Source organism: Rhizobium sp. NZLR10, from assembly GCF_019685125.1.
Taxonomy (GTDB): domain Bacteria; phylum Pseudomonadota; class Alphaproteobacteria; order Rhizobiales; family Rhizobiaceae; genus Rhizobium.
Window position 1 is genome coordinate 1 of the sequence record NZ_JABDWE010000028.1, and the last position, 56,805, is coordinate 56,805.

Consider the following 56,805-nt stretch of genomic DNA (forward strand, 5'->3'; position numbering starts at 1 on the left):
GTTCAATGGAACGGCGGACGGAGACCCAGGCTCTCCCACGGGCTTGGTGTCCCAAAGGTGCAACGGTCTTCCATCCGCCACCGCAACAGGCAGTACTACGCCAATAGCGGGTAAAGGGAAGTTACAAGGGTGCCGGCAGGCGGATGAGGGGCGCGGCAACCTTCATCGTCAGGCCTAAATTTTCCGCACAATTTTGACCATCTGGTCAAACATGCTGCAAAATGAGGCGGTGACCTGTTAATTTCAGGGCAAGCGATGCATAGAACGCATTGCTGCATTGCAATATTTTCGCTGTTCCCGATCGAGTGAACGCGGTACATATATCTCCGTAAGCAGCGCACTCCTCCTCCCAGCGCTCTTACATCGGACTGACAACACTCCTCCTCCCAGTTGTCAGTCAGGATCAAGAGCCCGGCGCACCTCCTCCCGCGTCGGGCTTTTTTCTTTTTCCACCCCAGCTCTTCACCGCGCGCAATTTGACTCGGCAAGCACCGTCGGCCTATTTGAACGGGCGCCGCCTGCCGGTGCGTGCACCGGTTGGAGTTAAGTCATGATCGGCAAATGGCGCGGCCCGCGGGCGGCTACGACAGGTCTTCTGCTTGCGGCGTTTGCGCTTGCCGGCTGCGGCGGCAGGCCGGTCGGCGTCATGCAGGCGGCCGGCAGCGTTCCCCCTGGCACGTCGAAAGTCGATCTTCTCGTCGCGACGACCCGCGCTGCCGACGACAATCCCGCCGTGCTATTTTCAGGTGAACGCGGCACCGGGCTCACCGCCAATGCCGTCGATGTCTCGATCCCACCGGAAGCCAATCGCAAGGTCGGCCAGGTGCAATGGCCAAGGCGGCTGCCGGCCGATCCGCTGCGCGATTTCGTCACCGTGTCTGTCGATCCACTGCGGGGCGAGCGGGCTGGCGAGACCTGGCTGAAGGGCCATATGCCTAGGAGTCGCCGGGTGCTGGTCTTCGTGCACGGCTTCAACAATCGCTACGAGGATGCCGTCTACCGCTTCGCGCAGATCGTCCATGATTCGCATGCCGACGTCGCCCCCGTCGTCTTCACCTGGCCTTCGCGCGCCAGCATCTTCGATTACAATTACGACAAGGAAAGCACCAACTATTCCCGCGATGCGCTGGAGGAGCTGCTCACCCGCACCGCCGCCAATCCGGCCGTCAGCGACATCACCATCATGGCCCATTCGATGGGCACCTGGCTGACCGTCGAAGCACTGCGGCAGATGGCGATCCGCAATGGCCATGTCGCCCCGAAGATCAACAATGTCATCCTCGCCTCGCCCGATCTCGATGTCGACGTCTTCGGCCGCCAGTTCGTCAGCCTCGGTAAGGACCGGCCGCATTTCACAATCTTCGTCTCTAGGGATGACCGGGCGCTCGCTCTGTCGCGGCGCATCTCCGGCAATGTCGATCGGCTCGGCCAGATCGATCCCTCCGTCGAACCCTACCGCAGCAAGCTTGAGGCGGCCGGCATCACCGTGCTCGACCTCACCAAGCTCAAGGGTGGCGACCGGCTAAACCACGGCAAATTCGCCGAAAGCCCGGAAGTGGTGAAGCTGATCGGCGACCGGCTGATTGCCGGCCAGACCATCACCGATTCCAATGTCGGCCTCGGCGAAGCCGTCGGCGCGGTGGCGATGGGCGCTGCCCAGACAGCGGGAAGTGCCGTCAGCGTCGCCGTCAGCACGCCGATCGCAATCTTCGATCCGCGCACCCGCCGCAACTACGACGCCCAGCTGAAGCGTCTCGGCCAGTCGATGAACAATACCGTGGGCTCGGTCGGCGACAGCGTCGGTGCCGGCCTGCCGGAAAGCCAGTAAAAATTCCACAGAGTAATTCCAGCAAAAGTGCACGGCGGTTTTGCGTTTCGGAATTGCGAGAAAACAAAGAGCTAGAGATTTTCCGTGATTCGGAGAAAACGGAAATTCTCTAGGCATCGCCGCCGATCTGATATATCAGACCGATGGACGGCAATCCTGTCTGCCGTCTGGGTGGGTTGATCGCATGGCGGATGAGACGAAGAAAAAGGTTGTTGTCGTCGGCGCAGGCGTGATCGGCGCCTCGATCGCCTTCGAGCTGCAGCGGCGCGGCCTTGAGGTGACGCTGATCGACAAGGCTGAGCCGGGACGCGGCACGTCTTTCGGCAATATGGCGAGCATCGCGCTCGATTTTTCCGCCGGTTCCGGCCCCTCGACCTGGAAGAAGATGCCCGGCTGGCTGCTCGATCCGGAAGGCCCGGTCTGGCTGAGGCCCTCCTATGCGGCAAAGATGCTGCCCTGGTTCCTGCGTTTCCTCGCCGCCGGCCGGCCGTCGCGTCTGCGACAGATCGAGGATGCCGGTATGAGCCTGTCGCTCCGCGCGCTCGCCGATTTCAGGCAGATGCTCGAGGCGATCGATGCGTCTGACATGATGACCCAGGAGGGCTGCCTGGCGATCTACGAGACAGAGGCGGAATTTGCCGCCGATCGCGGCCATCTCGCCATGATGCAGCGCTACGGCCTCGAATTCGAGGTGTTGAGCAACGGCGCCATCCAATATTACGAGCCGGCGCTTTCGCCTTCGATCGCCAAAGCCGTGCTGCTGCCCGACAACAAGTCGATCCGCGATCCCTACAAGCTGGTGGTGAAACTCTTCGACGCGGCAAGAGCTGCCGGCGCGAATTTCGTCTCCGGCGCGGTCAGGAATATCGAGCGCAGGGGCGATGGCACCGCCGTCGTTCTCCTCGACGATGACAGCCGCATCGAGGCTGGTTCGGTAGTGCTCGCCGCCGGCGTCCACACCCGCTTCCTCGCCGAAAAGCTCGGCGAGCCGATCCCGCTCGAAACCGAGCGCGGTTATCACACCCAGATCATGAAGCCCGGCATCACCATGCGCTATTCGGTGATCTGGCCGCATCGCGCCTTCATGGTGACGCCGACGGCCGGCGGCATCCGTGTCGGCGGCAATGTCGAGCTCGCCGGTCTCGACGCCGCCCCCGATTTCCGCCGTCCGCGGGTGCTGGTGCGCCATGCCCAACGGGCGCTGCCCGGTTTGAAACTCGCGGAGGCGACGGAGTGGATGGGTCATCGCCCGGCACTGCCCGATACGATCCCGATCATTTCGCCGTCGTCGAAGATACCGGGGGTTTTCTATGCGACCGGCCACGGCCATCTCGGCCTGACCTATGCGGCAACGACAGCCCGGCTGATCGGCGATATGATGACCGGCACCGAACCGCCGGTCGACATGAGCCCGTTCCGCATAGACCGATATTAGAACCGGATTTAATGTCGACGGCGGCGTCACCCGTCGCGTCCGAACTGGAGTTTTCTGAGATGAGATGGAAGCGCACGATCCAGCTGCTGGACGTTCATGCCGAAGGCGAGATCGGCCGCGTCGCAATCGGCGGCGTGCCGAAGATCCCGGGCGAGACCATCGCCGCCCAGCTGCAGTGGCTGAACACCGATCCGAAGGGCGACGAGCTCCGCCGCTTCCTCTGCCTGGAGCCGCGCGGCGCCCCGATCGGCTCGGTCAACCTGCTGCTACCGGCACGGCATCCCGAGGCGGATGCCGCCTTCATCATCCTGCAGCCCGACCAGGCGCATGCGAGCTCAGGCTCGAACTCGATCTGCGTGACGACAGCCCTGCTCGAATCCGGCATCGTCGAGATGCAGGAGCCGGAGACGACAGTCACGCTCGAAACCGCAGCCGGCCTGGTCAAGGCGACGGCAACCTGCCGCGACGGGCGCTGCGAGAAGGTCCGGCTGACCATGGTGCCGTCCTTCGTGCATGAACTCGATGTCGCAATCGACACGCCGCATTGGGGAAGGATCAAGGCCGACCTCTGCTATGGCGGCATCTTCTATGCCCTCGTCGATGTCGACCAGATCGGTCTGAAGATCGAGAAAGCCAATGCCGCCGGGCTCGTCCAGGCCGGCATGATCCTGAAAGAATTGATCAACCGCGACATCAAGGTTGTCCATCCCGAGATCCCGGCGATCTCGGGTGTCGCCTATGTGATGTTCCGCGATACCGAGGCCGACGGCACGGTGCGCACCTGCACAACCATGTGGCCGGGCCGGGCCGACCGCTCGCCTTGCGGCACCGGAAATTCCGCCAATCTCGCCACCCTTTATGCCCGCGGCAAGGCCAAGATCGGCGACGTCTTCACCTCGAAATCGATCATCGGCTCGGAATTCGAGGTCGGGTTGCAGGCGGTAACCGAAGTGGCCGGCCGCCCGGCGGTGATCCCGACCATTACCGGCCGCGGCTTCACCTTCGGCCTGACGCAGGTGGCGCTCGACCCCTTCGACCCGCATCCCGCAGGCTTCGCGCTCACGGACGTCTGGGGGCCGTCGGCCGGGGAGATTTGACGCTCGGGCAGGGTGCCGATCGTGTGAAGCGGTCTTCGAGTGGCATCCTGTTCTAATGCGCTCTACCAGAGTCCGCCGCCGGCCGGGCGGGTGCGTCGTTTCACAAACTGCGCACAGAATTGCGCTCCACCAGCTTGCAGGAGACGACACGACTGCTGGCGCGCACATTGTCGCCTGCCACCACTGTGTTCAGCCACTCCGCCCCCTGAAAACCGAGATCGTAATATGGCAACGCCGCGGTGGTCAGTTCCGGCTTCAAGGCCAAAGATACGGTCCTGAAATCGTCAAAGCCGACAATACTGACGTCCTGCGGGATTCTGAGTCCAAGCGCCATGGCCGCGATGTAGATTTGGATCGCCATTTCATCGTTGCCACTCATGATCGCGGTTGGCCGGTCCTTTTGCTGCAGCATTTCGGTCGCCGCTGCGAAGACATAGTTCTCCTCGGCCCCGACCGGTCCCTCCATTCCAAGACGAATGGTGAGGTCACCGTCTGCCACTTCAAACTCTTTGGTGGCCTGACGAAAGGCGTCCAAGCGCAGCTCTGCTCCCAGAAGAACTGGGTTAAGTCTGATATAGCCGATCCTGCGATGGCCCCGTTCAAGCAGATAGCGGGTGAGGTCTCGGGCGCCCTGGAAGTCGTCAGGCTCAATGGACGGAAAAAGTTCACTGGTTTGCGGTCGGCAGTTGATCATCACCGTCGGGACGCTGACATCGCCGGCCACGGGATCCACGATTCGATGGTACATCGTCACATAGAGGACCCCATCGATGCGATGGGACTGGAACATTTTCCAGATTTCCGCCTCGCGTTCGGACGAGCCGCCGGTGTTCGCCATCAGGATGGTTTTGCCGTGCGTGTTGGCCCAGTCCTGGATCCCGCGTACGATGTCGACCGAATAGGGCGTGGTCGAGACATAGTCCGTGATGATCCCGAACGTGTTGGACCGGCTGGAGCGTATCTGGCGCGCGGCCATGTTGGGGACGTATCCCAAGTCTCGAATGGCTTTTTCCACTCTTTCTCGGGTGTCCTCCGTCACGTGCGGTTCGCCGTTGATGACCCGGGACACGGTCTTGTTCGATACCCCGGCCGCTTTGGCGACGCTGACGATACTGACCATGTCCAATCCTTTTCCTGCTTAATTACCTTGTACACGAACGGAATGACAACGTCGACAATTTTATGACAACGTCGTCAATTTGAATTGACAACGTTGTCATTGGAAGATTATGTTGCCTGTCATCGGAGGTTGGAGCGAGAGCCTCGGATCAAAGACAGGAGGATCTGATGAAGTATTTGCTTTCTGCCAGCGCGCTTGCGCTCATCTTCATGGCGGCCCCAATGCAGGCCGAAACGATCAATGTCCTGGTCGAAGGCGGCGGGGAGATGCTGCAAAAGGCCGTGGCCGAGAAGTTCACTGCCGAGACCGGCATTGAGGTGAAGTTCTCCGTCGTCCCCTATCAGGGTGTGTTCGACAAGTTTTCGGCCGAGATTGCTTCCGGTTCGTCGGCCTTCGATGTCGTTGCGATAGACGTCGTATGGAATGCGAAATTCGCTGGTCATGTCGAGGATCTCTCGCCTCTCTTTACCGAGGCAGTGCGCAAAGACCTGCCTCCCGCTTTGCTTGCGGACGCCAAAGTTGGCGGCAAGATGATCGGAATGCCGGCCTGGGCGAATGCCGAGATCGTTTTCTATCGCAAAGATCTCTTCGACAAGCCGGAGGAACAGAAGGCGTTTCAGGCAAAATACGGTTATCCCCTGGCGCCGCCGAAGAGCTGGCAGCAATGGCGCGACATCGCAAAATTCTTCACCCGGGACACGGATGGCGACGGCAAGACCGATTTCTGGGGCACCGATACCATCGGCACCTTTTCTGAGGAGTGGATGGCGCATGTGCTTCAGGCGGGCTCGCCCGGGGTGATCCTCGACAAGGATGGCAAGGTCATCATTGACAATGAAGCGCACAAGAAGGCGCTCGAATTCTACATCGCGCCGCACTGCACCGATCATTCCGTTCCTGAAAACGTCAACGAAATCGGTTGGGGCGAAGCTCAAAACCTGTTCTATCAAGGCAAGACGGCGATGATGAAATTCTGGGCGCACGCCTACAAGATGACACCTGAGGATTCCAAGGTCAGCGGAAAGGTCGGCGTGGCGCCGATGCTTGCAGGTGAGGCCGGAATCGCGGCCATTCCCGGTCCCTGGTACAATGTCGTTCCGTCGACCTCCCAGCACAAGGATGCAGCCAAGAAGTTCATAGCCTTCGCGATCGCCAACAATGCCCTCGGCATCGAGGCTCCGCTTGGCCTCGCCGCGACGAACTCCGCCTACCGAAGCTATGTCGACAAGCCCGGCTATGAGCATTTCACACCGCTCCTCGAAACGCTTGGGGCTCCTGCGACGCAAGGCCGGCCGATGAACGAAAAATATCAGGAAATCGTCGACGAAGCGGTGCTTCCCGCGGTGCAGCGGGCCCTGACCTGCAAAGCGGATGTCGGCAAGGTCCTGACGGACGCCAAGGAAACGATCGAGGATATCCTCCACTAACCCGTATCCTTAACCTCAGCGGGGGACCGAAGGTCCTGCGCCTATCATCAGCTTTCGGAGACGGCCATGTCGGGTGAAGACCGATTTGTGCTCTACATGCTTGCGCCGGCGCTGGCCATCCTCGGCTTGCTGGTCGCATACCCGGTAGGGCTCCTGGTGTTCGATTCCTTTTTCAAGGTCGATACCATCGCACCCCACATACGAGAGTGGGTGGGTCTCAAGAATTATGTCGATGCGCTAACCTCGAAGCGCGTCGCCGAAAGCGCCTTTAGAACCGTCCAATATTCAATCTTCGCACTGTTCTTCGAGTTTACCTTCGGCTTCTGCGCCGCTCTGCTGTTCTCGGCTCTGCCCGGCCAGTCACGTTGGCACCGCACGATCTTTACTCTGCCGCTGATGGTGCCTCCGATCGTCGCCGGCCTGCTGTGGCGCTTTCTGCTGGTCGGGAACATCGGCATTCTGAACTACGGACTCGTCCATCTGGGCATCATCAGCGATCCCGATGCGATCGCGTGGCTTTCCGACGAAGATATCGTCATCTATTCCGTTTCCTTCGCCGATATCTGGTTGACGACCTCCTTTGTCGCGCTCGTATCCTACGCCGGATTGACGAACATTCCCAAAGACCTGCTCGAGGCCGCGCGGATCGACGGTGCCAATGCGTTCAAACGGTTCTGGCATGTCACGCTGCCGCTGATGCGCCCGGTGATTGCCGTCGTCGTCATCGTGCGCGGGGTGGATGCAGCCAAGACCTTCGACCTCATCTGGATACAAACGCAGGGCGGTCCCAACCATGCCTCGGAGGTGTTTTCGATGAACATCTACCAGCGCATGGTTCGGTTCGGTGACCTCGGCGAAGCGTCGGCGTCGGGCGCTCTTTTCCTGATGGTCATGATGCTTCTGGCCGCCGCAGCCTATTGGAAGATATGGAGGCCGGCCCATGCATAGAGCGCCTCGCCTCAATGCCAGCGGAGTCCTGATTAACGCCGCAGCTCTCGTGCTCGTGCTGTCCTACGCTCTGCCCTACATCTATCTGTTGATGACCTCCATCAAACCGGCGGCCGATGTTCAGCAGATCCCGCCGAGCTTCTTTCCTGCGGTCATGTCGTTCGAGAACTTTCGGGCGGTGCTGCAGTCGTCGACCCTGCCGAGAGCTTTCGTCAATTCCCTTTCGGTTGCGGTGCTCACCACCGCGCTCTCCCTTTTGGTTGCCGTGCCTGCCGCTTACGTTGCCACGCAGTACCGACGCCGGATCACCACGCTTTTTCTGCTTTTTGCCCTGATCACGCGCATGGTGCCGTCGGTGTCGCTGGGTGTGCCGCTGTTCCAGCTTTTGAAGTCCATGGGTCTGCTTGACACTATTCCAGGGCTTGTTCTCGCCCACACTTCGGCCGCTGTGCCGCTGGCGCTGCTGCTCATGGCCGCTTTCTTCGAAGGTGTGCCTAAGGAACTCGAAGAGGCTGCCCGCATGGATGGCTGCACGCGATTTCAAGCCTTTCGGAAAATCATCCTTCCCGTCATGACGGGCGGCATCGCAGTCACCGCACTCTTCACGTTCATCACCAGTTGGAACGAGTTCCTCTACGCACTGCTGCTGACGTCGGAGACGAGCAAGACGGCGCCGATCGTCATTGCCGAATACAATTCCGTCTACGGGCTTGCCTGGGGCGCGATGACCGCGGCGGCGGTGCTCTATTCGCTTCCCGTCATCATCGTGACGCTCGCACTTCAAAAACAGATCGTCGGCGGCCTGACATTCGGCGCTGTAAAGGGATGAGGAGGCAGGTATGGCCGGTATCGAACTGCGCAACATCAACAAGATCTACGCAAACAGTTTTCACGCCCTTCACGATCTGAACTTCGACGTCAGGGATGGCGAGTTCATGGTGTTCGTCGGTCCCTCGGGTTGCGGGAAGTCGACAGCGCTGAGGATGATCGCCGGCCTGGAGAGCATCTCCAGCGGCGAACTCAGGATCGATGACCGGGTCGTCAATGATGTCGATCCCAAGGACCGCGACATTGCCATGGTCTTTCAGTCCTACGCGCTCTACCCCCATAAGACGGTGCGCGAGAACATCGCCTTTCCCTTGCTGATGGCTGGCCTGCCGAGGGCCGAGATCGATAGTCGCGTGACCGAAGCGGCGCGCATTCTCGAATTGACGGCATTGCTCGACCGCAAACCGGGGCTGCTCTCCGGAGGTCAGCGCCAGCGCGTCGCCATGGGACGGGCGATCGTTCGCAAACCGGCGGCCTTCCTGCTGGATGAACCGCTCTCCAACCTTGATGCCAAACTGCGTGTGCAGATGCGGGCCGAGATCGCCAGCCTGCAAAGAAAACTGAATGTCACCACGGTCTATGTGACCCATGACCAGGTCGAGGCAATGACGATGGGTGACCGGGTGGCGGTGATGAAAGGCGGCGTGCTGCAGCAAGTCGACACACCGCAAAACCTGTACAATCGCCCTGCAAACGTCTTTGTCGCCGCCTTTATCGGGTCGCCGTCAATGAACTTGTACGAGGCCGTTCTGAATGGAAGGACGCTGACCCTGGGCAACAACAGTTTCGAGATCCCTGACCGGGTTTTCGAATGCCGCCCCTCTCTCGACGGTGCGTCCAACCGTCAGGTCATTGTCGGTATCCGGCCCGAGCACATGAACGACGCCGCGATCCGGCCTTCTTCGGCCGAGATCTCGGCCCCGGTCACTTTAGTCGAGGCGCTGGGTTCTGAATCCATGGTGCATCTGCATATCGACGCACCTTGGGTGGATGCCGGCGACCCGGACGCCGTCGCCGACATCGGCAACGAAAAAGCTGCTGTAGCCCGTTTTTCTCCGAAGAGCACAGTACGCGCAGGTAACATCGCGCGCATCGCTGTCGATGCCGAAGAACTTCACTTCTTTAAACCGGATACCCGCACCAGCATCTGGTGATGATATTGCCTGGAGAAACACAAGAGTGACTAGTCCATCTATCGGCACCGATTGTCTGCAACTCTTTCGGATCTCCAGCCAGGATCTTACTGCAAACGCAAAACGAGAACTGGTTGGACGCGTTTGCCCAGACGCCTGGCGAGCAACAAGCCAATCAAGAGCATCAGTCTACTCTCGCTGTGGAGCAAGAAATGTCCGAGAAGACGTTAACAATGGTTAGCGAAAACTGCTTCGATGTAACGAAGCATCCCGCAGGCAATCCCTATGAGGATATTGGGGCGGTCATCAATGGCATCATTGCGGATATCAAGAGCAGGCAACCGGTTTCCGATCTCAATGATGGCGGAAAACCTGGAGCAGTTATCTATATACCACCAGGCGATTATCGTCTTGTTACGCAAGTCGTTATCGACCTGAGCTATCTGAAGATTGTGGGCTCTGGACATGGTTTCACGTCGTCGAGCATCCGTTTCAATGTACCCGCAAACGAGCTGACGCACTGGCATGAAGTGTGGCCAGGCGGAAGTCGCATACTCGTGGACACATCTCCGGATGCCGCCCACGGTGAGGCTGCCGGAGCCGCGTTTTATGTTAAGCGCATCGGAAATCCGCGCATAAGCTCTGTGGAGTTTGCCGACTTCTGCATCGATGGCCTGCACTTCATTGACGATGGTTCGGGGCAAAATGATTCAGAAAATACATACAGGAATGGCAAAACAGGAATTTATGTCGGCAGCGCCAATGACTCAATCCGAATAACGGGGATGGGTCTTATCTATCTGGAGCATGGAGTGACTGTTCATGATGCAGATGCGCTCGCGGTAGATAACAATTTCATTGCAGAGTGCGGCAACTGTATCGAATTGAAAGGCATGGGTCAGGCCACAAGAATAGCAAATAATTTTGTAGGAGCCGGCTACAGGGGACATTCCATTTACGCTGAAAATTATGGTGGCATTCTAGTATCATCAAACAATGTATTCCCTCGAGGAGCGAGCAGTGTCTATTTTTCCGGCGTCGTCCGTTCCTCGGTCACAGGAAACAGATTCCATTCCTTCTATCCCGGAATGTTGGTTTTTGCTCATAACTGTTGCGAGAATTTGGTTTCCTCAAATCACTTTTTGCGAGATCGCGAGCCATGGGCGCCCATGCAGAAGTACGACAACGGTTTGGATGATCTGTTTGGACTTTTGCATATTGACGGCAGCAACAACTCGGTAATCGCGAACCACATCTCGGAAACAATAGATATTCAATATATCAAGCCTGTCGCCGTAAAGCCTGTGATTATCAAGCTGGTTTCCGGTAGTGGCAATTACATAGCCAATAATCACATTGTGGCCACCACCGAAATATCGCAAATCACTGACGCACCAGACAGTGCCTGCTTTTCAACACAAGTGGGCGCATTGCTGTCGACTGACAATCTAAAGGCGCTCGAAGTAACGGCAATACTGGTGCAAGAGGGGTCGGTACGCAATACAGTCCTGGATTCAGGCCGTGACGAACAGGTTGAGATGGACAGAACAATGAACGCATTCAGGGCCACTCCAGCTCCTGGGAATAGTCTGCGATAAAACCCGCCGCCAAGACTCGGCCACCGGTTCAAGATCGGCTTGTGCGGCGCTGGCCGGAACATGGGCTGTCGGACCAATAGGAGTTCGCGCCGGCTTTTTTCAAGTGGATCAATGTCGGGATCGGGTATGACCAGCCGTAGCGACGTCATTCAATTCGAAGGCGTCACAACCTGCTCTACGTAAGCCGCGAGTGTGGGTGCAACATGCTCCCCGAAACGCTCGCATCAGGACCGCAGCCCCCATCAACCGCGTTGCAAAATCCTGGTGTTGACGTGACCTGCGGTGATCTCCTCGATCGGCACTGGTCGACCAAGCAGATATCCCTGGCCGATGTCGCAACCCAGTTCCTGAAGCCGTCGACGCTGGCTCTCCTCTTCGATGCCTTCGGCCGTGATCGTCACGCCAAGTCCGGCACCGAGAGCGATAATGGCCTTGATCACCTTGTCCTGCTTGTCATTGGTCTCGAACGAGGCGACGAAACTCCTGTCGATCTTGATCTTGTCGAACCGGTAGTTCGACAGTTGGGAGAGGCTGGAATAGCCTGTTCCAAAGTCGTCGAGAGCAATCCTGACCCCCGCATTCACCAGATCGTCGAGGACGATCCGTGCCGTGACGGCGTCCTGGATGATGGCGCTCTCCGTTACCTCAAGCTCGACCCTGTGCGGGGGAAGACCGACATCGCCCAATATCTTGAGAATTCGCAGGCCCAGCAACCTGTCGCTCAGTTGGATCGGTGAAAGGTTGAACGACAGGACGAGTTCGCTTGGCCAGGAAAGCGCATCGGTGCAGGCGCGCCGAAGCAGCTGATCCGTCAATTCGACGATCAGGCCGGCTTGCTCTGCCACTGGAATGAATACGCTGGGGGGGATGAATTCGCCGGAAGCCGTTTTCCAGCGGGCCAGCGCCTCGAAGCCGATAATCTTGTTCGCCTTCAGGTCCACGAGCGGTTGATAATAGGGAACGATCTCAGCCTTCCGGATCGCCGCTCGCAGATCCCCTTCCATTCGAATCCGTTTCGCCAACTCGTCCTGCATCGAAGGCACGAAGGGCTTCACCAGATCGCGGCCCTGCTTTTTCGCCACAGACATCGCACAGTCGGAATGTCGAATGACTTGACCGAGGTCATCGCCGTTCTCCGGATAAAGTGCGAAGCCGACGCTGGCGCCGAGATCGACGGCGACACCATTGAATGTGAAAGGCTTGCCGATCACGCGGACGATGCGGCTGCCCAAAGCGGCAAGATCGGGATTTCCCATGCGCCGCGCCAGAACGACGAACTCGTCTGCACCAATGCGGAAAACGCGCTCACGGGGAAAGAGGGCGGAGAGCCGCTGAGCAACAATTTTCAGCACCGCATCACCGTGATCGTGCCCCAGCAGGTCATTGACCTTCTTGAAGCCGTCGAGATCGATGCTGAACACGGCATAGGTTTCCTGTGCCCTTTGATCGATCATCGCCCGCGCGCACAAGGAATCCAGAAATCTGCGGTTGGGCAGCTCGGTCAGCGTGTCGTGACAGGCAATCCAGTCCACGTTCTTTTCGGCCTGCAGCCTGCGATTAACCTCTCGCGAAAGATCCCGGATCCGCAGCGCGGAATAGATTAGCCCCAGAAACCCGGAGATGTTGAGGGCGAGGAGCGCGTGGTCGAGCGGGTAGCCGTGATGCTGCTCGATGAACCCATCCAGCCCCTCATGCCAATGGAACTGCCAGGATAGGCAGAAAAGCAGCAGGAAGATCGAGATCCAGACCAATATCTCCATCTGGGGTCTGGTTGGCTGGATGCGAGGCATGGGAACGGGCTCCTGTTGGGTGAAGAACCATCATGGCCAGTTCGCAGGACCGCATCGTCCCCTAGATATTTCCAACACCGCCACAATTCATTCGGGCGGAATTAAGCGGGCCGGCTTTTGCCGTCGTTGATCAAGCGCACAGCACCGACCAGCCCGAAAGACTATCTGAACTTCGAACGTTAATGGTGGGTTGCCTGGACGGCGGCGCTGGCATTTCGCTGCGCAGAACGGACAGCTTTCCCGCAAACTGGATGGGGTGGCACCGATCTATAGCGTGGCGCAGGCTACTGAAGGGTGGGGGTAACACCCCACGTGTCCGAGACCATGTAGCCGTTCTGCCACGGATCCTCCGCGTCGACGGAGTATGTATCTCCCAGCGACGAAATGTTTCCTGCCGAGTGAAGCTCAGTGCTTTCGACCGTCACAAACTGAACTTGCTGATGGATTGGATACAATATGTATGCAACATGGCGATGCCTGCCTGCCTGTTTGGCCAGGCTAGATGGAGGAAAAATGACTGAGACAGCCACCATGTCGATCAGCCAGCTGCACGAGTTGGTTGAAGCAATCTTTCGGCGGGCCGGGTTGAATGCGGTGCAGGCAGTTGCATTGACGAATGTCATTGTGGCTGGCGAGCGCGACGGCTGCAAATCTCACGGCATCTACCGCATCGAGGGCGCCTTGCGCACGGTGAAGGCGGGAAAAGCCAAGCCCAATGCCATCCCCACGATCGCCCCGCAGGCAAGTTCCGGTATCGTGACGGTTCAGGGGAATGGCGGGTTTGCTAATCCCGCGTTCGAGCTTGGCTTGCCGCTGGTTGCTCAGGCGGCGCACGCGTCGGGAATTGCGGCGTTGGTTGTCAACGATGTCGTCCACTTTTCTGCGCTCTGGTCGGAAGTGGAAGCCCTGACCGGACAAGGCCTCGCGGCGATCGTCATGTGCCCCAGCTATGCCGCGGTTGCTCCGGCGGGCGGCAGCAAGCCACTGCTGGGGACCAACCCATTCGCCTTCGGCTGGCCGCGAGTGGACAAGCCGCCCTACGTTTTCGACTTCGCGACATCCTTGGTGGCTCGAGGTGAAATTGAACTTCATCGCCGCGCCGGCAAGCAGCTTCCCGAAGGCTGGGCAATCGATGCGCACGGCGCCCCGACCACCGATCCCGATGAAGCTCTCGCCGGCGCGATGTTGCCTTTTGGCGGCCATAAGGGCTCGGCTATAGGAACGATGATCGAACTGCTTGCCGGGGTCATGATCGGTGATCTGACAAGTCCGGAAGTGCTCGATTATCTCGGGACGACGACACTGTCACCAATGCATGGCGAGCTGATCATCGCCATGTCGCCGAAAGCGTTTTCGGCGGGTCGTCCGGGTGACCCGTTTGCGCGAGCAGAAGCGCTGTTCGAGGCAATAATCGGGGGTGGTGCACGGCTTCCCTCCGAACGCCGTTTCGTTGCGCGCGCAAAGTCTGAAAGGGAAGGGATCACCCTGACCTCGGCTGAATTGGAACAACTCAGCCGCCTTCATGACAAGGGCCTGGATGCCGTTTCCTGACGAGGTTTCAACGTGGCATGGGACGAGCAGGTCTCCCGGAAGGAGGACCTGTTCGTTGAAGGGCTAAGGGATCAGGGCTTGTATTTTTCGACCGCGCCCGGCAGTTTGCTCCATCCGGCATACCAGGTATCGAACAGCTTCAGCTGCTGCTCGACATAGCCGCGCTGGCTTTCGGAAAGTTCGTCGGTTTCGTTGAAATGCAAGGCATATTCCGCGTCACCCTTCAGCACCATCATATGCTTGAAATAAAGCACAAGGTCCGGACCTTCATCGAAGGACGAAAGCACGCCGAGCGCCGATTCCAGCTCGAGCGCACGCTGACGGGCATCCGGGTCGCCCTTGGCGGCAGCCTGCGAAAGATTGCACATATGGATGACTTCCTTGGGCAGGACGCAACCAATGCCGGTGATCGCGCCGACAGCACCGCAGTTCACAAACCCGTGGAAGACACAGGTATCGACGCCGATCATCAGCGACACGTCATCGTCGCGGCTGGTGATGTTTTCCGCAGCATAGCGCATGTCGGCTGCACCGCCGAATTCCTTGAAGCCGACGAGGTTCGCATGGTCTGCACGCAGGGCAAAAAACAGGTCGGCGCGGGTCGCGAAGCCATAGTAAGGGCTGTTGTAGATGACGGCAGGAAGATCCGGCGCAGCCGCAAGGATGGCCTTGAAATGGTTTTTCTGGGCCGTGACGACGGTGCCGCGGGAGAGCACGCGGGGGATAACCATCAGTCCCTGTGCGCCTACCTTCTGAGCGTGCGCCGCATGGGCAACGGCTGAAGCGGTATTGACCGCTCCTGTGCCGACGATAACCGGAATACCGGCATTGACCAGGCGCTCGACGCCTTCCATGCGCTGCTGATCGGTCAGGAGGGGCCAATCGCCCATCGAGCCGCAATAGACGACCGCCGACATTCCTTCTGCGATGAGTTCTTTGCCCTTGCGGACCAGCCCATCATAGTCAGGGCTGCGGTCATCCTTGCAGGGTGTCATGAGAGCGGGAACGACGCCCGAAAAAATCTTAGCTTTCATCGTGAAAACTCCTCGGTGAGACGAAACGGAGACTGGTGGCGGATGCAGAGCGTCGCGCCTCGATGCAGATGAATATACATCTTTGTATTTTTTTTGTCGACAAGAAATTGCGAGCGTCGATGTTTTTTAAAGACTGATGTCGAACCGGTCTTTCCTGGCAAACAGCTTCTGAATCTGTTCAACAATTTGTTCCGCGTGCATGCGCGCCAGCCGGTCGGCGAGGTCCGCGTCCCGCGCTGCGATTGCAGCAATGATCTCTTCGTGTTCGTCGACGAATTGCTGCGGCAGCCGATCGCCATAGGACTGGTAGTACAGCCGGAGAATGCGTCGTCCATCATCGAGGATACGATTGAATACGGCGACGAAGTATGGATTGCGCCCGGCTTCTGCAATCGAAGAATGAAGGGCGGCGTTGCTCGCAATCATCGCCAGGGCGTCTTGGTTCGCGACGGCGGTTGCGAATTCTAATTGACGAGCCTTGATCTCCAGCAAATCTGCAGGACGATGATATTGCGCCGCGAGCTTCGTGGTGACGCGGTACATCAGCACCAAAGCGTCGAAGAAAGTATGCAGGTTGAGAAAGTCGATGTTGGATACCATCGTCGACCGATTGGGCAGCGTATCGATCAGACCTTCACCCGCAAGGCGGACCAGCGCCTCGCGGATTGGCGTGCGCGACATTTTGAAATGTTCGGCGAGCTGCACCTCGTCGATCGGGCTGCCGGGTGGCAAGACCAGGTCCAGAATGTCATTGCGCAGAAGTTCGTATACGGTTTTCGCACCGGAACCACGCTTGCGTTCGGAGGGAGCTTGCGTCTGCATGGCCATTTCAAAATCCTTGTTGTCGACAACGGGTACTTTGAAACATTCACGCGGGCAACTGTTCGTGTTCTGCTCCCGACCTTTGCAACAACCGCAAAACAACTCTCGCTGCGGACGCCGGCCCGCACTCGATCCCCTTTTTAGATTGGTCGATCATGCCGGCAGCGAGGCTTCGGCTGTCCATCCGGCTGCTCGGGGTGTCACGCGTCCTGAAATCGCGGCTTCCACGCAGTCGCTCAGACTGGCGAGCCGTACGAAGCGACCCGAGAGGCCGGGGCCGTAATGCGCATATTTTCCGGAGTTCGTGATCACTGCTTTGGTCTTGGTGGGAAACACTGGTTCGGAGATCGAGCACCAGCAAAGGTCCGGGAAAACCTGAACCCCCGCCTGACGCAACTCGGCAAGGGTGCCGTCGCCTTGAGCCTGGTCGATCACCTGCTGGCCGGCTGTCACAATCACGGCGACGCCCGGATGGCGGCGCCTTCCCATCAACGCAGTCGTCAGTGCGGCGGCCAACGCGCGGCATTCTTCGATGGATGCATGCGGGCTCCCGATCGCGACGAGTTCGACATCTGCCGGGCCGTCATTCAGCAAGCGCCACGCATCGTGCATGTCCTCGACCGTGATGCTGACTTGACCGGCGTCCGGATGGACTGGCCCGGCTGCCTCGGGCGTTATCCCTGCGATGTGCAGCATTGGCGATGCGGATGTTGTTCCGAATGCAGCGCAGAGAGCTTTCAAATCGTCTCGAGACGGACGGGCCTGGCCAAGCCCTTTGACAAGCGGAATGCAATCGGGCGCCTTCTTCCCGATCAGATATCCGATGAGTGGCCAAAACGCGTCGTTCACGGATGCCGGGGTTTCAACGTCGATAACCAGCCGAGCGTGCCGATTGATGTCGAGATAAACCCCGGATTCCGGGGCTCGCCCGGTCAATGCAATACAGAGATCCAGGAAGTCAGGGTGTTTGGCCGTGCGCGCACCGAGCACGGTGTTTGCGAAGATGACGGCATTGGACTCCGACCAGGCAATCGTTTCACCGGTTTGCGGAGCGCTGTCCAGAAGATAGGGAGAACAGGTGAAGGTTGGCCGACAGCCCATTCGCACGTAAGCGTCCGCAAGGCGTGCGGCCGGTGCGCCGAAGGACGGCGGTATCCCTTGCATTTCCCAGTTCGCCCGATCGACCGAGATCGCGTTCATCGTGGTCGGAATACGCACCCTCGCACCGAGATCGGTGATCGTCTCGGCAAAAGTAAGGTTTGCCGGACTTGCGTAGATGCATCCGTCGATATGGCCCTGGCTCACATCGATGAGCCGCGTGGCGCCCTGCTGGGCGGCCATCGCACAAATGATCCGCATGGCCTGCATCGCGCCCGGACCATCGCCGCCATTGAGCATCTTGCAGTCTTCCTCGGTCAGTTCGAGGTCGGCGAGGGCAGGAGCAGGCAGTTCCGTGTTGAGGCTCTGAGAGGTGATGACACCACGCTCTATCGACGCCGACTGAGCCTGGGAAAGAAGTCGGAAATTCTCCGGGCTGAGCCTGATGACCGGCATCGGCCTATCGAACATCTCGGCTGCTATCAGTGCACCGAGCGTCAAGACGTCCTCTGCTTCGCTGAAGACCAGAGCGGCGGGACCGCGGCCGGTCAGAATGAGGTCGAGCAATACGCCGGATCCCGTGCAGGAGCCACGGCTCGTCGGCATCATCAAAATGGCGCCGGTCAGGGAAACGCCGTGCAGCGGGTGGTGCACGTCGATGACATTTCCGGTTGCCGGGTCTACGCCGCCCCAGAAGCTCAATGCCTCCTCCGTTGCGACAACGCGGCCTGTTGCGGAGCCCTTCAAAACGGTCCGCGGTGCTGATGCGATGGTCATTTGACTGTCTCGTCTGCTCTTTTGGTCGACTGCCGTCGTGTTGCCGTTGCCGGTGGATCGCTCCGCCGACGCCAAGGCTTCAGCTGGAGAATTGTATAAAATATGCAAAAAATGCAGACCTCCCAAGGACCTCCAGGCGCAAATTTGCCGATTTATCGCAATCCAATTTCGCTGAGTTAGGATCAGGCAGTCAGGTCAAGCGCTCAAGAGCACGGATCGTGAAGAGGTACGCGTGACCAGTCGCGCGGCGCAAGCCGCTTGGCTTCGGCGTGGCACATCTGCCGGGGAGGTTTGAACCTCCGAAGCACGATGCCGCGGGCATCGACATCAGCCAAACGGGCTAACGGCCAGGATCGTGTCGGAACGTCTGCGGCCGGGCGTCGGGGTCGCGTGCAATGCTCGCTCCGAGCACGTGCGCAGCAGCGCCGGATCGTCGATCACATGTGCCGGGACTGCGTAGTAGCGGCGAACCGTCACCTCCCTGCCAGCAGCGCTGTAGCGGAACGGTTCTGAGCCATCTGCCTCGAACTCCGCGCGCATCGCGGCGTCGACGCGGAGATACAACGTGCCCTTCATGACGAATCCGAACTGCGCGCCGTTTCGGACGAGGGCGGATCCGCCGAAGAACCGCCGGACATCGATGGAGCCGGCTGGACCGATCTGGCTCGCAAAATCCAGCGCCAGCCTGCGTGTCGCCTCGCTACCCATGGTGCTGTCCTGCGAGAGGATCGAAGAAGCCGGTGATCGCGCCGAGCCGGCCATCAGAAATCACCCCGAAGCTCGTGCCCGTCTGCAGAACACGCTCGTCTTCGTGGCTCAGTGCCCAGCGTGCCAGCGAACGTTCATTGTGATGGAGGACGCTCAATATTTTGAACCGGCCACCCGGTACGCTCTCCTGAAAGCCGGCCATGTAAGCCGTGAGACCGGCTCGCCCGGCGATCTCTCCATTGGGGTCGCAATAGGTCACATCGTCAGCGAGGCAAGCCAGCATTTCCGGCTCGCGAGCGTCAGCATCCAGCGACCAGATGGCCGCATATCGGTTCCATAGTGCCTCAGGTGTCATAACAGTGTCTCCAGTTGATTGAATTCGTCTTCTATCGCCTGCCGCAGGCCGGCCTTGTCTTCGCCGCCGCGAATGAGCACGAGCAGACCTTGATAGAAGGCAAGAAGACGGATGGCCGTCGTGGCTGCCCTGGCTCCGTCCGCGTCTCGAGCCAAGGTCGACTGCTCGGTCAGCCTCGAGCGGAATGTGGTTCGAAGGAGACCGAGCGCTGTCTCGACACGCGGATGCGATTTGACGCCGCCTCCGAATTCCACCGCCATGTTCGTGATCAGGCAGCCAAGGGAGCCGCCGTCGGGCTCATGCAGGAGCGAGAGGAACAGTTCACGCAAGCCTTTAACCCCGCTCCCCGGCGGCGCAAACCGCGCGATCCGTCCCTCCAGGACCGTGCGGTTGTAATGGCCGAAGGCCGCGTCGAAGAGGCCGGCCTTGTCGCCGAAGGCGTGATAGATGCTTCCGCCTTTGAGGCCCGTCGCCTCCTCGAGGTCGCGGATCGACGCACCTTGATAGCCGTGCTTGCGAAAGATTTGCATCGCCCCCTTCAGCACTGCCTCCTCGTCGAATTCCCGTGCTCTGCCCACAATCACCTCGATTCTTTATCAACCGTTCTAGAATGACTGATCAAGAATGAAGGCGCAAGAGCCTCCCGTGACAATCCGCGAGAAAATTCCGCTTGACAACTTTGATGATGAATATCATTGATGATCTATGATGACGATTGTCATTAAAAATTTGAGTGACTGCAGCTGGCTGCCTTCTGCGCGAAAGTTGGTGGTCGATACGGAAGGGCAAGGACAATGGCGATGATGGCGGCGAAAGCGAGCGATGCGGCGCAAGGCCCCCGCACCTGGGCTGACCCGCTGCCGCATCCAACCACGCCGATTTCGTGCCGAAGGCTTTGTCCTTCCTTGGCGCCTGACGCCTCAACAGACTTCGAATTGGAGAAAGCCTCATGAAGGCATTCGTCGTTGATAAGTACAAAAAGAAGGGCGCTTTGCGCCTGGCCAACCTGCCGGAACCTGAATTGCAGGACAATGATGTCCTTGTCCGGATTCAGGCCACGGCCGTGAACCTGCTGGACTCCAAGCTGCGGGACGGAGAGTTCAAGCCTATTCTTCCCTATCGTCCGCCATTCGTCCTGGGGCACGACGTTGCCGGCACGGTTGTCAGGACGGGACCGAGGGTCAGGCGGTTCAAGGTCGGTGACGAGGTCTATGCACGGCCGCGCGATCATCGGGTCGGTACATTCGCCGAATTCATTGCCATCGATGAAGCCGATGTGGCGCTGAAACCAAACAATCTCAGCATGACCGAAGCAGCGTCCATTCCCCTGGTGGGGCTGACCGCGTGGCAGGCGCTGGTCGAGGTTGGCAAGGTGAAGCCCGGCCAGAAAGTCTTCATTCAGGCCGGTTCCGGCGGTGTCGGGACTTTCGCCATCCAACTCGCCAAGCATCTTGGCGCGACGGTGGCGACGACGACCAGCGCTGGGAATGCCGAGCTCGCCAAAAGTCTCGGGGCGGATGTGGTCATCGACTACAAGACGCAGGATTTCGAGAAGGTCTTGTCGGGCTACGATCTCGTGCTGAACAGTCAGGATCCGAAGACGCTCGAAAAATCTCTGGCTGTACTGAAGCCGGGTGGCCGGCTCATCTCCATTTCCGGCCCGCCCGATCCCGCATTCGCCAGGGAACTCGGCCTGAACCTGTTCCTGAAACTGGTGCTGCGCCTGCTGAGCCGAGGCGTTCGGAAAAAGGCCAAGCGGCTCGGCATAGGGTATTCATTCCTGTTCATGCGCGCTGAGGGGCAGCAGTTGGGTGAGATTGCGCGCCTGATCGAACAAGGCGTGATCCGACCGGTCGTTGACAAGGTGTTCCCGTTTGAAAAGACCGGCGATGCACTGGCCTATGTCGAGACCGGGCGCGCAAAGGGCAAGGTGGTCATCACGGTCGCAGACTGAGGTCGACCTGACGGCGTGGCGTGCGTTGCGAGACGAACGCCAGAAATAGTTTCCAACTCTGAAAGTGACAAATGACCAGCAGCGCACTCTTTGAGCCCGCCGTACTCGGCTCTCTCACACTATCCAACCGCATCGTCATGGCGCCATTGACGCGCAACAGAGCGGGCGCCGGGTTTGTGCCGGCGATCTTATTGCTGAGTATTATGCGCAACGGGCCTCGGCAGGCCTGATCATCTCGGAGGCGACCCAGATTTCGCAACAAGGGCAGGGCTATCAGGACACGCCCGGCATCTACACGCAGGCGCAGGTCGACGGCTGGCGCAAGGTGACCGACGCGGTGCATGCCAGGGGCGGCCACATCGTTCTGCAGCTCTGGCATGTCGGTCGGGTATCGCATGTCGACCTGCAGCCGGATGGGCAGCCCCCAGTGGCGCCTTCCGCCATCAGGGCCGAAACCAAGACGTTTGTGAACAACACCTTCGTCGACGTGTCGGCACCTCGGGCGCTCGAATTGCATGAGATCTCCGGCATTATCGAGGATTTCCGTCGCGCCGCCGCCAATGCCATTGCCGCCGGCTTCGATGGCGTCGAAGTTCACAGCGCCAACGGCTACCTGCTCGACCAGTTCGCCAGGGACGGCGCCAACACCCGCACCGACGCCTATGGCGGGTCGATCGAAAACCGGGCCCGGCTGACGCTCGAGGTGACGGCCGCGGTCATCGAGGAAGTTGGAGCGGCGCGAACCGGAGTTCGGATTTCACCGGTGTCGCCGGCCAATGGATTATCCGCAACCGATCCGCAGGCGCAGTTCGGTTACATCGTCGAGAAGCTCGACGAGATGGGCATCGCCTACCTCCATGTCGTCGAAGGCGCGACGGGCGGGCCGCGCGATGTTGCACCCTTCGATTACGAGGCGCTTCGCCGCAAGTTCAGGAATACCTACATCGCCAATAACGGCTACGATCTGAACCTCGCGACGGCCAGGCTGGAGCAAGGGCTGGCGGACCTGTTTGCCTTCGGCAGGCCGTTCATCGCCAATCCGGATTTTGTCGAACGCCTGAAGGTTGGTGCATCGCTGGCCAATCTCGATATGGCGACGCTCTACGGCGGAGGCGCGGCGGGCTATACCGACTATCCTGAAATGGCCGCACCGGTCGGCGCCTGACGGCATGGGGCCGCTTGTATGCGGCCCTACAGCATGATGCCGAAAAGTGTGAGCGGTTTTAGAACAGGATTCAGATTTTAGGCCGATCCGGCCTAAAATCATCCTGTTCTAACGTTCCCGCATCCGATTTTCGATGGCGTCGCGGCAATCCGCTCGGCAGGCGTCGAGTAGTTCGTCCGCCAGCGGGGAATCGTCCGGGCAGGCCCTCGACAGCACGATTGCTCCGACGGCCTGAGCGAGGATGGTGATGGCTTGCGCCCGGTCCCCGGCGCCGGAAGCGTGATGTCGTGCAATGCCGTCCTCGATCGCGCGCACGAGGTTATCTATTCCTGCAGCAAAGACGGCCTTCGTTTCTTCAGGTTGCCGAGCCGCATCGCAGCTCAGCGCCGCGGCCGTGCACCCCTGGCCGCGCCCATCCCGGTGTTCACGCGCGAGATAAAGTTCCATGACGGCGAGCACGTCATGACCGGCATAGCGCTTCAAGGTCTCGCTCAAACCATTCTCGGTCGACTCCGCGATCAAGTCCTCCTTGGAGCGGAAGTGATTGTAGAAGCCGCCATGGGTGAGCCCCGCACGCTCCATCAACTCCGCCACCCCCACGCCATCGAACCCGCGCTCGCGAAACAGCTCCGACGCGGTGGCGATAATCCGTTCGTAATTTTGCTGCTTCTTTTCCTTGGTGATCCGCACTTTACAGTCCTTTCGACCGCCATGCCCGAATTATGATGTCATATATCATTATAACTTGACTTATTGATGATGTATATCATTGATAATTGCGGCCGGCACAGGCTCGTACCTCATCGCAGACACGCATCTCATCGCACCGGCCCGTTTCGCCGCCGCCAGAAGACGTGCCGATCACGCTCTACGATCTGACCCCGACCGAGACGCGCGTCGTCCTCAATTGCCGCGGCGACTGGTTGAATTTCTGGCGGAAAGCGGTTGCGAAATGTGCCGCATCGGAAAAGCCGGTCTCGAAGGCGATCTGCGTCATCGAGAGCGTGCTGTTTTCCACCAGAAAGCGGGCGTAACGCAGGCGGGTCTCGATGATGAACCGCTTCGGCGTCATGCCGATGCCTTGCTGGAACAGGCGCCCGAACTGACGCGGCGACAGGCCGATCATGCTGGCTGCCTGCTCGGGTGATACGTCACGGCCCTTGCGACTCTCGATCAAAACGACCGCGCGCTGAATTCGGGAATCCTCGACATGACGAAAGCTGGAAACCCGACCGTGGTCGAAAGCGCTCAAGCCCTTGTGCTCGGTCAGCGACAGCTGGTGAACTGCCTTGGCCGCCCGGTCAGGCCCGCAATGGGTGCCAATGAGTTCTGTCATCAGTGACAGGATCGAGACGCCGCCGGGAACGGTGATGCGGCCGTTCTCGATCAGGAAGTCGTCGCGCGTCGAGAATGCCTGGCGCGGAAATGCGATCTTGAAATCCTCGGCATGGAAGGGATGAACGGAGGCTTTACGGCCGGTCAGCAGACCTTCTTGGGCGAGTACGAAGACGCCGGTGCAGACGCCGATCACCGGGACGCCGGCGGATGCGGCGACCCGCAGGTAGTCGCGGTGCTTGCTGGGTGCTGCGCGTAGATGCGGCAGGAGTCCGCCGATGACGGCGATATAGTCGAAGTCCGTCGGGTTGATATAGGGCGCATCGGGCTGCACGCGGATGCCGCAACTCGCCACCGCGGCGTGGCCCGGCGCTCCCATGATCGACCAGCGGCAATGCAGGGGCCGGGAGTTGTCGGCGAAATCGGCGGCATGCCGCAAGGGCTCGACGATCCCGGTCAGCGACATCATCGGGAAGCTCGGCCAGAGCAGAATGCCGATGGAGAGATCGGCCTTGCGGTCTCGGGCGGCCAAAAGCCGTTCGGCCCACAAACCATCGAGCCAGCGGACATAGTCCGGCTCGCTGGCACGTGCATCTGAAAGGGTGGCGTCTGCGTCCATGCCCGGCCGACCTTAGATCAGCCGTGTCGCTATTTCAAAGAAAATGTCCGATTTCTAAAATTCAACGCCGCCTTTCGGTGGCAAGCTCTCTCTCGTCGAACTCGACATCCGGGGACAAGACCCACGGACCGGGGAACTAAAAACAAATCAAGGATCAGAACAATGGCACTTTCTCTTTCGAGAAGGGTGGTGATGTGCGCGCTGCTGGCAGGCAGCTTCATGGCATCGGCACCGCTCGCAAACGCATTCGAACTTGCCGAGCAGGGCAAGCTGACGGTCGCATTTACCGGCGACATGCCGGGCTCCGGCTGGCAGGACGGCAAGCTGATCGGTTATGACGGCGAGATTATGCAGCGCATCGCCGACAAGCTCGGCCTCAAGATACAACCGGCCCTCATGGAATGGTCGGGTACGATCGCCTCCGTTCAGTCCGGTCGCGTCGACGTGATGCTCGGCACGATGGGCTGGACCGAGAAGCGTACGAAGATCATGACGTTGTCTGAGCCGATCCATTATTTCAAGAACGGCATCATGCAATCGAACAAGACGAACTGGGACAAGCTTTCCGACCTGGAAGGCAAGAAGGTCGGCACGATCACCGGCTTCTCCTTTGTCCCGGAACTGAAGACGATCAAGGGCCTTGAGCTCTCACTCTACGACACCTCCGACGCCGCCGTGCGCGATCTTATTGCCGGGCGTATCGATGCCGTCATCGGCGACCCGCCGGTGGTTTCCTACGCCATCAAGCAGAACCCGGATTGGAACATGCACTTCCTCGCCTTCACAGACAACAGCGCGGATTTCCCGCTGCTTACCGGGCTCGGTCAGGTCGTCTACGGTCTCAACCAGAAGAACGACGATCTGCGCCAGAAGATGGACGCGATCATCGCCGATATGTGGAAGAGCTGTGAGATGAAGGACATCGGCGCACGCTACGGATTGTCCGCCGATGTCTGGTTTAAGCCGGTGGGTGCAAACTTCCGTGCCGGCGTCGACCGCCCCGGCGATTACAAGCTTCCGTCCTGCGCAGCCGGCGGCTGACCGGGCTGACGGATGAAGGCTGCGGCAAGCGGCTTTCATCCGTCCTCTTCGCCAAGACACAACAGCATAAGGAAACGGCGATGAATGCGCTTTTGAGCGTTGCGGGCCTGCGCAAGAGTTATGGCCCTGTCGAAGTCCTGAGGGGAATCGATTTTACCGTCGCAGCCGGTGAGAAGATTGCCCTGATCGGCCCCTCGGGCTCCGGGAAATCTACCTGTCTGCGCTGCGTGAATTTTCTGGAGAAACCGAGTGCTGGTGAGATCAGCCTCGATGGCGAGCGGATCGGCGTTCGCAACGGCCAGGTGATGAGAGACCGGCAGCTTGCGCCACAGCGCGCCGAGATGGGCATGGTCTTCCAGCTCTTCAATCTCTGGCCGCATCTCTCGGTGACGGAAAACGTTGCGATCGCGGCGCGCAAGGTCCGCGGCCTGACTGCCGTCGAGGCGCGCGAATTGGCCTTGGAGATGTTGGCGAAAGTGCACATGACGCACCGCGCCGATGCTTCACCGCTGGAGCTGTCCGGCGGGCAGCAGCAGCGTGTGGCCATCGCGCGGGCGCTCGCCCAGAAGCCGAAGCTCATGCTTTTCGACGAACCGACCTCAGCCCTTGATCCCGAACTGGTCCATGAAGTTCTGAAAGTGATGGAAGAGCTCGCGGCCGAAGGACGCACGATGCTGATCGTCACGCACGAGATTGCCTTTGCCCGCGACATCGCCGACCGGGTGCTGTTCCTCGACGGCGGAAAGATCGTCGAAGCCGGACCGGCGCGCCAGGTCATTACCGCTCCGCGCGAGGCACGCACGCAAGCGTTTCTCAACAAGATCCGGCACTAGGCGCCATGAGCGGATTCTCGCTATTCTTCTCCGTCGTCCAGGGGCTCGCCGCCGGGCTTGAGGTAACGGTCTTGGTTACGGTGGCCTCGCTGGCTTTTGCAACCGGCATCGGCTTCCTTCTCGCCCTCGTCAGGCAATTCACAGCGATCAGGTTCGTCAATATGGCGATCGACGCCTATTGCGAAATCCTCTGCAACGTACCGGCCCTGACGCATCTGTTCATCCTCTACTTCGGGCTTGCCAGCATTGGCGTGAGGCTGACGTCGATTGCCGCCGCCATTCTGGGCCTCGGGCTTATCGGCGCAGCCACTACCTCAGCGATCTTCCGCGCCGGTTTCGCCGCTTTGCCAAAAGGGCAGGCGGAGGCGTCGCTTGCTGCAGGGTTGACACCGCTCCAGACGATTTTCGAAATTCTGACGCCGCAGGCCATGCGGATCGCCCTGCCGGCGCTCGGGAATTACGCGGTGCAGCTCCTCAAGGACACCTCCGTCGTCTCGGCCATCGCGGCGCCTGAAATCATGTTCTTCGCCCGCTCCATGGTCACGTCGTCCTTCCAGACAACGATGATCTACGCGACGGCGGCGGCACTCTATCTGTTGCTGAGCCTGCCATTGATGCAGGCGACGCGATTCCTTGAAAGACGTTACGGGAGACTGAAAGGATGAGCGGGTTCTTCGCACCCTACAGCGACTATGGTGGCGAATGGCTGCCCTTGTTGTTGCGGGCAATGATGAATACGGCAGTGCTTTCCGTGTGCGCCTTTGCTCTGGCGCTCGTGCTCGGTTTGCTGCTTTCGCTGTGCCAGAGATCAAGTTTCGCGGCGCTACGGCATTTCGCGGCACTTTATGTGACGGTCGCGCGCGGCGTGCCGCTGCTCGCGGTGCTGTTTCTGCTTTACTTCGGCCTGCCGGGCATTGGGATCGTCTTCGATGCCTTCGGCGCGGCGATCGCAGGTTTGGCGTTGTGTTTTGCGGCTCAGATCGCCGAACTCTTCCGGGCCGGACTGAAGGCGATCCCGGCGGGGCAGAGCGAGGCGGCCCTGGCCGTCGGTCTCACGCCGGTTCAGAGCTTCCGGCTGATCATCCTCCCCCAGGTCGTCCGCGTCATCCTGGCCCCGATGATCGTCACCTTCGTCGCGCTTCTCAAGGATTCCTCGCTCGCATCGCTGATCACCGTCAACGAGCTGGTTCTGACCGGCCGGGCGATGGCGACCGAGTATTTTCTGCCGCTGCAGATCTATGTGGCGGTTGGCCTCTGCTACTTCGCGATCGCCTGGCCGTTTTCGGTCTTCTCCCGCCGGCTTGCCGTGCCCACCCGCTAATTCATCACAAGGCTCAGATCATGACCACCGATATGACCGTTGCCGCGGTCACCGCGTTTCGTTCCGCCGCGCCGGCACGCAAGGCCCGCCCCCTCATTCTTATAACGCCCGATCTCGGCGAGACGCCGCAAAAGCCGACCGAGTGCGAATATGTGGTGCGGTCGAACTATGCCGAGGCAATCACCAGCGCCGGCGGGGTCCCGATGATCCTGCCCTATGACGCCGAAAACATCGATGCGGCGCTGGCGCTCGCCGATGGTGTCGTTCTGACCGGCTCCCGTCCGGGTGCTGAAGTGGCTGATCGGCGCCGCGACTTCGAGCGTCAGCTGGTGGCCAAGGCCCTGACGACAGGCAAACCGCTCCTCGGTATCTGCCATGGCATGCAGTTGATCGGCGAGTGCCTTGGCGGAGAGTTCCTGAGCGAGCTTCCGGCCGCCGGCATTTCGCACATCCCGCAGGACCTGCCCGATGAACTGGCGCACGAGATCATCGTCGAGCCGGACAGCCTGCTTGCCGGCTGGGTCGGGACAGGACCGACCCGGGTCAACAGCCTGCATCGCCATGCGCTGTCCGGTCACGGGCGCTTTCGCGTCATCGCGCGGGCACCCGATGGGATCATCGAGGCATTCGAGGGCGAGACGGAGGCATTTTGCCTGGGTGTCCAGTGGCATCCGGAATACCGCCTGACGGTCCTCGATCTGGAAATCCTCAAGGCTTTCGTCGCGCGCAGTGCCGAAGCCGGGGAAAGGAGAAGGGCGGAGCCCGGCATGAGCGGAAGCGATGCTGTGCGCAGGCGCCTTGCCGCCTTCGGCCTGGCCTTGCCGGAAGCCGCAATGCCGCCCGGGGCTTTCGCCGGCGCTGTTCGAACCGGCAATATCGTCACCGTGTCCGGTCAGGTGCCGGTGACCGATGGAGCCGTTCGGCGGACCGGTCGGCTCGGGACGGATGTCTCGATCGAGGAGGGCCGCGAATGCGCGCGGATCTGCCTTCTCAACGTGCTTGCTCAGCTTGAGCGCGCCAGCGGTGGGTTCGACAAGGTGCGCGGCTTCGTGCGGCTTGCGGGCTATGTTGCCGCGACTGACGATTTTACCCGCCACGGCGCGGTCGTCGACGGCGCGTCCGAGCTGCTGCGCGATCTCTTTCCGGATCGGTGGGAGCATGCCCGCATTGCGATCGGCGTGTCATCTCTTCCGCGGGGCGTTCCGGTCGAAATCGAGCTGACCGCGCTTGTGGGAAACGAGGTGTGACATGGCGCGCATCGCGGTCATCGGCGCAGGCGTCATCGGCGTTTCCTCCGCCTACCTTTTGGCCAAGGCAGGGCACGATGTGACGCTTATCGATGCAGCAGCCGAACCCGGCAGCGGCGCCAGCGCCGGCAACGCCGCGCAGCTCTCCTGGGCCTATGGCGATGCGATGGCATCTCCCGGACTGCTCAGGCATCTGCCGGCCATCGCCCTCGGCCGCGATCCCGCGTTCCGGATTCGCTGGCAGCTGGACCCGGATTTTCTTCTCTGGGGGCTGCGCTTCCTCGCCAACGCACCATTTCCGCGATGGTGGAGCAATACGCAGGCCATTCTGGAACTCGCCGGAGAGTCCCGCCGCGAGCTCGCATTCCTGCTGGCGGAAACCGGTCTTTCCTTCGACTACCGGCTTGCGGGAAAGCTGCATCTCTATCCGGATCAGCGCAGCTTTGCCGCGGCCCGATCGGCCGTCTCGCGCAAGAATGCACTCGGATTCGAGCAGCACATGCTGTCGCGCGCAGAAGCCCGGGAAATCGAGCCTGCCCTTGCCGGCTACCAAGGCGAAATCGCCGGTGCGGTCTACACGCCGGGTGATGCGCTCGGCGATGCAGCCGGCTTTTGCCGTCAGCTGACACACCATATTGCACAGCATTACCGGGTTTCGCTCCTCTTCGGCCGGAAAGTGGCGGGTTTCTCGCGCGAGGCGGACAGACTTGCAGCCGTGAGGTTCGACGACCGGGAGGAACTCACGGTCGATGCCGCCGTCGTCGCTGCGGGGGCTCAGGTCCGTTTGCTTGCCACAGAGCTGCCGGAGGTCCGCCCGGTGCGTCCGGTGAGAGGCTATTCGCTGACCGTGCCGCGGACCGGCGCCGCACCCGCCATCAGCCTCACCGACGTCAAACGCAAGCTGGCTTTCGCATCGATCGGGGATCGTTTCCGCGTCGCCGGTCTTGCCGATATCGACCGCCCAGGCGCGGGCTTCGACCCAGCGCGTTTCGAAGCGCTGCGTAGCGCAGCGGCCGGTGTCCTGCCGGATCTCTTCAATAGCGGCGTCGTTCTGATGCGCTGGTCAGGCGAGCGGCCGATGACCCCGTCATCCCGCCCGATCATCGGGCCCTCCGAGCGTCTGAAAGGTGTTTACATCAACACCGGCCACGGGATGCTCGGCTGGACCTTAGCATTGGGCTCGGCCCGAAAAATGGTGGACCTGATCGGTATGCAGACGAGATGACGGCTAGACCATAGCTAATAAACGAACGGATCTACCGCCGCCTGCGCGCCCGGCTCCTTCGGATAGATCACCCCCTTGCGCAGGATGATGTTGGCATAGAGCCTGGGCTCGCTTGTCTGGATCACCGCATGGGCGGCCTTCACCCGGACGTAGAAATCCGGGCCGATCAGCGGCATCACCTGGCGGTGCGGCTCGTGGTGGGCGCAGCAGTCGATCATCTCCTCATGCACCGGATCGAGCTTGTCGCGCTCGGTCTTGACGGTCGAGCGGAAGATTGCCTCGGGCACAAAATCATCGATCGGCAGCACGCTGAGCACGGCGTTGAGAACGGGCACGAGATGGTGGCCGTCGAGCCGGATCAGCCGGCGCGCATGTTCGACGCCTGGGTAATTACCGTCGACGATGGCGATCTCGTCGCCGTGACCCATGGCCCGAAGCGTAAAAAGCAGCTCCGGGCTCAACAGCGGATCAAGTCCTTTCAGCATGGTCTACCTCCTTGAAAAGTACGTTCTGGTCGGTGAGGTAACGCGCAAAGATCGGCAGGCTGGCGCCGCCGATGGCGCGCGCCTGGGCGCCGACCGCGCCCTCGAGGATTTCGGGCATGACGACGCCCTGCAGGTCGAGCTTGGCGGCTTCGTCGATCGTCGCCTGCACCACGCGGCTGCGCACCCAATGGGGAAAACCGCCGTCGATCACAGCCGCGCTGAAATCGACGATCGAGGCGGCCGCGACGATCGCCTGCGCCAGCGCCTTGGCGCTATCCTGGATCCAGGCTTCCATCGGCTCGCCGAAATCCACCCAGTCGTCGGCCGAATACCACAGCGGCTCGGGATCGATGCCGCGCTCGCGCAGCATGTTTTCGAGCACGAAGATCGAGGCGATTTCGAGCAGCTGCATCGTCTCGCCGTTCTTGCCGCGCACCGGCAGTGGCCCGATTGCGCCTGCCGTCCCGGTGCGGCCGGAAAAGATCGCCGAATTCAAGACGATGCCGCCGCCGATGAAGGAGCCGATGAAGAAATAGACGAAATCCGGATAGGACGGCCCGACGCCGAAGACCAGTTCGGCGCCGCAGGCGCTGGTCGCATCGTTCTGCATGAAGACCGGATGAGAGACGCGCGCGGCGATGTCGGCCTGCAGGTCGACCTCGCGCCAGACCTCCATGGCGCCGGCCGGCGCGCCGACCTCTTCGGCCCAATTCCAGAGCTCGAAGGGTGCGGCGATGCCGAGGCCGGCAATGCGGCCGCGCTGTTTTTCGTCGAGCCGGTCTTCGAGCTCCTGGATGCCCGAGGTGACGAAGGCGAGGATTTCATCCGGCAGCGGGTAGGCATAGGTCCGGTGCAGCTGCATGCGGATGCGGCCGACGAAATCCATCAGCACCAGATCGGCGCTGCGCCGGCCCATCTTCAGGCCGAAGGAATAGACGGCGTCGGCATTGAGATGCATCGGGATCGACGGCTGGCCGACCCGGCCGCGCACCGGCGCCCCGCGCGACAGCAGCCCTTCCTTTTCCAGGACCCGCATGATGACGGAGACGGTCTGCGCCGACAGCCCGCTGCGGCGCGCGATATCGGCCTTCGACAGCGCGCCGTAAAGACGCACCAGCGACAGCACGAGCCGTTCATTATAGGCCCGTACCCTGACCTGGTTCGCACCGCCGGCCGGATTCAGAATAGGTGGCGGGACCGGTGTGTGTTCCGGTCCATCCAAGGACGACATGACCGCTCCTCCCGATCGTTGGCCCTACTGCATAATTCCTTAAGTCGGGATCGATTTAAGGACAAAATTATGCAGCACTTCAAAGTGCTACAGCGTCCTTTGCGCGTCGAAGACGCGCGGCGCTGTATGCCTGATTTCCACGGAGCATGCCATATCGAATTAATAATTCAATTGGATTTATTTATTGACAAGCCAATTTCTTTTCGCTTTTAATTGCCGTCGTCAAGGGCACGGGACGGCTTTGGAAGCTTAACAATCCACGGCAAAGTGTCATATCGTAAAATTCCGGCCCGCAGGGGCGGCGCCGGCAAACTCTGGGAGGAGTTCCATGAAGAAATCTGTTCTCGCTTTCGGCGCGCTCGCGCTTGGTGTCACCTTTTCCGCTCCTGTCATGGCGGCGGACGTTGCCGCCTGCCTGATCACCAAGACCGACACCAACCCCTTCTTCGTCAAGATGAAGGAAGGTGCTACGGCCAAGGCCAAGGAACTCGGCGTTTCGCTGAAGTCCTATGCCGGCAAGATCGATGGTGACAGCGAAAGCCAGGTGGCAGCGATCGAAAGCTGCATCGCCGACGGCGCCAAGGGCATCCTGATTGCCGCTTCCGACACCAAGGGCATCGTCTCTTCGGTCAAGAAGGCGCGTGAAGCCGGCCTGCTGGTCATCGCTCTCGACACGCCGCTCGAGCCGGCCGATGCCGCCGACGCCACCTTCGCCACCGACAACCTGCTCGCCGGCAAGCTGATCGGCCAGTGGGCCAAGGAAACCATGGGCGACAAGGCCAAGGACGCCAAGGTCGGCTTCCTCGACCTGACCCCGTCGCAGCCGACGGTCGACGTTCTGCGCGACCAGGGCTTCATGATGGGCTTCGGCATCGATCCGAAGGACCCGAACAAGATCGGCGACGAAGACGACAAGCGCATCGTCGGTCATGACGTGACCAACGGCAATGAAGAAGGCGGCCGCAAGGCCATGGAAAACCTTCTGCAGAAGGATCCGAGCATCAACGTCATCCACACGATCAACGAGCCGGCTGCTGTCGGCGCCTACCAGGCGCTGAAGGCCGTCGGCATGGAAAAGAACGTGCTGATCGTCTCAGTTGACGGCGGTTGCCCAGGCGTCAAGTCGGTCAAGGAAGGCGTCATCGGCGCCACCTCGCAGCAATATCCGCTGATGATGGCAGCCCTTGGCGTCGAGGCGATCAAGAAGTTCGCCGACAGCGGTGAAAAGCCGAAGCCGACCGAAGGCAAATCCTTCTTCGACACCGGCGTTTCGCTCGTCACCGACAAGCCGGTCTCCGGCGTCAAGTCGATCGACACCAAAGTAGGCACGGACAAGTGCTGGGGCTGAGCCAAATCTCTTGAAAGCAGAACGGCCGGGGCTTGATCCCCGGCCGTTTTCGACGGACGATGTACCGTCGCCTCACGAACCGGCTAAGCAAAGACCGGAAGGATATCGGTGACGGCCCCCGTGCGAATTCGGCGCGCGGATGCGGAGGAGGAACCATGACCGGAACACAGGAATTCGAACGTGTCCTCGACGGCAGCGACAAGAGCGTCGCCTCCTTCGAGCATCAGGATGTCTCGCTGATCAAGCGTGCCCAGCATTTTCTGCACTCGACGCCGGCCGCCGTGCCGCTGATCGTGCTGGTGCTGGCGATCATCATCTTCGGGATCGCCATCGGCGGACGGTTCTTCTCGTCCTACACGCTGACGCTGATCCTGCAGCAGATCGCCATCGTCGGTATTCTCGGCGCCGCCCAGACGCTGGTCATCCTGACTGCCGGCATCGATCTTTCGATCGGCGTCATCATGGTGATCTCGGCGGTTATCATGGGCAATGTCGCCATCGCCTACGGCATACCGACGCCGATCGCGGTCGCAGCCGGCCTCCTCGTCGGCGGCCTTTGCGGATTGCTGAACGGCTTTCTCGTCGCCTACATGAAACTGCCGCCGTTCATCGTAACGCTCGGCACCTGGAATATCGTCATGGCGACGAATTTCATCTATTCCGCCAACGAGACGATCCGCGACACCGACGTCGATGAACAGGCGCCGCTGCTGCATCTTTTCGCCATGAGCTTCAAAGCCGGCACCGCCGTGCTCACACTCGGCGTCATCGCCATGGTGCTGCTCGTCCTCTTGCTCTGGTATGTGCTCAATCACACCGCTTGGGGCCGGCATGTCTATGCAGTCGGCGACGATCCGGAGGCGGCCAAGCTCTCCGGCATCCAGACCAAGAAGGTGCTGCTCACCGTCTATACCATATCGGGCGTCATCGCCGCCTTCGCCGCCTGGGTCTCGATCGGCCGCAACGGCTCGATCTCGCCATCCTCGGCGGTGACCGATTTTAACCTGCAGGCGATCACCGCGACGGTGATCGGCGGCATCTCGCTGTTCGGCGGCCGCGGCTCCATTCTCGGCACGCTGTTCGGTGCGATGATCGTCGGCGTCGTCTCGATGGGCCTCAACATGCTCGGCGCCGACCCGCAATGGAAAGTCCTTTTGACCGGCGTGCTGATCATTGCCGCCGTCGCCATCGACCAGTGGATCAGAAAGGTTTCGGTGTAATCATGGCTCGCGAACCCCTTCTCACCGCGCGCGGTCTCGTCAAGCGCTACGGCCGCGTGACCGCGCTCGACAATGCCGATTTCGACCTTTACCCCGGCGAAATCCTCGCCGTCATCGGCGATAACGGCGCCGGCAAATCCTCGCTGATCAAGGCGATATCGGGCGCCGCCACCCCGGACGAGGGGGTGATCACCCTCGAAGGCCGGCAGGTGCAGTTCCGCTCGCCGATGGAAGCGCGCGATGCTGGCATCGAGACCGTCTATCAGAACCTGGCTTTGTCGCCGGCGCTGTCGATCGCCGACAACATGTTCCTCGGCCGCGAGATCCGCAAGCCCGGCGTGCTCGGCTCGATGCTTCGCATGCTCGACCGGCCGGCGATGGAAAAGCTGGCGCGCAACAAGCTCTCCGAACTCGGCCTGATGACCATCCAGAACATCAACCAGGCGGTGGAAACGCTCTCCGGCGGCCAGCGCCAGGGTGTCGCCGTCGCCCGCGCCGCCGCCTTCGGCTCCAAGGTCATCATCATGGACGAACCGACGGCCGCCCTCGGGGTCAAGGAAAGCCGCCGCGTGCTGGAATTGATCCTCGACGTTCGCGCCCGCGGCATTCCGATCGTGCTGATCTCCCACAACATGCCGCATGTCTTCGAGGTCGCCGACCGGATCCATATCCACCGCCTCGGCCGGCGCCTGACGGTGATCGATCCCAAGGAATACACCATGTCCGACGCCGTCGCCTTCATGACCGGCGCCAAGGCGGTGCCGACGGAGCCGGTCGCGGCATGACGGTCAGCACCGAGGAAATCGCCGGCGAGGTCCTCAGCCGCGCCGGCGATAGCACGCGCTTCCTCATCGGCATTGCCGGCCCGCCAGGGTCGGGCAAGTCGACTATGGCCGACAATCTGGCGGCGGCGCTGAACGCCAAAGGCGAAAGCGCCGCAGTCCTGCCGATGGACGGCTTCCACATGGACAATGCCATCCTGATCGAACGCGGCCTTTTGGCCCGCAAGGGCATCCCCGAGACCTTCGATGTCCGCGGTTTCCTCGACATCGTCCGTGCCGTCAGGCCAGCCGACCAGGAGGTTCTGGTGCCGGTCTTCGACCGCTCGCGCGAACTCGCGATTGCTTCCGCCCGGCCGATCGATCCCAAGGACCGTTTCATCATCGTCGAGGGCAACTATCTGCTCTTCACGCAAGGTAAATGGGCAGAACTCGACGGCATCTTCGATTACACGATTATGCTGGCCCCGCCGATCGAGGTGCTCGAGGAGCGGCTCTGGGCGCGCTGGCGCGGTTATAATCTCACCGAGGACGCCGCCAGCGCCAAGGTCTATGGCAACGACCTGCCGAACGGCCGGCTGATCCTCGAAAACCGCCGTCCGGCCGATGTGACGCTGGAGATCGCGCTGGCGTGATGCCGCGACGACGACATGCATGAACAACGAGCTGAAGCGCGGCGCATGAATCGATTTCAATGCGCCGCGCTTTAGTGTTATTCGAAGCCGCAGACGCATCGCTTCGGAGGCCTGCCATGCAATCGATCACCATCCGCCGCCCTGACGACTGGCACCTGCATCTGCGCGACGGCGCCATGCTGGAAGGCGTGATTGCCGATACGAGCCGCACCTTCGCCCGCGCCATCATCATGCCCAACCTGGTGCCGCCGGTGGTCACCACATCAGACGCCATCGCCTACCGCCAACGTATCCTTAAAGCGCTGCCGGCCGGCCATCGTTTCCAGCCGCTGATGACGCTTTATCTCACCGAGCATACCAGCCCCGACGATGTCGAGGCGGGCGCAAAAAGCGGCCTGATCACCGCCGTCAAGCTCTATCCGGCCGGCGCCACCACCAATTCGCATGGCGGCGTGCGCGACATGGAAAAGGCGATGCCGGTGCTGGAGCGCATGGCAAAGATCGGCCTGCCGCTCTGCGTCCATGGCGAGGTGACGACACCTGAGGTCGATATCTTCGACCGCGAGGCTGTCTTCATCGACACCGTGCTCGATCCGCTGCGCCGACGCCTGCCTGAGCTGAAGGTGACGATGGAGCATGTGACGACATCTGATGGTATCGATTACATCAAGGCGGCCAAGGCCAATCTCGCCGGCTCGATCACCACTCACCATTTGATCATCAACCGCAACGCCATCCTGGTCGGCGGCATCCGCCCGCATTATTATTGCCTGCCGGTCGCCAAGCGCGAGAACCACCGGCTGGCCTTGCGCGCCGCCGCCACCGGCGGCGATCCGCGCTTCTTCCTCGGCACCGATTCCGCCCCGCATGTCGACCCGCTGAAGGAATGCGCCTGCGGCTGCGCCGGCATCTACACCTCGGTCAATACGATGAGCTGCCTTGCCCATGTTTTCGAACAGGAGGCCGCGCTGGAAAATCTCGAAGCCTTCGTCTCGCTGAACGGCCCGGCCTGGTACGGGCTTCAGCCGAACGAGGATCGCATCACCCTGGCAAAGCAGGCCGAGCCGGTCGTCTTCCCCGCCAGGATCGAAACCGGCGCCGGCCCGGTGACGGTGTTTGATCCGATGTTCCCGCTGCATTGGCAGGTGGTGGCATAAGCGCCACGTTTGTCCCTCACCCTCACCCTCACCCTCTCCCAGTAAAAACGGGGCGAGGGGACGTGCCCTGCGAGACGTCGGCGAGGGACGGAGAGGTCGCGGCATTTCCCCTTCGCCCCGTTTACGGGGAGAAGGTGGCGGCAGCCGGATGAGGGGCGCCTCAAGCGCGAGCTTCGCCGCGAAGTTACCGCTCTAACATTTCTATGTGCGGTGCATCATTTTTTAACGGAATGCATAAGACATTCCTCACCGCCGATCGCATAGCTTGCCAAGATTATCGGCGTGGCTGCAGTCGCGGAGACTGAAAAAGCATGATGCTTGACTATAACTCCCTTTTGCTGGCGCTCGGCGTCTCCACCGCATGCCTTGCCGTGACCTTGATGGGCAGCTGGCTGGTGCGTCGGGCCGAAACCGTGCTGCTCACCGCCAGCATCGGCCTGGTCCTCGTCATTGCCGGCATTTTCATCTACGGCGCCTATGTGAACAGGCCGGAGACATGGCTGGGTGTGGCCAATTTCGTGCTGTTTCATGCCGGTTTCGCCACCATATGGGGTGCCGGCAGACAGTTTCTCACCGGCCGGCTCGCTTTGCTCGGCATCTCTGCCCGTGCGCTGACGGCGATGGCTTTCTCCGTCGTGCCGATGCTGGCAGGTTATGACGGCCTGGCCTTCATATCAGACAATCTTGCCATTGCTTTGCTGCTCTTTGCCACCGCCCGGCAATATTGGCTCGCCCGCGCCGAAGCGCCCGCGCCGATCCTCGGCATCACCGCGCTCTATACGCTGACGGGGATCTCCTTCGTGCTCTGCGCCGCCGTGCTGATCGCCGATGGCAAGCTGGTGCTCGGAAGCGCGCCCAGCAACTGGGCCGAGGATCTGAGCCTTGCCGTCTGCATCGCCGGCATGACCGGGATCGGTGCGCTGTCGCTGGCGCTGCATCAGTGGCGGCTTGCCGCGCGCCACCGTCTCGAGGCGATCACCGATCCGCTGACCGGGCTGCTCAACCGCCGCGCCCTGTTCGATCAATACGGTACGCGTCCGATGGGCTCGACCACGGCCGTCATCGTCTTCGATATCGACCACTTCAAATCCGTCAACGACCGCTTCGGCCATGCGAGCGGCGATCGCGTGCTCAAGGTCTTCGCCGGCGAACTCGCCGCCCATTGCCGCCCCGGCGACATCGCCGCACGGTTGGGTGGTGAGGAGTTCGCGCTGGTGTTGAAGGAGATCATGCCCGGCCGGGCGGAACTGGCGGCCGAGCGCATCCGCAGGGCCTTCGAGGTGCGCGAGATTTACATCGACGACGAGGTGCTGAAATGCACGGTCAGCGTCGGCGTTGCGCCCGGCCGCTCGAAGCCGCTGGATTTCGACGCCATGCTGAACGCCGCCGACAAGGCGCTCTACGCCGCCAAACGGGGCGGCCGCAACCGGGTGGAACTAGCCGGCCACCTGCAGGCGGTTCCCGTCGAGGTATCGCGCACCGCGTCTTGATTCCGGGCGGATCCTCTGATGACGTCTTCCGGTGGCATACGGTCGTTAGCCAGCGGAATGCGGATCCATACTATAGAGATGGACTGGATAATCGGGACCGATGGCATCGCGGACGCGGCCACACCAGGCGGCGAAGGCGGGATAAACTGCGAGCGAAAAGCCGCAATCCTCGGCCCGGTGGCTATAGGCATAAACCGCAATGTCGGCGATCGACAACTCCTCGCCGACAACAAACGGGCTGTCGGTGAGGTCCCGTTCGAGTGCAGCGAGCGCCCGGTTTGCCGCGTCGCGCTTGCCCGCAATCATGCTCTGGTTACGCTCCAGCCGCCCCGTCAACGTCCAGAAGCGCAGCGAACCGATGACCGGCTCGACATGATATTGCTCGAAGAACAGCCACTGCATGACCTTGGCGCGCCGGTACCGGTCTGACGGCAGGAAGCGCGTCCCCTCGGCGAGAAAAGTGAGGATTGCGTTCGATTCGGCGATCGCACGCCCATTGTCGAGTTCGAGAACAGGGACGGCGCCCACCGGGTTGAGTTTCAGGAAAGCCTCGGTGCGGCACTCGCCCTCGAAGATCGATACTTCGCGACTGATATAAGGCATGTCGAGCAGGCCGAGCAAAACCCGGACCTTCCAGCCATTTTGCGACGGCAGATAATCGTGAAGCGTAAACATGGCGGTCCTTTCGCGACGATTGGCTCACGTTCGCACGCCGCCTCGAAACCAACCACCCGATTCCTGAAGGGGCATGTCGGTTAGCCAGGAAGCAATCATTCAGACGATCATCAGCGCCCTGATGAAGGCGACCGAAGCAAGCAGCGAGGCCACGGTCCGCACATGGTTCCACCACGTCCAGTCCCTGAGATAGGCGGCCCAGAGCTCGACTGCCTGCGGCCCACTGCCGCTCACCTTCTCCAGCGCATCGTTCATCGGCACATTGAAGATGATGGTCGAGAGGAAGGAGGCGAGGAGATAGAGGGCGGCGCCTGCCAGCATCAGCGTCGATGCGCCGCCGCGCCAGTCGATCAGGGCGAGCACTGATATGACGATGCAGAGGATCGCCGTCGGCACGAAGAGGGCCATGAAGGGCGAGCGGACGATTGTCACATTGATGGCGTTCATCGCCGCAATGCCTTGCTCCGTCGGGATCCTGGAGAAAGCGGTCATGATGAAGGTCGAAAAGGCGAAGAAGATGCCGGCGACGAGGCCGCTGCCGATTGCCGCCGCCACGAGGGAAAGGATGAGGACGATCTGCATAGTCAGGCACTCCATATTCCGGATGCCGCGGCCCGGCGGGCATAGTGGCTGAAATCGGTGGCGGGGCGCCCGAGAATATCAGGGACGCCGCCCATGGTGCTGGAATTGCGCCCATCGAGCACCTGGCCGAAGAGCTCCTCCAGAAGGTCGATCAGGCCCTGTGGCAGGCCGGCTGCCGCAAGCCCGCCGGTGAAGTCTGCCATCGACACCTGCTGGTATTCGATCGGCCGTCCGGCTGCCGCGGCGATTTCGGCGACCGCCTGACCGAATGTCAGCGCCCGGGGACCGGTCAGTTCGTAAATCTTGTTTCGATGGCGCGGATCGGTCAAGGCGGCTACGGCGGCATCGGCGATGTCGTCCGCATCGATGAAGGGTTCGCGGATCTCGCCCGCCGGCAATTGCAGCCGGCCGCCGAGGATCTGCTCGACAAAGGCACCCTCGCTGAAATTCTGGCAGAACCAGGAGGCGCGCAGGATGGTGGTGCCGATGCCGGAAGCGGTGAGCGCGGTTTCGCTCCGTTGCGCGCCCTCTTCGCCGCGGCCGGAGAGCAGCACGATATGCTCAAGACCGCATTCCCTGGCCACCTCGGCGAGGGTTGCGATCGCTTCTGCCGCCCAGGCGACGGCAAGATCCGGCTGGAAGGCAACATAGGCGCTCGATGCGCTCTGAAGCGCGCCGCGCCAGCTTGACCTGTCCTCCCAGTCGAAGGGACGTGCGCTGGAGCGCGATGCCGCGCGAACGGTGAGGCCGCGCGCTTCCAGGCGCTTGATGATGCGGCCACCGGTCTTTCCCGGCCCACCGACGACGACGATTTCGGAACTCTGCATGTCGAAGCTCCTTCCAAAGTTAAGAAACAAGAGAAACTCTCTCATTTGCAAAATGAGATAAACTCTCTTATTTTGTTTGTCAACCATGAGGAGCAGACGATGTCGCAACAGCCGGTCGCAACGCGCAGGCGCCAGCAGCAGCATTCGGGCCAGCCGCGCCGGATCCCCAGCCAGCAGCGCGGCCGCGAACGCTTCGAAAAGATCCTTGCCGTTGCCGCCGAGCTGATCGAAAGCCATGGCAGCGACGGCTTGAAGATGAGCGAGATCGTCGAAAAGGCCGGCCTCTCCTTCGGCGCCCTCTATCAATATTTCCCCGACAAGAGTTCGATCATCCGGACATTGGCCGAACGCTTCAACGAAGAGGGCAGGCGCTGCGTCGAGGCGGAGCTGGCGAAAGTGACCGACGCCGTGGCGCTGACAGCCGCGCTCGCCACGATCGTCGACGAATATTATGCCTTCTTCCGCCGCGAGCCGGTGATGCGCGACATCTGGCACGCAACCCATACCGATAAGCTGCTGCAGCAGATCGATGCCGAGGACATGGAATTTCACGCCCAGGCCTTTCTCGCCGTGCTCCTCCGCCTGTGGCCGGATCGCGACCGAAAGGAGCTTCTGGCGATCGCCCGGCTGACGATGCAGCTCCTTGCTGCCGCCGTGCGTTATGCCGTTTCGCTGGATGCGGAAGAGGGTGACGAGGCGATTGCCCTGTTCAAGAAGATGCAGGGACCCGATATCGGCCGTCTGTTGCGCTAATACGATCGTCCAGCGTCTGGAAACTCAGGCCTCTTGCTGCTATTCCCGCAGGGAACCGAGCCGAAGGAGAGCCGCATGATCCAGACCACGTTTCCCGACCGCGCCGTGATGGCCGAACTGGTGGCCAAGATGCTGTGGGAGATCAAGGCGGTGCATTTCAATGCAGCCCAGCCCTACAAACTGGCCTCCGGCATGGCGAGCCCGGTCTATATCGATTGCCGTAAGCTGCTTTCCTTCCCGCGCATCCGCTCGACGGTGATGGATTTCGCCGCCAGTACCCTGCTGCGCGATGCCGGCTTCGAGCAGTTCGATTGCATCGCCGGCGGCGAGACCGCCGGCATTCCCTTCGCCGCCCTGCTTGCCGATCGCCTCGGCCTGCCGATGATCTATGTCCGCAAGCAGCCGAAGGGCCATGGCCGCAATGCCCAGATCGAAGGCAACATGCCGGAAGGATCGCGGGTGCTGGTCATCGAGGACCTGACGACGGCCGGCGGCAGCATGTTCAAATTCATCGATGCCGTCCGTGCCGCCGGCGGCGTCGTCGACCACGGCATCGCCCTGTTCTTCTATGACATCTTCGGCCAACAGCGTTTTGCCGACGGCAAGGTCCGGCTGCATCACATCGCCACCTGGCGTCATGTCCTGGCCGTCGCCAAGGCGCAGAAGCTGTTCGACGACAAGACGCTTGAAGAGGTCGAAGCCTTCCTCGATGCGCCGCTGGCCTGGTCGGGACGGAATGGTGGCGTAAGTGAGCTTTCGCTCTAGCCAGTTGACAAAAGCTCACTTAATCGGTTGATGAACGTATAAGTCTGTTGGGAGGAATTCGATGATTTTGTGCTGCGGCGAAGCCTTGATCGACATGCTGCCGAGGGACACGACCCTTGGTGAAAAGGGCTTTGCCCCCTATGCCGGCGGCGCCATCTTCAATACCGCCATCGCGCTCGGCCGCCTCGGCATCCCCACCGCCTTTTTCACCGGCATTGCCGACGACATGATGGGCGAGATCCTGCTTGCGACGCTGAAGGCAGCCAATGTCGATTACAGCCCCTGCGCCATCACTCCGCGCCCCTCGACCATCGCCTTCGTCAAGCTGGTGAACGGCCAGGCGACCTACGCCTTCTACGACGAGGGCACGGCCGGCCGGATGATCACCGAGGCCGACCTGCCGATCCTTGGCGATGATTGCGAAGCGCTGCATTTCGGCGCAATCAGCCTGATCCCCAGCCCCTGCGGCGAAACCTATGAAGCGCTGCTCGACCGCGAAGCCGCAAGCCGCGTCATCTCGCTCGACCCGAACATCCGTCCCGGTTTCATCAAGGACAAGCCGGCGCATATGGCCCGCATCAAGCGCATGGCCGCCAAATCCGACATCGTCAAATTCTCCGACGAGGATCTCGACTGGTTCGGTCTGACCGGCGACCACGATACGCTCGCCGCCCACTGGCTGAACCACGGCGCCAAACTGGTCGTCATCACCAAGGGCGCCGAAGGCGCCTCCGGTTATACCAAAGAGCGCAAGGTGACGGTGCCCAGCCAGCGCGTCACCGTGGTCGATACGGTCGGCGCGGGCGATACCTTCGATGCCGGCGTGCTGGCCTCGCTGAAGATGGATAATCTGCTGACCAAGGCTCAGGTCGCCTCGCTCGACGAGCAGGCGCTCCGCAACGCCCTGACCCTCGGCGCCAAAGCCGCCGCCGTCACCGTCTCCCGCGCCGGCGCCAACCCGCCTTGGGCGCGTGAGATCGGGCTTTAAGGTCTAAGCCGGGGCCGGCCCAAATCCGGCTGTCAGCACCAACGGGGTCGGGACGGTTCGACCACGCCTGCACGTCTTCACGATCTGCCCTGTGCCTAGGGCAGGTCTTTTGCGCGGGCGCGCGCCTGGCTTTCCTTCTTGATCGGCCGACCGACCGGGCAGACCTCCTGCACGAAGCCGTTGAGCGTATTGACGAGATTGTTCTCGATCAGCGAATAGTGGACGAACTGACCCTGTTTTTCTCGTCTGATCAGCCCCGCCGTTTCGAGGATGGAAAGATGCTGCGAAACCGCCGGCTTGGACATGCTGAAGCGGTCAGCGATCTCGCCGGCGGTGAGGCCGGATGCTGAGAGATAGGCGAGGATCTTGCGCCGTGGCGCACTGGAAAGCGCGTGGAATATCCGCTGGGCGGCGTTGACGGAGCTGTCTTCCGCCGTGTCATCGAAAACTTCGTTTTCCAAATCCAGTCTCCAGCGCCATCGCATCGACCCAACAATTAAGCAATTAATGTATTGCTTAATTGTCTGCACTGATGCAAAGTAATTAGGTAATTGCTTAATTAATGAATTGGCGGGCGATGTTCAAGTGGAGAATGCGCCCGATGGGAAGGAGTTTGCCATGGGCAGTATTTCCACCGGACGCATGATCGACAACAACAGCGATCCGGTAAAGGGCAGGGTGGTCTGGGTGCCGGCAAAGTCGCTCTGGATCACCGCCATGACCTTGATTGCTATCATCGGCGGGCCGCTGACTTTCACCTGGAGCGCCTTTACCGTCTTCATTCTCTTGACCGCCACCACCATCTGCCTCGGTCATTCCGTCGGCATGCATCGGCTATTGATCCACCGCTCTTTCAGCAGCCCCATCTGGATCGAGCATTTTCTCGTCTATCTCGGGACACTGGTCGGCATGGCCGGTCCCTTTGGCATGATCTACGCGCACGACATTCGCGACTGGGCGCAACGGCAGCGAGACTGCCATGATCTCTATGCCCATCGGCGGCCTTTTTTCATCGATGCCTTCTGGCAGATGCATTGCGCGGTGGCGCTCAACCATCCGCCATCGTTCGTCCTCGAGGAGTGCGAGCGGCGCGACCGCTTCTATCGCTTCCTGGAGGCAACGTGGATGGCGCAGCAACTCCCTTTGGCACTCCTGCTTTTTATGCTTGGCGGACTGCCGTGGTTGGTCTGGGGGATTGCCGCACGGATCTCGGTGTCGCTGACCGGACACTGGCTGGTCGGCCATTTCGCGCATCGCGATGGCCATCAAGGCTGGCGTGTCGATGATGTCGCAGTGCAGGGCTATAACCTGCCGCGGTTCGGGCTGGTGACCTTTGGCGAGAGCTTCCACGGCAACCATCACGCCTTCCCGCAATCGGCGCGGCTCGGCATCGAACCGGGGCAGCTCGACCTCGGATGGTATTTCATCCGCCTGCTGGCAGGGCTCGGTCTGGCGTCGGCGATCAAGCTCCCGCACATGATCGTGCCACGGCGAGGCCTTAGGCGCGTCGACGTATCCGAGATCGCCGGTGGCAGTCATTCGCCATCTCACGCGGCGGGGTCAGGCGGAATCTCGCTCATGAGTGCGATATCCTCTCCAACAAGCCGTAAATCGCACGATGAAGCCTTGGCAAGCTTTCGAATCGTGCTTTAGGTTGCGGCCCGAAAAGCAAACGGGTCGAGCAAAAGATGCGCCTTACAGACTGCTATAATTTTCACGATTTCCGGCGCATGGCCAAACGTCGTCTTCCCGGACCGATCTTCGACTATATCGATGGCGCTGCCGATGACGAGGTGACCTATCGGCGCAATACCGCGGCCTTCGAGAATTGCGATCTGGTGCCCGACGTTCTGAGGGGTGTGGCCGAGGTCGACATGTCGGTGACGGTCATGGGCCAGAAGCTCGCCATGCCGGTCTATTGCTCGCCGACGGCGCTGCAGCGGCTTTTCCACCACCAGGGGGAGCGGGCGGTGGCGGCAGCGGCGGCAAAACATGGTACGATGTTCGGCGTCTCTTCGCTCGGCACGATCAGCCTGGAGGAAGCCCGGCAGATCAGCGACGGGCCGCAGATCTATCAGTTCTATTTCCACAAGGACCGCGGCCTCAACCACGAGATGATGGCGCGGGCGAAAAATGCCGGCGTGCAGGCAATGATGCTGACGGTCGACAGCATCACCGGCGGCAACCGCGAGCGCGACAAGCGCACCGGATTTGCCATTCCCTTCAAGCTCAATCTCGCCGGCATGGCCCAGTTCGCCATCAAGCCTTCCTGGGCGATCGACTGGCTGACGCATGAGCGCTTCCGGCTGCCGCAGCTCGAAAACCACGTCAAGATGGACGGCGGGTCGCTGTCGATCAGCCGATACTTCACCGAAATGCTCGACCCCTCGATGTCCTGGGACGACGTGGCGGCGATGGTGCGCGCCTGGGGCGGGCAGTTCTGCCTGAAGGGCATCATGTCGGTCGAAGACGCCAAGCGTGCGGTCGAGATTGGCTGTACCGGCATCGTGCTGTCAAACCATGGCGGACGCCAGCTCGACGGCTCGCGCAGCGCTTTCGACCAGCTGGCCGAGATCGTCGACGCCGTCGGCGATCGCATCGACGTCATGATGGATGGCGGCGTGCAGCGGGGAACGCATGTTCTCAAGGCCTTGTCGCTCGGGGCAAAGGCCGTCGGCCTCGGCCGCTACTATCTCTTCCCGCTTGCCGCCGCCGGACAACCCGGCGTCGATCGGGCGCTGCAGACGATGCGCACCGAGATCGAGCGCGACATGAAGCTGATGGGCTGCACCACGGTCAGCCAGCTGAGCCGGCGGAACCTGCGCTTCCGCTCCTGAGGGCGGATGAGGGGCGGGCTCCGCCCCTGATCCGGCTGCCGCCACCAACCGGGGTCGAGCCGGGGGTCTCGACCCGTCCTTCGGACCCCCGTAAACGGGGCGAAGGGGTCAGGCCGCCAACTCTCAATCCGCTTTAAACGGTGCTTGGGACAATCCAGAACGCCTACTTCGCAAGCTTTGCCAGCGCCGCAACCAGGCCCTGGGTCGAAGAGTCGTGCGATGCGGCACTCTCTTTGCCCTCGACAACCGGCAGCAGGCCCGTTGCCAGTTCTTTGCCGAGTTCGACGCCCCACTGGTCGAAGGAGTTGATGCGGAAGAGCACGCCTTCGACGAAGACCCGGTGTTCGTACAGCGCGATCAGGCGGCCGAGCGCGTAAGGCGTGAGCTTGTCGTAGACGAAGGTGATCGACGGGCGGTTACCCTGGAAGACGCGGTGCGGGGCAATGAAATCGGCCTTTTTGTCGTCCGTGCCCTTGTCGGTCAGCTGCTTCTTGGCTTCCGCGAAGGTGCGGCCCTTCATCAGCGCTTCCGACTGGGCGAGAACGTTGGAGATCAGCAGCTGGTGCTGATGGCGCAGTTCCGGCTCGAAGGCGTTGGCGGCGATCATGAACTCGGCCGGGATGATGCTCGTGCCTTGGTGGATCAGCTGGTAGAAGGCGTGCTGGCCGTTGGTGCCGGGCTCGCCCCAGACGACCGGGCCGGAATTGCCCTCGACCGGCGTGCCGTCGATGGTGACGCCCTTGCCGTTCGACTCCATGTCGAGCTGCTGCAGATAGGCGGGGAAACGCGACAGCCGCTGGTCGTAGGGCAGGATGGCACGGGTCGAATATCCAAGCACGTTGCGATGGTAGAAGCCGATCAGGCCGAGCAGCATCGGCAGGTTCTCGGTAATTGGCGCCTTACGGAAGTGATTGTCGATGGCATGGGCGCCATCGAGAAACTTGCCGAAATTATCAGGGCCGACGGCGATCATCAGCGGCAGGCCGATCGCCGACCAGATCGAATAGCGGCCGCCGACCCAGTCCCAGAAGCCGAAGACGCGGGCGCTGTCGATGCCGAAGGCGGAAACCTTGTCGAGCGCCGTCGAGACGGCGGCGAAGTGGTGCTGCACAGCCGCTTCGCCAAGCGCCTTGGCGATGAAATTGCGCGCCGTCTGCGCATTGGTCATCGTCTCCACGGTGGTGAAGGTCTTCGAGGCGACGATGAACAGCGTCGTCTCAGGCTGCACCAGCTTGAGGATATCGGCGATATGGGCGCCGTCGATGTTGGAGACGAAATGCGCCCGCGGGCCGTCATGGAAGGGGGCAAGCGCCAGCGTCGCCATCACCGGGCCGAGATCCGAGCCGCCGATGCCGATATTAATGACATCGGTGATCGTCTTGCCGGTGGCGCCCTTCAGCGTGCCCGAGCGGATGTCGTCGGCAAACTTGCCCATGGCAGAAAGCACGGAATTGACGTCGGGCATGACGTCCTTGCCGTCGACCAGAACCGGCGTGTTGGAACGGTTGCGCAGCGCGGTGTGCAGAACGGCGCGATCCTCGGTGAAATTGATCGCCTTGCCGGAGAACATCTCCTCGCGCTTCTTTTCGACGCCGCCCTCTTCGGCAAGCTTGACCAGCAGCTTGAGGATGTCGTCGTTCACCGCCGTCTTGGAAAAATCCATCAACAGGTCGTCAAGCGAAACCGAAAAGCGCGAAAAGCGCTCGGAATCGGAGGCGAAGGCGGCACGGATATCGGTTGCCTTGGTGGCATCAGCGGTGCTTTTCAGCTGTTCGACGATGGCGTTCATGGGAGGCTCCTCTGGAGGCGGAAAGGTTGCGGAAACTATTCGCTTTATCGGGCGCAAATCAAGTTCAGCCACCGCTCCAGATACAAAAAAGCCATCCGCGGCGAACGGATGGCCGTCAATTTCATGAGGTTGTTAAATTAGCCGCGCAGGTCCTTGCGCAGGATCTTACCAACAGGCGACTTCGGCAGCTCGGTGCGGAATTCGATGAAGCGCGGGCGTTTGTAGTTGGTGAGATTGGCGATGCAATGGGCTTTCACCTCGGCTTCCGTCAGCTTCGGGTCCTTCCGAACGACGAAGAGTTTGACCGCCTCGCCCGAATGCCCGTCCGGCACGCCGATCGCCGCCGCCTCAAGGATGCCGGCGTGCATGGCGGCGACTTCCTCGATCTCGTTCGGATAGACGTTGAAGCCGGAGACCAGGATCATATCCTTCTTGCGGTCGACGATCTTGGTAAAACCGCGGTCGTTCATGAAACCCATGTCGCCCGAGCGGAAATAGCCGTCCTCCGTCATCACCCGCGCCGTTTCCTCGGGCTTTTGCCAATAGCCGGCCATCACCTGCGGCCCGCGGATGCAGATCTCGCCGACGTCGCCGAGCGGCAGCGAATGGCCGTCCTCGTCGCGGATATCGAGGTCGGTGGAGGGCATCGGCAGGCCGATCGTGCCGGTGAACTCGGCCGAATCGAAACGGTTGGCGGTGGCAACCGGCGAGGTCTCGGAAAGGCCGTAGCCCTCCGTTACCGCCGTGCCGGTTATCTTAAGCCAGCGTTCGGCGACCGGGCGCTGCACGGCCATGCCGCCGCCAAGCGACATGATCAGCGGCGAGAAGTCGAGCTTGGCGAAATCGGCATTGTTCATCAGCGCGTTGAACAGCGTGTTGAGGCCGGGGAAGATATGCACGTCGGACTTGCCGAATTCCTTGACGAGGCCTGGAATGTCGCGCGGATTGGCGATCAGGATGTTGCGGGCGCCGAGCGACATGCCCATCAGCGAATTCACCGTCAGCGCGAAGATGTGGTAGAGCGGCAAAGCGCAGAGGAAATTCAGCACCTCGGGCTGCTTCTTGCGCTCGAAGGCCGAGCGGAGCCAAAGCGACAGCTGCAGCTTGTTGGCAAGCAGGTTTGCATGCGTCAGCACCGCGCCCTTGGCAACGCCGGTCGTGCCGCCGGTATATTGCAAAAAGGCGATATCGCTGCCCGCAAGCGTGACCGGCTCAAGGCTTTTCCTCGCGCCTTCCCGCAGCACCTGGCCGAAGCTCTTGTGCTCAGGGATCGACCAGGAGGGCACGAGCTTCTTCACCTTGCGCACGGTGAAATTGACGATCAGCCCCTTGATCCCCAGCATGTCACCGAGCGAGGTGACAACGACATGGCGGAGGTCGGTCTTGTTCAAGACCTGCTCGACCGTGCGGGCAAAATTCTCCAGCACGAAGATCGCCTTGGCGCCGGAATCGCGCAACTGGTGTTCGAGCTCGCGCGGCGTATAGAGCGGGTTGACGTTGACGACGACGAGGCCGGCCCGCAGGATGGCATAGGTCGCGACCGGGTTCTGTAAGACGTTCGGCATCATCACGGCGACGCGGTCGCCCTTCTCAAGGCCGGTGCTCTGCAGCCAGGCGGCGACCTTGCGCGTCTGGCTCTCCAACGCGCGATAACTCATTGCCTTGCCCATGCTGGCAAAAGCGGTCCGGTCGGCGTAGCGGGCACAGGATTTTTCCAGCAGTTCCGCCAGCGAGGCATATTCCAGCGGCGGGAGTTCGGCCGGAACCATATCGGGATAGGCGGCAAGCCAGGGTTTCTCAGGCCTGGCGCCGTTCGGATGGACGGAAATGCTGTTCATCGTGTCTCTCTCCCCTGCTGCCGCCGCGCCGACGATCGGTCGGCAGATCGACCGGAAAGATCCTCCATCTTCCAGTCCGGCAGCTTATGCCATTGCTCGAATGGTTCAAGCCGAATTGAAGCTATACTAACCTTGACGTAAACGTCAATAATGGCCCGTTCGAGCAGCGGAACTTTGAGTCTAGCGCCACGTTGTCTAGGTACCCCCGTGAGGAACCAAAGGAGATGCACAATGCTCAATCAGGAAACTGACGCCAACCGCGGTGATCCGAACGCGAAGAGCACGCATTCGCTAATCGCCAGCGACCGCGTCGAGGGCACCCGTGTCTACGGCGCCGATGGCAGGCATATCGGCTCGATCGAACGTCTGATCATCGGCAAGCTCGACGGCCGCGTCGCCTATGCCGTGCTGAGCTTCGGCGGCTTCCTCGGCATCGGTCACGATCACTATCCGCTACCCTGGGAAAAGCTCAACTACGACACCAAGCTGGATGGCTATCGCATCGACCTGACCAAGGAACAGATCGAAGGCGCACCGAGCTATTCGGACGATGACGACAGCTGGTACAACGACAATGGCCGCCGGGTCTATGACTACTACGGCGTGCCGCCCTACTGGATGTAATCTCGTTCGATAGGCCGAATTGGAAGGGCTCCGCGGATGCGGGGCCTTTTTGGCGTGCTGTTGTCGGTGGACGTTGACGAGGGACGGAGAGGCTGCGGCATATCCCCTTCGCCCCGCAAGCGTGGGTCCGAAGGACGGGTCGAGACCCGTGGCTCGACCCCGGTCGGTGCCGGCAGGCGGATGAGGGGCTGCGTTTTACTCCCCCGCAACAAGATCATTGGCCGATCGCAACACTATCCCGATCGTAATGTCTTCAGCGACGATCACCTTCGCCGTCTTCACCGCAAACACATGGCTCTCGCCCGGCAGCAGCGTCACCAGCATCGTGTCGACCACGGCATCCGGGTCCAGCCGGTCCGCCATTAGGCAGAGATCCTTCAGGAAACTCTCAGCCGTGACCGCAACCGCAAACCCGCCATCGATTTCCGTGACATCGACGCTCAGCCGCGGCGCCGGCAGGGCAAGCGCGATATCCTCGACGAAATAGTGAAAAGCCCGCCTGTCGAGCATCTCGACGACGATGACCTCGTCCTTCGGTACGTTGGGCCTGACGATATCTTCGGGCAGCGGAAATTCCTTGGCCTCGAAACGGTCGCAGAGCAGCCGCCAGAATTCGAATTCGGCAAGCACCGTGCCGTCGAGCCTCAGGCGTTTGCCACTGATCTTCGCCCGCCAGAACAATGTGCGTTCATTGACCGCCACTGCCGCCAGTCCGTCGCCGCGCGGCTGGATCGTCAGCAGGCGTGGATCATAGGCGGCCTTCAGCGCATACCAGAGCGGCTTGCGGCGGCCGGCTGAATCCAGCGCCGCCCATGACGTCACCGGCCAGCAGTCGTTGAACTGCCAGACCACCGCGCCCTTGCAGATATCGCGGTGAGACCGCATGTGCTCGACACCGAAGCGGATGGCGCGGGCCTGGTTGAGCTGGGTGGCGAAGTGCCAGTCATCCATGGTCCGCGGCTCCGGCAGGTGACCGGCGAGGCCGCGGATCAGCTTGTCATTGCCTTGGGTGGCCTTCTGATGGTGGAAGACGCCGTTCGATTGCGGGGTCAGCGGTGCGTCATGCACGCTCTCTTCGATCGTTGCCCAGGCAGCCGGCGCCTGCCAGCCGAATTCGGAGCAGAAGCGCGGGATATAATTGCGGTAGACCTCGTAGCCGACGTCGTTCCACACGTCCCAGATATGTTTGCAGCCATGGCCGTCGGCATTGGGTTCGATCTCCATCGAACCGGAATAGGGGCTGCCGGGATAATAGGGCCGGTCGGGATCGAGTTCAGCGCAAAGCCTCGGCAGCAGGTCGAGATAATAGCCGAGCCCCCAGCTCTCGCCTGCCTTGATGATCGGCCGCCAGCCCCATTCGTCGAAGCCCCAGATGTTCTCGTTATTGCCGTTCCAGAGGATCAGTGAGGCATGCGGCATCAGCCGCACGACATTGTCGCGCACTTCAGCCTCGACCTCGCTCTTCAGCGGCTCCTCCTCTGGATAGGCGGCGCAGGCAAAGAGGAAATCCTGCCAGACCAGCATGCCCATGCGGTCGCAGGCTTCGTAGAATTCATCGCGCTCGAAAATGCCCCCGCCCCAGACGCGCAGCATATGGATATTGGCGGCCTTCGCCTCGTCGATTCCAGCAGCATACCGCTCGGCCGTCACCCGGGAGGGAAAACAATCGTCGGGAATCCAGTTCGCGCCCGCGATGAACAGCGGCACGTCGTTGATGACGAAGGTGAAGGCCGAGCCGTGCGCGTCGGCCGAGGTGTCGAGCCGCAAAGAGCGGAAACCAAGTTCACGTTGATGGCTGTCGAGCAGATCGCTGCTGGCATCGTCGACGAGCTCGAGCGTCAGGGGATAGAGCGGCTGCGCGCCGAGATGATGCGGCCACCAGAGTTTTGGCGAGGGAAGGACAAGCTCGAAGACGACCTCGTCTTCCCCAGGGTCGATCGTAACCGTCTTAGTCATGCCGCCGATTGCGGCGACAAGCTTGCAGCCCGCCTTATCGCCATGCCGCGCCAGCCTGGCCTGCACCTTCACCAACCCGTCGCCGCCGGCAAGCGTGGCCGATACCCTTGTTTCGGAAAGCCGCGCCCGATCCCAGCTTTCCAGCTTGACCGGTTTCCAGAGGCCCGCCGTCACCAGCGTCGGCCCCCAGTCCCAGCCGAAATTGCAGGCCATCTTGCGCATCAGATTGCCCGGTCCCGGATAATTGTTGGGACGGTAGCCGTAATGTTTCTCCATCTCCGCGCCATATGCATAGGCGGAACGAAAGGTAACGCTGAGGTCGTTCTGGCCAACCTTCAGCAATCTCGAAACATCGAAACGAAAGGTGCGGTTCATATTGAATGTGCGGCCGATCTCTTCGCCGTTGAGCGCGATCGTCGCGATCGTATCGAGCCCGTCGAAGACCAGCTCCTGCACCCTGCCATCGTCTGCCGCCGCCTCGAAGCGGCAGCGATAGGTCCAGTCGGTTTTGCCGATCCAGTCATTGGTGATCTCGTTGACGTCGATATAGGGATCGGCGATCAGCCGGCTGGCGAGAAGGTCGAGATGCACACATCCCGGCACCGTTGCGGGGACGGCATCAGGCAGGCCGGGCCTTGCTGTATCGTTGCAGGAGAGCGTCCAGCCGGAATTCAGCGTGGTCTTCTCGATCATGGATGGCTCCTGATTTATGCCGCTCGAAGCTGTCGGATGAGGTGTCGTTGGTAGAGTGCCGCCGCGATCGGGGCCGGCGTCAGATCTGTCAGAGAAACCGGCCGTGGCGCTGCAGCACCTCGATCTTATAGCCGTCCGGATCGCTGATGAAGAAGAACAGGCCGAAGAGCTTGCCGTCACGGTTGAGCTCTACCAGTTCGCCCGGCTTCAGCCTCAGTTTCGACAGCCGTTCGCGCTCGACCGCCACCTCTTCGACGGAGATGGCGAGATGGCCATAGCCATTGCCCAGATCGTAGGGCGCGGTCCGGCCCTTGTTGACCGTCAATTCCAGCTCGAAGCCGGTCTCGGCATTGCTCAGATAGATCAACGTGAAGGTGTCGAAATCGACGCGGTCGGCGACCGAAAGGCCGAATGCCTTGCCGTAGAACTCGACCGAGCGCGCCTCGTCGAGAATACGGATCATCGAGTGGATCATCTTCGCCAAGTCTGCCTCCCACTGCACTATAGCGCCGCGCGTCTCTTTAGACGAGCAAAGGACGCTGTAGCACTTTGAATTACTGCATAATTCCTTAAATCGGAATCGATTTAAGGAATTATGCAGTAGTCACGGCAGTCTTGGTACTCGTCCTCTTACGGCGTGCGCAAGCCGATTCTTCGCGTGATCGCCCCTTCGACCATGCCCATGGCGTCATAGATCAGCACCGCCATCAGGCCGACGATCAGCCCGCCCTGCAGGATGAAGGCGGTATTGTCGGAAATCAGCCCGGCGATGATCACCTCGCCGAGGCCCTTTGCCGCAACCGTCGAGCCGATCGTCGCCGTGCCGATATTGATCACGGTCGCGACCTTCAGCCCTTCGAGGATCAGCGGCAGGGCGAGGGGCAGCTCGACGCGGAGCAGCCGCTGGGTGCCGTTCATGCCCATGCCGTCGGCGGCATCGAGAACCTGCGGCGACACCTGCTTCAGGCCGGCGACGGTATTTTCGAAAATCGGCAGCAGGCCGTAGAGAAACAGTGCGATCAGCGTCGGCATGGCGCCGAAGCCGGTGGCGGGAACCGCGAGTGCCAGCACCGCAACCGGCGGAAAGGTCTGCCCGGCATTGGCGATGGCGCGCGACAACGGCAGAAAGTCGGCGCCGCTTTCGCGGGTGACGAAGATGCCGCCGACAACGGCGAGCACCGCGCTGCAGGCGATCGATCCGATGACCAGTTGCAGATGGCCGGCGGCCAGCGAGGCGAGGCTGTTCTGCGTATAGACGGCGGGCGCATTGTTGTTGGTCAGCGGCACGAGTAGGAAGGAAAGCCATTCCGTCCTGACCAGCAGGATGAGCAGCAATACCAGCGCCGCCAGGCGGAAGAGATTGGCGACGATGAGTTTCATGCCTTGCGGCCCAGTTCGAGAAGCCGCGTCATCGAGATCGATCCCACCGGCGCTTTCTCGCCGTCCTGCACCGTCGCCTCGTCGACGCCCTGCCAGATCATTTCGGCCAGCGCGTCGCGCAGGCTGAGCGACTGCGGCAAGGCATAGGCGAGGCCGCTCTTGGCCGGTTCCATGCTCTCCTTCAGCGGCAGCAGCGACATCAGCTTCAGCGCCCGGTCGGAGGTGCCGGTCAATTGCTGAACGAAGGGATCGGCGGGTTCGGTGAGGATCTTTTCCGGCGTCGAGCATTGCAGCAATCTGCCCTCGCTCATCACCGCGATCTGATTGCCGAGATGGAAGGCCTCGTCCATGTCGTGGGTGACGAGAATAACCGTGGTGCCGAACTGCTTCTGGATCGCCAGGAGATCGTCCTGCGCCTTGCCGCGGATGACCGGATCGAGCGCCCCGAACGGTTCGTCCATCAGCAGCAGTTCCGGCTCAGCCGCCAGCGCCCGGGCGACGCCGACGCGCTGCTGCTGCCCGCCGGAGAGCTGGTGCGGATATTTGTCGGCGAAACTCGCCGGATCGAGGTTGAAAAGCCCGAGCAGTTCCTCGACGCGGGCCGCGATCCGGGTCGAATCCCAATCGAGAAGCTGCGGCACCGTGGCGATATTCTGCGCCACGGTGCGGTGTGGAAACAGGCCGTGTCCCTGGATGGCATAGCCGATCCTGCGGCGAAGCTCGGTCACCTCGACGTCAATGACATTCTGCCCGCCGACGAAAATCTCGCCTGCGGTGATCGGCACCAGCCGGTTGATCATCCGCATCAGTGTCGATTTGCCGGAGCCCGAGGTGCCGACGATGACGGTGATCTCACCCTTCTCGACGCGCATCGAGACATTGTCGACGACGGTGGCCGCGCCATAGCGTTTGGTGACGTTCCTGATCTCGATCATGCTCATGCGGCGGATCCCCGGATGCTGTCGATGACCGCATCGAGGATGACGGCCGATGAGAAGGCGAAGAACACGGTCGGCACGGCGCCGAGCAGGACGAGGTCCATGGCCGTCTGGCCGAGCCCCTGGAAGATGAAGATGCCGAAGCCGCCGCCGCCGATCAGCGCCGCGATCGTCACCATGCCGATTGCCTGCACCAGCACGATGCGGATGCCGGTGAGGATGACGGGAAAGGCAAGCGGCATGTCGATGCCGGTGAGGATCTGCCGTTGCGTCAGCCCCATGCCGGCCGCAGCATCCCGCACCGAGGGATCGACGCCCTCGAGGCCGACGACGGTGTTGGCGACGATCGGCAGCAGCGAATAGAGCACCAGCGCGATCAAGGCCGGCGCCGTGCCGATGCCGCGAATGCCGATCGCAGCCGCCAGCGGTACATGGGTGGCGAGATAGCCGAGCGGCAGCATCAGCAGGCCGAACAGTGCGAGGCTCGGGATCGTCTGGATCAAGCTGAGGCCTTGGAGCACGATGGCCCGCAGCTTCGGCACCCAGAAGCACAGGATGCCGAGCGGCAGGCCGAGAATGATGGCGATGGCCAATGAGCCGAAGGCCAGTAGCAGATGCGAGATCGCTTCCGTCTCGAATTGCGGCGCCCGCGTCGAGAATTCCTTCATGATCGACAGGCTGTCGAGCAGGCCGGAGGAAAGCGAGATGAAAAGCAGCGCCGCATAGGCCGCAAGGGCTGCGACCCGCATCCACGGCGCCAGCCGGATCTTCACCAGCGCATCGGAGATGACGAGCCCGATCACCGCAAACAGCGCCCAGAAACCGCCACCGGGCGTCATCCGCGCCACCGTGCTGCCGGGCGGCGTCGCCGCCGTCGAGACGAGGCCGATCGCAACGATCAGCGCCGCAAGGCAGAGTGTGGCGATGGCAAGCCGGGCAAGGGCGTTGCGCAGCAACAGCGTGGCGACAGCGGTGAGAACGAGCAGGATGGTGAGGATGACGACGGAGGGCTGGGGAAGAAGCTGCGTCAGCAGCATCGGCTTGCCGGCGGCGATGCGGTTCGCCTTGACGTAGATGAAGGGCATCAGTGCCGTCGCCGCGATGCCACCGGCCACCAGAACCACGCCGAGCCGGTCCAGCCTGCGGACCGCTGAGGTTTCTTCCATCAAATCAACCCTGTCTGAGCAATCCCGTCCGGCCAAACCTAGCAGCAGAGAGAGGCTCCGCCCGCAATCGGGCGGAGCGAGTGATGATTACTTCAGGAAGCCTTTTTCCTTGAGATAGGCTTCAGCGACGGACTTTGCCGGCTCGCCGTCGACCTGGATCTTGGCATTGAGCTTGCGCAACTCGTCGGCGGTCAGGCTCTTGAAGATCGGCGAGAGCACTTCCTCGATCTTCGGGTTGGCTTTCAGAACCTCCTCGCGGATGATCGGGGTGGGCGCATAGACCTGCTGCACGTTCTTGTCGTCTTCGAGAACGGTGAGTTCGGCCGCTTCGATCGCGCCATCCGTGCCGTAGACCATGGC

52 protein-coding genes and 1 pseudogene (1 of these 53 only partly in view) are annotated in these 56,805 nt (G+C 61.2%); 29 read left to right on the plus strand and 24 right to left on the minus strand.

Annotated features, from left to right (window positions below):
- Positions 1-550: 550 nt before the first annotated feature.
- From HJB82_RS29850 to HJB82_RS29860, 3 genes are all read left to right on the plus strand, one after another.
- Positions 551-1,828: an alpha/beta hydrolase gene (locus tag HJB82_RS29850; protein ID WP_207582710.1), complete on the plus strand. Its 1,278-nt coding sequence runs from the start codon at positions 551-553 to the stop codon at positions 1,826-1,828.
- A gap of 184 nt (positions 1,829-2,012) precedes the next feature.
- Positions 2,013-3,263 (plus strand): FAD-binding oxidoreductase, encoded by a 1,251-nt coding sequence (locus HJB82_RS29855; RefSeq protein WP_207582711.1) that lies wholly within the window; start codon positions 2,013-2,015, stop codon positions 3,261-3,263.
- 59 nt (positions 3,264-3,322) lie between these two features.
- Positions 3,323-4,360 (plus strand): proline racemase family protein, encoded by a 1,038-nt coding sequence (locus HJB82_RS29860; protein ID WP_207582712.1) that lies wholly within the window; start codon positions 3,323-3,325, stop codon positions 4,358-4,360.
- A 100-nt stretch (positions 4,361-4,460) separates the two neighbouring features.
- On the opposite strand, the gene HJB82_RS29865 is transcribed toward HJB82_RS29860, so the two are convergent.
- Positions 4,461-5,480: a LacI family DNA-binding transcriptional regulator gene (locus HJB82_RS29865; protein WP_207582713.1), complete on the minus strand. Its 1,020-nt coding sequence runs from the start codon at positions 5,478-5,480 to the stop codon at positions 4,461-4,463.
- A gap of 167 nt (positions 5,481-5,647) precedes the next feature.
- On the opposite strand from HJB82_RS29865, the gene HJB82_RS29870 reads away from it, so the two are divergent.
- The 5 genes from HJB82_RS29870 (at position 5,648) to HJB82_RS29890 (ending at position 11,414) form a co-directional block, all read left to right on the plus strand.
- On the plus strand, positions 5,648-6,907 hold the full coding sequence (locus tag HJB82_RS29870) for a sugar ABC transporter substrate-binding protein (protein ID WP_221142293.1): 1,260 nt from the start codon (positions 5,648-5,650) through the stop codon (positions 6,905-6,907).
- Positions 6,908-6,973: 66 nt separating this feature from the next.
- Entirely contained in the window at positions 6,974-7,855 is an 882-nt protein-coding gene (locus tag HJB82_RS29875; RefSeq protein ID WP_207582715.1) for a carbohydrate ABC transporter permease, read from the plus strand.
- A complete protein-coding gene (locus HJB82_RS29880) occupies positions 7,848-8,684 on the plus strand; it encodes a carbohydrate ABC transporter permease (protein ID WP_207582716.1) in 837 nt (278 codons plus the stop codon). Before HJB82_RS29875 ends, HJB82_RS29880 begins: the two co-directional genes overlap by 8 nt.
- A 10-nt stretch (positions 8,685-8,694) precedes the next feature.
- Positions 8,695-9,837 (plus strand): ABC transporter ATP-binding protein, encoded by a 1,143-nt coding sequence (locus tag HJB82_RS29885; protein WP_207582717.1) that lies wholly within the window; start codon positions 8,695-8,697, stop codon positions 9,835-9,837.
- 212 nt (positions 9,838-10,049) lie between these two features.
- Entirely contained in the window at positions 10,050-11,414 is a 1,365-nt protein-coding gene (locus HJB82_RS29890) for a NosD domain-containing protein (protein ID WP_221132448.1), read from the plus strand.
- A 242-nt stretch (positions 11,415-11,656) separates the two neighbouring features.
- Here HJB82_RS29890 and HJB82_RS29895 read toward each other — a convergent pair whose 3' ends face one another.
- On the minus strand, positions 11,657-13,204 hold the full coding sequence (locus tag HJB82_RS29895) for a bifunctional diguanylate cyclase/phosphodiesterase (protein ID WP_221117784.1): 1,548 nt from the start codon (positions 13,202-13,204) through the stop codon (positions 11,657-11,659).
- Positions 13,205-13,717: 513 nt separating this feature from the next.
- On the opposite strand from HJB82_RS29895, the gene HJB82_RS29900 reads away from it, so the two are divergent.
- On the plus strand, positions 13,718-14,755 hold the full coding sequence (locus tag HJB82_RS29900; RefSeq protein WP_221142294.1) for an Ldh family oxidoreductase: 1,038 nt from the start codon (positions 13,718-13,720) through the stop codon (positions 14,753-14,755).
- A 71-nt stretch (positions 14,756-14,826) separates the two neighbouring features.
- Here the strand turns inward: HJB82_RS29900 and HJB82_RS29905 are convergent, their stop codons facing one another.
- From HJB82_RS29905 to HJB82_RS29930, 6 genes are all read right to left on the minus strand, one after another.
- Positions 14,827-15,789, minus strand: a complete 963-nt coding sequence (locus HJB82_RS29905) for a dihydrodipicolinate synthase family protein (RefSeq protein WP_207582719.1) — start codon at positions 15,787-15,789, stop codon at positions 14,827-14,829.
- Positions 15,790-15,915: 126 nt separating this feature from the next.
- A complete protein-coding gene (locus HJB82_RS29910; protein WP_207582720.1) occupies positions 15,916-16,617 on the minus strand; it encodes a GntR family transcriptional regulator in 702 nt (233 codons plus the stop codon).
- A gap of 147 nt (positions 16,618-16,764) precedes the next feature.
- Complete coding sequence (locus HJB82_RS29915; protein WP_221142307.1) at positions 16,765-18,486, minus strand: aconitase X; 1,722 nt, start codon at positions 18,484-18,486, stop codon at positions 16,765-16,767.
- 327 nt (positions 18,487-18,813) lie between these two features.
- A complete protein-coding gene (locus HJB82_RS29920; protein WP_207582721.1) occupies positions 18,814-19,194 on the minus strand; it encodes a TfoX/Sxy family protein in 381 nt (126 codons plus the stop codon).
- A complete protein-coding gene (locus HJB82_RS29925; RefSeq protein ID WP_221117781.1) occupies positions 19,187-19,549 on the minus strand; it encodes a nuclear transport factor 2 family protein in 363 nt (120 codons plus the stop codon). The genes HJB82_RS29920 and HJB82_RS29925 overlap by 8 nt, the downstream gene beginning before the upstream one ends.
- Positions 19,546-20,127 (minus strand): TetR/AcrR family transcriptional regulator, encoded by a 582-nt coding sequence (locus HJB82_RS29930; protein ID WP_207582723.1) that lies wholly within the window; start codon positions 20,125-20,127, stop codon positions 19,546-19,548. Before HJB82_RS29930 ends, HJB82_RS29925 begins: the two co-directional genes overlap by 4 nt.
- Positions 20,128-20,498: 371 nt before the next feature.
- On the opposite strand from HJB82_RS29930, the gene HJB82_RS29935 reads away from it, so the two are divergent.
- Both HJB82_RS29935 and HJB82_RS29940 read left to right on the plus strand, forming a co-directional pair.
- Positions 20,499-21,503 carry an NADP-dependent oxidoreductase gene (locus tag HJB82_RS29935; RefSeq protein WP_207582724.1) on the plus strand — a complete coding sequence of 335 codons (1,005 nt, stop codon included), beginning with the start codon at positions 20,499-20,501 and terminating at the stop codon, positions 21,501-21,503.
- A gap of 71 nt (positions 21,504-21,574) precedes the next feature.
- Positions 21,575-22,668: pseudogene (locus tag HJB82_RS29940) on the plus strand (alkene reductase).
- A gap of 108 nt (positions 22,669-22,776) precedes the next feature.
- Here HJB82_RS29940 and HJB82_RS29945 read toward each other — a convergent pair.
- On the minus strand, positions 22,777-23,358 hold the full coding sequence (locus HJB82_RS29945; protein ID WP_207582726.1) for a TetR/AcrR family transcriptional regulator: 582 nt from the start codon (positions 23,356-23,358) through the stop codon (positions 22,777-22,779).
- Positions 23,359-23,536: 178 nt separating this feature from the next.
- Entirely contained in the window at positions 23,537-24,622 is a 1,086-nt protein-coding gene (locus HJB82_RS29950; protein WP_207582727.1) for a GlxA family transcriptional regulator, read from the minus strand.
- A 162-nt stretch (positions 24,623-24,784) separates the two neighbouring features.
- Between HJB82_RS29950 and HJB82_RS29955 the strand changes: the two genes are divergently transcribed.
- The 6 genes from HJB82_RS29955 to HJB82_RS29980 all read left to right on the plus strand — a co-directional run bounded on the left by HJB82_RS29955 (position 24,785) and on the right by HJB82_RS29980 (position 30,289).
- The gene (locus tag HJB82_RS29955; protein ID WP_221142295.1) at positions 24,785-25,663 is read left to right on the plus strand and encodes an ABC transporter substrate-binding protein; all 879 of its coding nucleotides are present in this window, start codon (positions 24,785-24,787) and stop codon (positions 25,661-25,663) included.
- An 80-nt stretch (positions 25,664-25,743) separates the two neighbouring features.
- Positions 25,744-26,496: an amino acid ABC transporter ATP-binding protein gene (locus HJB82_RS29960; protein WP_207582729.1), complete on the plus strand. Its 753-nt coding sequence runs from the start codon at positions 25,744-25,746 to the stop codon at positions 26,494-26,496.
- A 5-nt stretch (positions 26,497-26,501) separates the two neighbouring features.
- The gene (locus tag HJB82_RS29965) at positions 26,502-27,161 is read left to right on the plus strand and encodes an amino acid ABC transporter permease (protein WP_207582730.1); all 660 of its coding nucleotides are present in this window, start codon (positions 26,502-26,504) and stop codon (positions 27,159-27,161) included.
- Positions 27,158-27,817: an amino acid ABC transporter permease gene (locus tag HJB82_RS29970; RefSeq protein WP_221142296.1), complete on the plus strand. Its 660-nt coding sequence runs from the start codon at positions 27,158-27,160 to the stop codon at positions 27,815-27,817. The genes HJB82_RS29965 and HJB82_RS29970 overlap by 4 nt, the downstream gene beginning before the upstream one ends.
- Positions 27,818-27,837: 20 nt before the next feature.
- Positions 27,838-29,064 (plus strand): Atu1372/SO_1960 family protein, encoded by a 1,227-nt coding sequence (locus HJB82_RS29975; RefSeq protein WP_207582732.1) that lies wholly within the window; start codon positions 27,838-27,840, stop codon positions 29,062-29,064.
- A 1-nt stretch (position 29,065) separates the two neighbouring features.
- Positions 29,066-30,289 carry an FAD-dependent oxidoreductase gene (locus tag HJB82_RS29980; protein ID WP_207582733.1) on the plus strand — a complete coding sequence of 408 codons (1,224 nt, stop codon included), beginning with the start codon at positions 29,066-29,068 and terminating at the stop codon, positions 30,287-30,289.
- Between the two features lie 14 nt (positions 30,290-30,303).
- Here the strand turns inward: HJB82_RS29980 and HJB82_RS29985 are convergent, their stop codons facing one another.
- A complete protein-coding gene (locus HJB82_RS29985; protein ID WP_207582734.1) occupies positions 30,304-30,774 on the minus strand; it encodes an RbsD/FucU family protein in 471 nt (156 codons plus the stop codon).
- Positions 30,758-32,005: an ROK family transcriptional regulator gene (locus HJB82_RS29990; protein WP_207582735.1), complete on the minus strand. Its 1,248-nt coding sequence runs from the start codon at positions 32,003-32,005 to the stop codon at positions 30,758-30,760. Before HJB82_RS29990 ends, HJB82_RS29985 begins: the two co-directional genes overlap by 17 nt.
- 328 nt (positions 32,006-32,333) lie before the next feature.
- On the opposite strand from HJB82_RS29990, the gene HJB82_RS29995 reads away from it, so the two are divergent.
- The 6 genes from HJB82_RS29995 to HJB82_RS30020 all read left to right on the plus strand — a co-directional run bounded on the left by HJB82_RS29995 (position 32,334) and on the right by HJB82_RS30020 (position 38,634).
- Positions 32,334-33,353 carry a sugar ABC transporter substrate-binding protein gene (locus tag HJB82_RS29995; protein ID WP_207582736.1) on the plus strand — a complete coding sequence of 340 codons (1,020 nt, stop codon included), beginning with the start codon at positions 32,334-32,336 and terminating at the stop codon, positions 33,351-33,353.
- Between the two features lie 155 nt (positions 33,354-33,508).
- On the plus strand, positions 33,509-34,573 hold the full coding sequence (locus HJB82_RS30000) for an ABC transporter permease (RefSeq protein WP_207582737.1): 1,065 nt from the start codon (positions 33,509-33,511) through the stop codon (positions 34,571-34,573).
- Between the two features lie 2 nt (positions 34,574-34,575).
- Entirely contained in the window at positions 34,576-35,358 is a 783-nt protein-coding gene (locus HJB82_RS30005) for an ATP-binding cassette domain-containing protein (RefSeq protein WP_207582738.1), read from the plus strand.
- Complete coding sequence (locus HJB82_RS30010) at positions 35,355-35,987, plus strand: nucleoside triphosphate hydrolase (protein ID WP_207582739.1); 633 nt, start codon at positions 35,355-35,357, stop codon at positions 35,985-35,987. The genes HJB82_RS30005 and HJB82_RS30010 overlap by 4 nt, the downstream gene beginning before the upstream one ends.
- A 116-nt stretch (positions 35,988-36,103) precedes the next feature.
- The gene (gene pyrC / locus HJB82_RS30015) at positions 36,104-37,144 is read left to right on the plus strand and encodes a dihydroorotase (protein WP_207582740.1); all 1,041 of its coding nucleotides are present in this window, start codon (positions 36,104-36,106) and stop codon (positions 37,142-37,144) included.
- Positions 37,145-37,455: 311 nt separating this feature from the next.
- Complete coding sequence (locus HJB82_RS30020; protein WP_221117773.1) at positions 37,456-38,634, plus strand: diguanylate cyclase; 1,179 nt, start codon at positions 37,456-37,458, stop codon at positions 38,632-38,634.
- Positions 38,635-38,679: 45 nt separating this feature from the next.
- Here HJB82_RS30020 and HJB82_RS30025 read toward each other — a convergent pair whose 3' ends face one another.
- From HJB82_RS30025 to HJB82_RS30035, 3 genes are all read right to left on the minus strand, one after another.
- Entirely contained in the window at positions 38,680-39,309 is a 630-nt protein-coding gene (locus HJB82_RS30025) for a glutathione S-transferase family protein (RefSeq protein WP_207582742.1), read from the minus strand.
- Positions 39,310-39,408: 99 nt separating this feature from the next.
- Positions 39,409-39,891, minus strand: coding sequence for a DUF1772 domain-containing protein (locus HJB82_RS30030; RefSeq protein WP_221142297.1), 483 nt, complete (start codon positions 39,889-39,891; stop codon positions 39,409-39,411).
- Between the two features lie 2 nt (positions 39,892-39,893).
- On the minus strand, positions 39,894-40,718 hold the full coding sequence (locus HJB82_RS30035; RefSeq protein ID WP_221142298.1) for an NmrA family NAD(P)-binding protein: 825 nt from the start codon (positions 40,716-40,718) through the stop codon (positions 39,894-39,896).
- A 99-nt stretch (positions 40,719-40,817) separates the two neighbouring features.
- Between HJB82_RS30035 and HJB82_RS30040 the strand changes: the two genes are divergently transcribed.
- The 3 genes from HJB82_RS30040 to HJB82_RS30050 all read left to right on the plus strand — a co-directional run bounded on the left by HJB82_RS30040 (position 40,818) and on the right by HJB82_RS30050 (position 43,224).
- The gene (locus HJB82_RS30040) at positions 40,818-41,471 is read left to right on the plus strand and encodes a TetR/AcrR family transcriptional regulator (RefSeq protein ID WP_221133226.1); all 654 of its coding nucleotides are present in this window, start codon (positions 40,818-40,820) and stop codon (positions 41,469-41,471) included.
- 75 nt (positions 41,472-41,546) lie between these two features.
- A complete protein-coding gene (locus HJB82_RS30045) occupies positions 41,547-42,236 on the plus strand; it encodes an orotate phosphoribosyltransferase (protein ID WP_221133227.1) in 690 nt (229 codons plus the stop codon).
- Positions 42,237-42,297: 61 nt separating this feature from the next.
- Positions 42,298-43,224 (plus strand): carbohydrate kinase, encoded by a 927-nt coding sequence (locus tag HJB82_RS30050; protein WP_221133228.1) that lies wholly within the window; start codon positions 42,298-42,300, stop codon positions 43,222-43,224.
- A gap of 95 nt (positions 43,225-43,319) precedes the next feature.
- Here the strand turns inward: HJB82_RS30050 and HJB82_RS30055 are convergent, their stop codons facing one another.
- Entirely contained in the window at positions 43,320-43,685 is a 366-nt protein-coding gene (locus HJB82_RS30055) for a metalloregulator ArsR/SmtB family transcription factor (RefSeq protein ID WP_221133229.1), read from the minus strand.
- 157 nt (positions 43,686-43,842) lie between these two features.
- Here HJB82_RS30055 and HJB82_RS30060 point away from each other — a divergent pair, with 157 nt between their 5' ends.
- Positions 43,843-44,877: an acyl-CoA desaturase gene (locus tag HJB82_RS30060; protein WP_259674026.1), complete on the plus strand. Its 1,035-nt coding sequence runs from the start codon at positions 43,843-43,845 to the stop codon at positions 44,875-44,877.
- Positions 44,878-44,912: 35 nt separating this feature from the next.
- Positions 44,913-46,061 carry an alpha-hydroxy acid oxidase gene (locus HJB82_RS30065; RefSeq protein WP_221133230.1) on the plus strand — a complete coding sequence of 383 codons (1,149 nt, stop codon included), beginning with the start codon at positions 44,913-44,915 and terminating at the stop codon, positions 46,059-46,061.
- A gap of 163 nt (positions 46,062-46,224) precedes the next feature.
- Here HJB82_RS30065 and pgi read toward each other — a convergent pair whose 3' ends face one another.
- Together pgi and HJB82_RS30075 are read right to left on the minus strand one after the other, a co-directional pair.
- On the minus strand, positions 46,225-47,850 hold the full coding sequence (pgi, locus tag HJB82_RS30070; protein WP_221133231.1) for a glucose-6-phosphate isomerase: 1,626 nt from the start codon (positions 47,848-47,850) through the stop codon (positions 46,225-46,227).
- Positions 47,851-47,987: 137 nt separating this feature from the next.
- A complete protein-coding gene (locus HJB82_RS30075) occupies positions 47,988-49,688 on the minus strand; it encodes a long-chain fatty acid--CoA ligase (RefSeq protein WP_207582749.1) in 1,701 nt (566 codons plus the stop codon).
- A gap of 231 nt (positions 49,689-49,919) precedes the next feature.
- On the opposite strand from HJB82_RS30075, the gene HJB82_RS30080 reads away from it, so the two are divergent.
- The gene (locus tag HJB82_RS30080; RefSeq protein WP_207582750.1) at positions 49,920-50,312 is read left to right on the plus strand and encodes a PRC-barrel domain-containing protein; all 393 of its coding nucleotides are present in this window, start codon (positions 49,920-49,922) and stop codon (positions 50,310-50,312) included.
- Between the two features lie 195 nt (positions 50,313-50,507).
- On the opposite strand, the gene HJB82_RS30085 is transcribed toward HJB82_RS30080, so the two are convergent.
- From HJB82_RS30085 to HJB82_RS30110, 6 genes are all read right to left on the minus strand, one after another.
- Positions 50,508-52,961, minus strand: a complete 2,454-nt coding sequence (locus HJB82_RS30085; protein WP_221142299.1) for a glycoside hydrolase family 2 protein — start codon at positions 52,959-52,961, stop codon at positions 50,508-50,510.
- 88 nt (positions 52,962-53,049) lie between these two features.
- Positions 53,050-53,445, minus strand: coding sequence for a VOC family protein (locus HJB82_RS30090; RefSeq protein ID WP_207582752.1), 396 nt, complete (start codon positions 53,443-53,445; stop codon positions 53,050-53,052).
- Between the two features lie 146 nt (positions 53,446-53,591).
- The gene (locus tag HJB82_RS30095; RefSeq protein WP_221142300.1) at positions 53,592-54,341 is read right to left on the minus strand and encodes an ABC transporter permease; all 750 of its coding nucleotides are present in this window, start codon (positions 54,339-54,341) and stop codon (positions 53,592-53,594) included.
- Positions 54,338-55,282, minus strand: coding sequence for an ABC transporter ATP-binding protein (locus HJB82_RS30100; protein WP_207582754.1), 945 nt, complete (start codon positions 55,280-55,282; stop codon positions 54,338-54,340). Before HJB82_RS30100 ends, HJB82_RS30095 begins: the two co-directional genes overlap by 4 nt.
- Positions 55,279-56,445, minus strand: a complete 1,167-nt coding sequence (locus HJB82_RS30105; protein WP_221142301.1) for an ABC transporter permease — start codon at positions 56,443-56,445, stop codon at positions 55,279-55,281. The genes HJB82_RS30100 and HJB82_RS30105 overlap by 4 nt, the downstream gene beginning before the upstream one ends.
- An 87-nt stretch (positions 56,446-56,532) precedes the next feature.
- Positions 56,533-56,805, minus strand: the 3' portion of a protein-coding gene (locus HJB82_RS30110) for an ABC transporter substrate-binding protein (RefSeq protein WP_007633609.1). It continues 636 nt past the right edge of the window; the window shows 273 of its 909 coding nt (coding positions 637-909); its start codon lies beyond the right edge, outside the window; it ends in the stop codon at positions 56,533-56,535.

Excerpts from the sequence above, each read along its gene's own strand:
- HJB82_RS29975 (WP_207582732.1), top strand. The coding sequence starts at position 27,838 with ATGACCACCGATATGACCGTTGCCGCGGTCACCGCGTTTCGTTCCGCC.
- HJB82_RS29965 (WP_207582730.1), top strand. The coding sequence starts at position 26,502 with ATGAGCGGATTCTCGCTATTCTTCTCCGTCGTCCAGGGGCTCGCCGCC.
- HJB82_RS30010 (WP_207582739.1), top strand. The coding sequence starts at position 35,355 with ATGACGGTCAGCACCGAGGAAATCGCCGGCGAGGTCCTCAGCCGCGCC.
- HJB82_RS29995 (WP_207582736.1), top strand. The coding sequence starts at position 32,334 with ATGAAGAAATCTGTTCTCGCTTTCGGCGCGCTCGCGCTTGGTGTCACC.
- HJB82_RS30105 (WP_221142301.1), bottom strand. The coding sequence starts at position 56,445 with ATGGAAGAAACCTCAGCGGTCCGCAGGCTGGACCGGCTCGGCGTGGTT.
- HJB82_RS30000 (WP_207582737.1), top strand. The coding sequence starts at position 33,509 with ATGACCGGAACACAGGAATTCGAACGTGTCCTCGACGGCAGCGACAAG.
- HJB82_RS30080 (WP_207582750.1), top strand. The coding sequence starts at position 49,920 with ATGCTCAATCAGGAAACTGACGCCAACCGCGGTGATCCGAACGCGAAG.
- pyrC (WP_207582740.1), top strand. The coding sequence starts at position 36,104 with ATGCAATCGATCACCATCCGCCGCCCTGACGACTGGCACCTGCATCTG.
- HJB82_RS29860 (WP_207582712.1), top strand. The coding sequence starts at position 3,323 with ATGAGATGGAAGCGCACGATCCAGCTGCTGGACGTTCATGCCGAAGGC.
- HJB82_RS30060 (WP_259674026.1), top strand. The coding sequence starts at position 43,843 with ATGGGCAGTATTTCCACCGGACGCATGATCGACAACAACAGCGATCCG.
- HJB82_RS29970 (WP_221142296.1), top strand. The coding sequence starts at position 27,158 with ATGAGCGGGTTCTTCGCACCCTACAGCGACTATGGTGGCGAATGGCTG.
- HJB82_RS29985 (WP_207582734.1), bottom strand. The coding sequence starts at position 30,774 with ATGCTGAAAGGACTTGATCCGCTGTTGAGCCCGGAGCTGCTTTTTACG.
- HJB82_RS29905 (WP_207582719.1), bottom strand. The coding sequence starts at position 15,789 with ATGAAAGCTAAGATTTTTTCGGGCGTCGTTCCCGCTCTCATGACACCC.
- HJB82_RS29875 (WP_207582715.1), top strand. The coding sequence starts at position 6,974 with ATGTCGGGTGAAGACCGATTTGTGCTCTACATGCTTGCGCCGGCGCTG.
- pgi (WP_221133231.1), bottom strand. The coding sequence starts at position 47,850 with ATGAACGCCATCGTCGAACAGCTGAAAAGCACCGCTGATGCCACCAAG.
- HJB82_RS29925 (WP_221117781.1), bottom strand. The coding sequence starts at position 19,549 with ATGACACCTGAGGCACTATGGAACCGATATGCGGCCATCTGGTCGCTG.
- HJB82_RS29865 (WP_207582713.1), bottom strand. The coding sequence starts at position 5,480 with ATGGTCAGTATCGTCAGCGTCGCCAAAGCGGCCGGGGTATCGAACAAG.
- HJB82_RS30085 (WP_221142299.1), bottom strand. The coding sequence starts at position 52,961 with ATGATCGAGAAGACCACGCTGAATTCCGGCTGGACGCTCTCCTGCAAC.
- HJB82_RS29920 (WP_207582721.1), bottom strand. The coding sequence starts at position 19,194 with ATGGGTAGCGAGGCGACACGCAGGCTGGCGCTGGATTTTGCGAGCCAG.
- HJB82_RS29880 (WP_207582716.1), top strand. The coding sequence starts at position 7,848 with ATGCATAGAGCGCCTCGCCTCAATGCCAGCGGAGTCCTGATTAACGCC.
- HJB82_RS29855 (WP_207582711.1), top strand. The coding sequence starts at position 2,013 with ATGGCGGATGAGACGAAGAAAAAGGTTGTTGTCGTCGGCGCAGGCGTG.
- HJB82_RS30005 (WP_207582738.1), top strand. The coding sequence starts at position 34,576 with ATGGCTCGCGAACCCCTTCTCACCGCGCGCGGTCTCGTCAAGCGCTAC.
- HJB82_RS29910 (WP_207582720.1), bottom strand. The coding sequence starts at position 16,617 with ATGGCCATGCAGACGCAAGCTCCCTCCGAACGCAAGCGTGGTTCCGGT.
- HJB82_RS29915 (WP_221142307.1), bottom strand. The coding sequence starts at position 18,486 with ATGACCATCGCATCAGCACCGCGGACCGTTTTGAAGGGCTCCGCAACA.
- HJB82_RS29950 (WP_207582727.1), bottom strand. The coding sequence starts at position 24,622 with ATGGACGCAGACGCCACCCTTTCAGATGCACGTGCCAGCGAGCCGGAC.
- HJB82_RS30050 (WP_221133228.1), top strand. The coding sequence starts at position 42,298 with ATGATTTTGTGCTGCGGCGAAGCCTTGATCGACATGCTGCCGAGGGAC.
- HJB82_RS30030 (WP_221142297.1), bottom strand. The coding sequence starts at position 39,891 with ATGCAGATCGTCCTCATCCTTTCCCTCGTGGCGGCGGCAATCGGCAGC.
- HJB82_RS29960 (WP_207582729.1), top strand. The coding sequence starts at position 25,744 with ATGAATGCGCTTTTGAGCGTTGCGGGCCTGCGCAAGAGTTATGGCCCT.
- HJB82_RS30045 (WP_221133227.1), top strand. The coding sequence starts at position 41,547 with ATGATCCAGACCACGTTTCCCGACCGCGCCGTGATGGCCGAACTGGTG.
- HJB82_RS29870 (WP_221142293.1), top strand. The coding sequence starts at position 5,648 with ATGAAGTATTTGCTTTCTGCCAGCGCGCTTGCGCTCATCTTCATGGCG.
- HJB82_RS30025 (WP_207582742.1), bottom strand. The coding sequence starts at position 39,309 with ATGTTTACGCTTCACGATTATCTGCCGTCGCAAAATGGCTGGAAGGTC.
- HJB82_RS30035 (WP_221142298.1), bottom strand. The coding sequence starts at position 40,718 with ATGCAGAGTTCCGAAATCGTCGTCGTCGGTGGGCCGGGAAAGACCGGT.
- HJB82_RS29900 (WP_221142294.1), top strand. The coding sequence starts at position 13,718 with ATGACTGAGACAGCCACCATGTCGATCAGCCAGCTGCACGAGTTGGTT.
- HJB82_RS30095 (WP_221142300.1), bottom strand. The coding sequence starts at position 54,341 with ATGAAACTCATCGTCGCCAATCTCTTCCGCCTGGCGGCGCTGGTATTG.
- HJB82_RS30065 (WP_221133230.1), top strand. The coding sequence starts at position 44,913 with ATGCGCCTTACAGACTGCTATAATTTTCACGATTTCCGGCGCATGGCC.
- HJB82_RS29850 (WP_207582710.1), top strand. The coding sequence starts at position 551 with ATGATCGGCAAATGGCGCGGCCCGCGGGCGGCTACGACAGGTCTTCTG.
- HJB82_RS29955 (WP_221142295.1), top strand. The coding sequence starts at position 24,785 with ATGGCACTTTCTCTTTCGAGAAGGGTGGTGATGTGCGCGCTGCTGGCA.
- HJB82_RS29935 (WP_207582724.1), top strand. The coding sequence starts at position 20,499 with ATGAAGGCATTCGTCGTTGATAAGTACAAAAAGAAGGGCGCTTTGCGC.
- HJB82_RS30100 (WP_207582754.1), bottom strand. The coding sequence starts at position 55,282 with ATGAGCATGATCGAGATCAGGAACGTCACCAAACGCTATGGCGCGGCC.
- HJB82_RS29885 (WP_207582717.1), top strand. The coding sequence starts at position 8,695 with ATGGCCGGTATCGAACTGCGCAACATCAACAAGATCTACGCAAACAGT.
- HJB82_RS29980 (WP_207582733.1), top strand. The coding sequence starts at position 29,066 with ATGGCGCGCATCGCGGTCATCGGCGCAGGCGTCATCGGCGTTTCCTCC.
- HJB82_RS29990 (WP_207582735.1), bottom strand. The coding sequence starts at position 32,005 with ATGTCGTCCTTGGATGGACCGGAACACACACCGGTCCCGCCACCTATT.
- HJB82_RS30040 (WP_221133226.1), top strand. The coding sequence starts at position 40,818 with ATGTCGCAACAGCCGGTCGCAACGCGCAGGCGCCAGCAGCAGCATTCG.
- HJB82_RS30075 (WP_207582749.1), bottom strand. The coding sequence starts at position 49,688 with ATGAACAGCATTTCCGTCCATCCGAACGGCGCCAGGCCTGAGAAACCC.
- HJB82_RS29890 (WP_221132448.1), top strand. The coding sequence starts at position 10,050 with ATGGTTAGCGAAAACTGCTTCGATGTAACGAAGCATCCCGCAGGCAAT.
- HJB82_RS29895 (WP_221117784.1), bottom strand. The coding sequence starts at position 13,204 with ATGCCTCGCATCCAGCCAACCAGACCCCAGATGGAGATATTGGTCTGG.
- HJB82_RS30020 (WP_221117773.1), top strand. The coding sequence starts at position 37,456 with ATGATGCTTGACTATAACTCCCTTTTGCTGGCGCTCGGCGTCTCCACC.